The sequence below is a fragment of the Lutibacter agarilyticus genome, assembly GCF_900188235.1.
Classification (GTDB): Bacteria; Bacteroidota; Bacteroidia; order Flavobacteriales; family Flavobacteriaceae; genus Lutibacter; species Lutibacter agarilyticus.
This window is the reverse complement of sequence record NZ_FZNT01000004.1, coordinates 346,030-403,700: the sequence shown is the minus strand read 5'-3', so window position 1 is coordinate 403,700 and position 57,671 is coordinate 346,030. Positions and strand designations below refer to the sequence as shown.

The 57,671-nt window shown below is 31.5% G+C and carries 46 protein-coding genes and 2 tRNA genes (2 of these 48 only partly in view); 26 read left to right on the top strand and 22 right to left on the bottom strand.

Annotation, left to right across the window (positions count from 1 at the left end; translation table 11 throughout):
- From CHB67_RS09170 to CHB67_RS09140, 7 genes are all read left to right on the top strand, one after another.
- A protein-coding gene (locus tag CHB67_RS09170) for a glycoside hydrolase family 31 protein (RefSeq protein WP_089381457.1) crosses the window boundary here: on the top strand, positions 1 to 2,314 show its 3' portion. 62 nt of this gene lie to the left of the window's left edge; 2,314 of the gene's 2,376 nt are visible here — the last part of the coding sequence; its start codon lies off the left edge, out of view; the stop codon is at positions 2,312 to 2,314.
- Positions 2,315 to 2,318: 4 nt separating this feature from the next.
- Entirely contained in the window at positions 2,319 to 3,980 is a 1,662-nt protein-coding gene (locus CHB67_RS09165; RefSeq protein ID WP_089381456.1) for an alpha-amylase family glycosyl hydrolase, read from the top strand.
- A 4-nt stretch (positions 3,981 to 3,984) separates the two neighbouring features.
- Positions 3,985 to 6,099 carry a glycoside hydrolase family 97 protein gene (locus CHB67_RS09160; protein WP_089381455.1) on the top strand — a complete coding sequence of 705 codons (2,115 nt, stop codon included), beginning with the start codon at positions 3,985 to 3,987 and terminating at the stop codon, positions 6,097 to 6,099.
- A 5-nt stretch (positions 6,100 to 6,104) separates the two neighbouring features.
- Positions 6,105 to 7,982, top strand: coding sequence for an alpha-amylase family protein (locus tag CHB67_RS09155; protein WP_089381510.1), 1,878 nt, complete (start codon positions 6,105 to 6,107; stop codon positions 7,980 to 7,982).
- A 284-nt stretch (positions 7,983 to 8,266) separates the two neighbouring features.
- Positions 8,267 to 9,253 (top strand): 6-phosphofructokinase, encoded by a 987-nt coding sequence (gene pfkA / locus CHB67_RS09150; protein WP_089381454.1) that lies wholly within the window; start codon positions 8,267 to 8,269, stop codon positions 9,251 to 9,253.
- Between the two features lie 33 nt (positions 9,254 to 9,286).
- The gene (gene gap / locus CHB67_RS09145) at positions 9,287 to 10,291 is read left to right on the top strand and encodes a type I glyceraldehyde-3-phosphate dehydrogenase (protein WP_089381453.1); all 1,005 of its coding nucleotides are present in this window, start codon (positions 9,287 to 9,289) and stop codon (positions 10,289 to 10,291) included.
- An 18-nt stretch (positions 10,292 to 10,309) separates the two neighbouring features.
- Positions 10,310 to 11,170, top strand: coding sequence for an N-acetylglucosamine kinase (locus CHB67_RS09140; protein WP_089381452.1), 861 nt, complete (start codon positions 10,310 to 10,312; stop codon positions 11,168 to 11,170).
- On the opposite strand, the gene CHB67_RS09135 is transcribed toward CHB67_RS09140, so the two are convergent.
- Both CHB67_RS09135 and gldJ read right to left on the bottom strand, forming a co-directional pair.
- Positions 11,156 to 12,415, bottom strand: coding sequence for a UDP-N-acetylmuramoyl-tripeptide--D-alanyl-D-alanine ligase (locus CHB67_RS09135; protein ID WP_089381451.1), 1,260 nt, complete (start codon positions 12,413 to 12,415; stop codon positions 11,156 to 11,158). The genes CHB67_RS09140 and CHB67_RS09135 overlap by 15 nt on opposite strands.
- A 64-nt stretch (positions 12,416 to 12,479) precedes the next feature.
- A complete protein-coding gene (gene gldJ, locus CHB67_RS09130; protein ID WP_245813490.1) occupies positions 12,480 to 14,162 on the bottom strand; it encodes a gliding motility lipoprotein GldJ in 1,683 nt (560 codons plus the stop codon).
- 165 nt (positions 14,163 to 14,327) lie between these two features.
- On the opposite strand from gldJ, the gene porU reads away from it, so the two are divergent.
- The 10 genes from porU to CHB67_RS09080 all read left to right on the top strand — a co-directional run bounded on the left by porU (position 14,328) and on the right by CHB67_RS09080 (position 25,828).
- On the top strand, positions 14,328 to 18,122 hold the full coding sequence (porU, locus tag CHB67_RS09125; RefSeq protein WP_245813488.1) for a type IX secretion system sortase PorU: 3,795 nt from the start codon (positions 14,328 to 14,330) through the stop codon (positions 18,120 to 18,122).
- Positions 18,123 to 18,158: 36 nt separating this feature from the next.
- Positions 18,159 to 19,301 carry a type IX secretion system outer membrane channel protein PorV gene (gene porV / locus CHB67_RS09120; protein ID WP_089381449.1) on the top strand — a complete coding sequence of 381 codons (1,143 nt, stop codon included), beginning with the start codon at positions 18,159 to 18,161 and terminating at the stop codon, positions 19,299 to 19,301.
- 12 nt (positions 19,302 to 19,313) lie between these two features.
- On the top strand, positions 19,314 to 19,796 hold the full coding sequence (gene cdd, locus CHB67_RS09115; protein ID WP_089381448.1) for a cytidine deaminase: 483 nt from the start codon (positions 19,314 to 19,316) through the stop codon (positions 19,794 to 19,796).
- A 9-nt stretch (positions 19,797 to 19,805) separates the two neighbouring features.
- On the top strand, positions 19,806 to 20,189 hold the full coding sequence (locus CHB67_RS09110; protein ID WP_089381447.1) for a group III truncated hemoglobin: 384 nt from the start codon (positions 19,806 to 19,808) through the stop codon (positions 20,187 to 20,189).
- Positions 20,190 to 20,223: 34 nt separating this feature from the next.
- Positions 20,224 to 21,294 carry a 3-oxoacyl-ACP synthase III family protein gene (locus CHB67_RS09105; RefSeq protein WP_089381446.1) on the top strand — a complete coding sequence of 357 codons (1,071 nt, stop codon included), beginning with the start codon at positions 20,224 to 20,226 and terminating at the stop codon, positions 21,292 to 21,294.
- 239 nt (positions 21,295 to 21,533) lie between these two features.
- Positions 21,534 to 22,274: an MlaE family ABC transporter permease gene (locus CHB67_RS09100; protein WP_089381445.1), complete on the top strand. Its 741-nt coding sequence runs from the start codon at positions 21,534 to 21,536 to the stop codon at positions 22,272 to 22,274.
- Positions 22,275 to 23,042 carry an ABC transporter ATP-binding protein gene (locus CHB67_RS09095; protein ID WP_089381444.1) on the top strand — a complete coding sequence of 256 codons (768 nt, stop codon included), beginning with the start codon at positions 22,275 to 22,277 and terminating at the stop codon, positions 23,040 to 23,042.
- Positions 23,043 to 23,104: 62 nt separating this feature from the next.
- Positions 23,105 to 23,177 (top strand) — tRNA-Lys (locus tag CHB67_RS09090).
- Positions 23,178 to 23,222: 45 nt separating this feature from the next.
- Positions 23,223 to 23,303: transfer RNA gene (locus CHB67_RS09085), tRNA-Tyr, on the top strand.
- Positions 23,304 to 23,419: 116 nt separating this feature from the next.
- A complete protein-coding gene (locus CHB67_RS09080) occupies positions 23,420 to 25,828 on the top strand; it encodes a TonB-dependent receptor (protein WP_176461246.1) in 2,409 nt (802 codons plus the stop codon).
- Here CHB67_RS09080 and CHB67_RS09075 read toward each other — a convergent pair.
- The 5 genes from CHB67_RS09075 to CHB67_RS09055 form a co-directional block, all read right to left on the bottom strand.
- Positions 25,815 to 27,248 (bottom strand): DUF389 domain-containing protein, encoded by a 1,434-nt coding sequence (locus CHB67_RS09075; protein ID WP_089381442.1) that lies wholly within the window; start codon positions 27,246 to 27,248, stop codon positions 25,815 to 25,817. The genes CHB67_RS09080 and CHB67_RS09075 overlap by 14 nt on opposite strands.
- 72 nt (positions 27,249 to 27,320) lie before the next feature.
- A complete protein-coding gene (locus tag CHB67_RS09070; RefSeq protein WP_089381441.1) occupies positions 27,321 to 27,911 on the bottom strand; it encodes a SprT-like domain-containing protein in 591 nt (196 codons plus the stop codon).
- A 3-nt stretch (positions 27,912 to 27,914) separates the two neighbouring features.
- A complete protein-coding gene (locus tag CHB67_RS09065; protein WP_089381440.1) occupies positions 27,915 to 28,595 on the bottom strand; it encodes an SDR family NAD(P)-dependent oxidoreductase in 681 nt (226 codons plus the stop codon).
- A 3-nt stretch (positions 28,596 to 28,598) separates the two neighbouring features.
- On the bottom strand, positions 28,599 to 30,122 hold the full coding sequence (locus CHB67_RS09060) for a hypothetical protein (RefSeq protein WP_089381439.1): 1,524 nt from the start codon (positions 30,120 to 30,122) through the stop codon (positions 28,599 to 28,601).
- A 39-nt stretch (positions 30,123 to 30,161) separates the two neighbouring features.
- Positions 30,162 to 31,199: a glutaminyl-peptide cyclotransferase gene (locus CHB67_RS09055; RefSeq protein WP_089381438.1), complete on the bottom strand. Its 1,038-nt coding sequence runs from the start codon at positions 31,197 to 31,199 to the stop codon at positions 30,162 to 30,164.
- A 120-nt stretch (positions 31,200 to 31,319) separates the two neighbouring features.
- On the opposite strand from CHB67_RS09055, the gene CHB67_RS09050 reads away from it, so the two are divergent.
- On the top strand, positions 31,320 to 31,571 hold the full coding sequence (locus tag CHB67_RS09050; RefSeq protein WP_089381437.1) for a type B 50S ribosomal protein L31: 252 nt from the start codon (positions 31,320 to 31,322) through the stop codon (positions 31,569 to 31,571).
- 283 nt (positions 31,572 to 31,854) lie between these two features.
- On the opposite strand, the gene CHB67_RS09045 is transcribed toward CHB67_RS09050, so the two are convergent.
- The 3 genes from CHB67_RS09045 to gcvP all read right to left on the bottom strand — a co-directional run bounded on the left by CHB67_RS09045 (position 31,855) and on the right by gcvP (position 37,620).
- Positions 31,855 to 33,513, bottom strand: coding sequence for a dihydrolipoamide acetyltransferase family protein (locus CHB67_RS09045; RefSeq protein WP_089381436.1), 1,659 nt, complete (start codon positions 33,511 to 33,513; stop codon positions 31,855 to 31,857).
- Positions 33,514 to 33,515: 2 nt separating this feature from the next.
- Positions 33,516 to 34,508, bottom strand: coding sequence for a pyruvate dehydrogenase (acetyl-transferring) E1 component subunit alpha (pdhA, locus tag CHB67_RS09040; protein WP_089381435.1), 993 nt, complete (start codon positions 34,506 to 34,508; stop codon positions 33,516 to 33,518).
- 265 nt (positions 34,509 to 34,773) lie between these two features.
- Positions 34,774 to 37,620, bottom strand: coding sequence for an aminomethyl-transferring glycine dehydrogenase (gcvP, locus tag CHB67_RS09035; protein ID WP_089381434.1), 2,847 nt, complete (start codon positions 37,618 to 37,620; stop codon positions 34,774 to 34,776).
- Positions 37,621 to 37,843: 223 nt separating this feature from the next.
- On the opposite strand from gcvP, the gene CHB67_RS09030 reads away from it, so the two are divergent.
- Positions 37,844 to 38,590 (top strand): UbiA prenyltransferase family protein, encoded by a 747-nt coding sequence (locus CHB67_RS09030; protein ID WP_176461245.1) that lies wholly within the window; start codon positions 37,844 to 37,846, stop codon positions 38,588 to 38,590.
- Positions 38,591 to 38,600: 10 nt separating this feature from the next.
- The gene (locus tag CHB67_RS09025) at positions 38,601 to 39,410 is read left to right on the top strand and encodes a class I SAM-dependent methyltransferase (protein WP_089381432.1); all 810 of its coding nucleotides are present in this window, start codon (positions 38,601 to 38,603) and stop codon (positions 39,408 to 39,410) included.
- 48 nt (positions 39,411 to 39,458) lie between these two features.
- Here the strand turns inward: CHB67_RS09025 and CHB67_RS09020 are convergent, their stop codons facing one another.
- Both CHB67_RS09020 and CHB67_RS09015 read right to left on the bottom strand, forming a co-directional pair.
- Positions 39,459 to 40,232, bottom strand: coding sequence for a zinc ribbon domain-containing protein (locus CHB67_RS09020; protein ID WP_089381508.1), 774 nt, complete (start codon positions 40,230 to 40,232; stop codon positions 39,459 to 39,461).
- Position 40,233: 1 nt separating this feature from the next.
- Positions 40,234 to 41,328 (bottom strand): Nif3-like dinuclear metal center hexameric protein, encoded by a 1,095-nt coding sequence (locus tag CHB67_RS09015; protein ID WP_089381431.1) that lies wholly within the window; start codon positions 41,326 to 41,328, stop codon positions 40,234 to 40,236.
- 104 nt (positions 41,329 to 41,432) lie between these two features.
- On the opposite strand from CHB67_RS09015, the gene lpxK reads away from it, so the two are divergent.
- Positions 41,433 to 42,464, top strand: a complete 1,032-nt coding sequence (gene lpxK, locus CHB67_RS09010) for a tetraacyldisaccharide 4'-kinase (protein ID WP_317045697.1) — start codon at positions 41,433 to 41,435, stop codon at positions 42,462 to 42,464.
- Positions 42,436 to 43,245, top strand: a complete 810-nt coding sequence (locus CHB67_RS09005) for a purine-nucleoside phosphorylase (RefSeq protein WP_089381429.1) — start codon at positions 42,436 to 42,438, stop codon at positions 43,243 to 43,245. The genes lpxK and CHB67_RS09005 overlap by 29 nt, the downstream gene beginning before the upstream one ends.
- A 51-nt stretch (positions 43,246 to 43,296) precedes the next feature.
- Here CHB67_RS09005 and CHB67_RS09000 read toward each other — a convergent pair whose 3' ends face one another.
- Genes CHB67_RS09000 through CHB67_RS08985 form a run of 4 tightly spaced genes read right to left on the bottom strand, consistent with a single transcriptional unit; the run spans position 43,297 to position 46,880 of the window.
- Entirely contained in the window at positions 43,297 to 44,193 is an 897-nt protein-coding gene (locus tag CHB67_RS09000) for a Ppx/GppA phosphatase family protein (protein ID WP_089381428.1), read from the bottom strand.
- 4 nt (positions 44,194 to 44,197) lie between these two features.
- Positions 44,198 to 44,686, bottom strand: a complete 489-nt coding sequence (locus CHB67_RS08995) for a SixA phosphatase family protein (protein WP_089381427.1) — start codon at positions 44,684 to 44,686, stop codon at positions 44,198 to 44,200.
- 33 nt (positions 44,687 to 44,719) lie between these two features.
- Positions 44,720 to 45,367: a pyridoxamine 5'-phosphate oxidase gene (pdxH, locus tag CHB67_RS08990; RefSeq protein WP_089381426.1), complete on the bottom strand. Its 648-nt coding sequence runs from the start codon at positions 45,365 to 45,367 to the stop codon at positions 44,720 to 44,722.
- Between the two features lie 46 nt (positions 45,368 to 45,413).
- On the bottom strand, positions 45,414 to 46,880 hold the full coding sequence (locus tag CHB67_RS08985) for a sodium:solute symporter (RefSeq protein ID WP_089381425.1): 1,467 nt from the start codon (positions 46,878 to 46,880) through the stop codon (positions 45,414 to 45,416).
- Positions 46,881 to 46,956: 76 nt separating this feature from the next.
- Here CHB67_RS08985 and recR point away from each other — a divergent pair, with 76 nt between their 5' ends.
- Together recR and CHB67_RS08975 are read left to right on the top strand one after the other, a co-directional pair.
- Positions 46,957 to 47,568 (top strand): recombination mediator RecR, encoded by a 612-nt coding sequence (gene recR / locus CHB67_RS08980; RefSeq protein ID WP_089381424.1) that lies wholly within the window; start codon positions 46,957 to 46,959, stop codon positions 47,566 to 47,568.
- A 53-nt stretch (positions 47,569 to 47,621) separates the two neighbouring features.
- Positions 47,622 to 48,791 carry a glycosyltransferase family 2 protein gene (locus CHB67_RS08975; RefSeq protein ID WP_245813487.1) on the top strand — a complete coding sequence of 390 codons (1,170 nt, stop codon included), beginning with the start codon at positions 47,622 to 47,624 and terminating at the stop codon, positions 48,789 to 48,791.
- On the opposite strand, the gene CHB67_RS08970 is transcribed toward CHB67_RS08975, so the two are convergent.
- The 6 genes from CHB67_RS08970 to CHB67_RS08945 form a co-directional block, all read right to left on the bottom strand.
- Positions 48,788 to 50,848 (bottom strand): acetate--CoA ligase family protein, encoded by a 2,061-nt coding sequence (locus tag CHB67_RS08970; protein WP_089381422.1) that lies wholly within the window; start codon positions 50,846 to 50,848, stop codon positions 48,788 to 48,790. The two genes, CHB67_RS08975 and CHB67_RS08970, sit on opposite strands and share 4 nt — an antisense overlap.
- 15 nt (positions 50,849 to 50,863) lie before the next feature.
- Positions 50,864 to 51,448, bottom strand: a complete 585-nt coding sequence (locus CHB67_RS08965; protein WP_089381421.1) for an indolepyruvate oxidoreductase subunit beta — start codon at positions 51,446 to 51,448, stop codon at positions 50,864 to 50,866.
- Between the two features lie 10 nt (positions 51,449 to 51,458).
- On the bottom strand, positions 51,459 to 53,069 hold the full coding sequence (locus tag CHB67_RS08960) for a thiamine pyrophosphate-dependent enzyme (protein WP_217900261.1): 1,611 nt from the start codon (positions 53,067 to 53,069) through the stop codon (positions 51,459 to 51,461).
- A gap of 231 nt (positions 53,070 to 53,300) precedes the next feature.
- Positions 53,301 to 53,852 carry a CopD family protein gene (locus tag CHB67_RS08955; protein WP_089381419.1) on the bottom strand — a complete coding sequence of 184 codons (552 nt, stop codon included), beginning with the start codon at positions 53,850 to 53,852 and terminating at the stop codon, positions 53,301 to 53,303.
- Positions 53,853 to 53,860: 8 nt separating this feature from the next.
- Positions 53,861 to 54,877, bottom strand: coding sequence for a ferrochelatase (gene hemH, locus CHB67_RS08950; protein ID WP_089381418.1), 1,017 nt, complete (start codon positions 54,875 to 54,877; stop codon positions 53,861 to 53,863).
- Positions 54,878 to 54,881: 4 nt separating this feature from the next.
- Positions 54,882 to 55,775: an AraC family transcriptional regulator gene (locus CHB67_RS08945; protein WP_089381417.1), complete on the bottom strand. Its 894-nt coding sequence runs from the start codon at positions 55,773 to 55,775 to the stop codon at positions 54,882 to 54,884.
- Positions 55,776 to 56,050: 275 nt separating this feature from the next.
- Here CHB67_RS08945 and hemA point away from each other — a divergent pair, with 275 nt between their 5' ends.
- On the top strand, positions 56,051 to 57,304 hold the full coding sequence (gene hemA / locus CHB67_RS08940; protein ID WP_089381416.1) for a glutamyl-tRNA reductase: 1,254 nt from the start codon (positions 56,051 to 56,053) through the stop codon (positions 57,302 to 57,304).
- A gap of 1 nt (position 57,305) precedes the next feature.
- Positions 57,306 to 57,671, top strand: the start of a protein-coding gene (hemC, locus tag CHB67_RS08935) for a hydroxymethylbilane synthase (protein ID WP_089381415.1). It continues 1,254 nt past the right edge of the window; 366 of the gene's 1,620 nt are visible here — the first part of the coding sequence; its start codon is at positions 57,306 to 57,308; its stop codon lies off the right edge, out of view.

Here is a 57,671-nt window from a genome sequence, read left to right as displayed (position 1 = left end):
AAATTCAACACGTAAATTTGAGAGTGTAACCAATCATAAAACCTATGTTGAAGTAAAAACCAACGATGGACTTTATAGATTTCAACCTTATGGAAATGAAATTATTGAAACATCATTTATTCCAAATGGAGAAGCGTTTAATGAAAGTTCTCATGCAGTAGTTTTAAAGCCAACAGTTGTTGAAATGCAATTGATAAAAAGTGTAAACGAAACTGAAATAAAGATGCTAGATATTTCAGTTAAAATTAAGCACGCACCTTTTCAAGTGTCTTATTATTACGAAGGTAGACTATTGACTTCAGAAAAAAATGGGTATTCAAAAAATAAGGAATATGAAGTGTTAGATTTTAATTTAACTTCTGAAGAAATTTTATATGGAGGTGGAGCAAGAGTTTTAGGAATGAATAGAAGAGGGTATCGTTTAGAATTATACAATAAAGCACATTACGGCTACGAAACACATTCGGAGTTAATGAATTTTACGATGCCATTGGTGTATTCATCAAAAATGTATGCAATTCATTTTGACAATGCTCCAATTGGTTATTTAGATTTAGATAGTTCAAAAACAAATACGCTTGCTTATGAAACTATTTCAGGGCGAAAAACATATCAAATTATTGTTGGTGATGATTGGAAAGAGTTAGTTGAAAATTATGTGAGTTTAACAGGGTTTCAACCACTAATTCCTCGTTGGGCTTTGGGTAATTTCTCAAGCCGTTTTGGCTATCATTCACAAGAAGAAACTATAGAAACTATTGATGCTTTTATAGAAGAAGAAATTCCTGTTGATGCCATAATTTTAGATTTGTATTGGTTTGGAAAAACAGTACAAGGTACTATGGGGAACTTTGAGTTTGACAAAGATTCATTCCCAAATCCTGAAAAAATGATGAAGGAATTGAAAGATAAAGGCGTAAAAACTATTTTAATTACTGAACCTTTTGTGTTAACAACTTCTAGCAAATGGAACGATGCTGTTGAGAAAAATATTTTAGGACTTACAAAAGAAGGAAAACCATATACGTATGATTTTTACTTTGGAAATACAGGTATTATAGATATTTTTAAACCTGAAGGAGCAGATTGGTTTTGGAATGTTTACAAAAAACACATTGATCTTGGTGTTGGTGGCTGGTGGGGCGATTTAGGCGAGCCAGAAGTACACCCTTCAGATTTATTACACGCTACAGGAACTGCTGATGAGGTTCATAATATTTATGGGCATAATTGGGCTAAATTAGTGTACCAAGGTTATCAAAAATACGTTCCTGAACAACGACCATTTATTTTAATGCGCGCAGGGTATTCAGGATCACAACATTATGGAATGATTCCTTGGACGGGTGATGTAAATAGAACTTGGGGAGGTTTACAACCACAAGTTGAAATAGCATTGCAAATGGGAATGCAAGGAATGGGGTATATGCATTCAGATTTAGGAGGTTTTGCAGGACCAAATTTAGATGATGAGTTGTACACACGTTGGTTACAGTACGGAGTTTTTCAACCAATTTATCGTCCGCATGCGCAAGAAGATGTGCCTTCCGAACCTGTGTTTAGAGAGTCAAAAACAAAAGCATTGGCAAAAAAATCTATTGAATTACGTTACAGTTTGCTACCTTATAACTATACCATTTCTTTTGAAAATAATCAATTTGGAACACCTTTAATGCGTCCGTTGTTTTTTGAAGAGCCAACAAATTCGGTGGCATTAAATTCAAAAACGACTTATTTATGGGGAAATGAAATTTTGGTGAGCCCTGTGGTAGAACCAGGATTAAAACAACAAGAAGTTTATTTTCCTTCAAATTCAAATTGGTATAATTTTTATAACGATGAAAAAGTTGAAGGTGGACAAACAGTTACTATAGATTTAGTTGAAGAAAGTATTCCAACGTATGTGCGTGGTGGTGCTTTTATTCCAAGAATTCAGCCAATTCAAAACACAGCAGCTTACAGTTTAAAATCGTTCGATGTTCATTTTTATTTTGATGAAACAGTTTCAGAAAGTGAATACGAATTGTACAATGATGATGGTGAAACACCTAATGCTTTTGAAAAAGGATTGTATGAAATTATTGAATTTGACAGTGAATTTAAAAAGAACAGTTTAACTATTGAAATTGAACAAGAGTTAGGTGATAATTATGATTTTTCTTCCAAAGAAATTCAATTGATAATTCACAATATTTCAAAAAATCCAAAGAAAATTAAAGGATATAATTATACCTGGAACGAAGCTGAAAAAACAGTGGTTATTACAGTTTCATTAAATGATTTAAAAGAGAAAAATATTAAAATAAAATTATAAGCATATGAGAATTTTCACAAGTATTCTTTTACTAACAATTGTTTTTAGTAGTTGCGCACCAAAAAAACAAGAAAATGTTGAACTAAAACCTGCAGCGCCTTTTGTTTGGGAAGGTGCAAATATTTATTTTTTATTGACAGATCGTTTTAACAACGGTAATACTGCAAACGATTTAAATTATAATAGAACCAATGAAACTGGTGTTTTAAGAGGTTTTGAAGGTGGTGACATTGCCGGAATTACGCAAAAAATCGAAGAAAACTATTTTACAGATTTAGGTATCAATGCCATTTGGTTTACGCCAGTTGTAGAGCAAGTGCACGAATCGGTTGATGAAGGAACCGGTGTTACCTATGCATATCATGGGTATTGGGCAAAAGATTGGACAGCTTTAGATCCTAATTTTGGAACTAAAGAAGATTTGAAAAAAATGGTTGAGGCTGCACATGCAAAAGGAATTAGAGTTGTAATGGATGGTGTAATAAATCATACAGGTCCAGTAACTGCACAAGATCCTGTTTGGCCAAGCAATTGGGTGCGTACAAGCCCGCTTTGTAAATATCAAGACTATGATTCTACAGTAAATTGTACTTTGGTTGAAAACCTTCCAGATGTGTTAACAGCAAGTACCGAAAATGTTGAACTTCCAACTCATTTAGTTGAAAAGTGGAAAGCTGAAGGACGTTACGAACAAGAAGTAAAAGAACTTGATGAATTTTTTGCAAGAACAGGTTATCCTAGAGCGCCAAAATTTTATATTATTAAATGGCTAACCGATTATATTAGAGAGTTTGGAGTTGATGGTTATAGAGCTGATACGGTTAAACATACAGACGAATTAGTTTGGCAAGAATTTAAAACAGAATGTGATGTAGCCTTTGCAGAATGGAAAGCTAATAATCCAGAATTAGTATTAGACGACACTAATTTTTACACCGTTGCTGAGGTTTATAACTATGGTATTTCAGGTGGAAGATATTTTGATTTTGGAGATAAAAAAGTAGATTATTTTGATAAAGCTTTTCAAAGTTCAATCAATTTTGAATTCAAATGGAATGTAGCTCAAACTGATACTTATGAAGCATTGTTTTCAAGATATTCATCTATATTAAATAATGAATTAAAAGGATACGGAGTGTTGAATTATTTAACGTCTCATGATGATGGACAGCCTTTTGATAAAGACAGAACAAAAACTTTTGAAGCAGCTACAAAATTATTGTTAAGTCCGGGTGCATCACAAGTTTATTATGGCGATGAATCTGCTAGAAATTTAATTGTTGAAGGAGCTGTTGGAGATGCTACTTTACGAACTTTTATGAATTGGGATGCTATTGCAAATAATTCAGAAACAAAAATGTTATTAACGCATTATCAAAAATTAGGGCAGTTTAGAGTGAATCATCCATCAGTTGGAGCAGGTGTTCATAAAATGATTACTGAATCACCGTATGTTTTTCAAAGAACCTTTTCAAAAGGAGATTATAGTGATGCTGTAATTGTAGCTTTAGATTTAAAAGAAATTAAAAAAGAAATTTCAGTTGGAACTATTTTTAAAGATAATGAGGTGGTGTATGATGCTTATTCAGATAGCGAATTGATTGTGAAGAATGGAAAAGTTGTATTTAGCTCTCCATATCCTATTGTTTTATTAGAAAAAAAGTAGAAATATGAAATTTCTTAAATTAAGTATCTTGCTAATTAGTATTTTCTTTTTTTCTTGTAATGAAGAGAAAATATCTACCATTTCTTCACCAGATAACAACCTTAAAGTTATATTTAAACTGGGAGAAAAGGGAACGCCAAATTATGAAGTTTCTTTTAAAAATGAAGCAATTATAAAGTCTTCAACTTTAGGGTTTGAATTAAAAGACCAGCCAGCTTTGGCTAATGATTTTAAAATTGTAAATGTCGCAATTTCTAATTTTGAAGAAACTTGGGAAATGCCTTGGGGAGAGCAAAAAGAAGTTGAGAATAAATACAACCAACTAAAAGTTGAACTACAAGAAACTTCAGCATTAAAAAGAAAAATAAACGTAGTTTTTAAAGTTTATAATGACGGTTTAGGTTTTAGGTACGAATTTCCACAGCAAAAAAATCTTTCAGAAGTTTTAATTGCTGAAGAAAATACTCAGTTTAATTTAACAGGGAATCATAAAGTTTGGTGGGCACCAGGTGATTGGGATATTTATGAGCATTTGTACAATACATCTAATTTTAACGAAATTGATGCGTTGTCAAAAGCCAATCATCCTAATTTAGGAGAACACACCTATATTCCTGAAAATGCTGTAAATACACCAGTTACTATGAAAACTGAAAATGGTTTGTATTTAAGTTTTCACGAAGCTAGTTTGGTAGATTATTCAGGAATGACTTTAAAAGTTGATACTGAAAATTTAGCTATGACTAGTAATTTAGTAGGCTCTAGAAATACAGCTTATAAAGTAAAAAGAACAGTACCGTTTAACACACCTTGGAGAACAATGCAAATTGCTGAAAAAGCAGGTGATTTAATTGAATCTAAGCTGATTGTTAATTTAAATGAGCCTAACAAATTAGGAGATGTTTCGTGGTTTAAGCCTGCAAAGTACACTGGTATTTGGTGGGAAATGCATTTAAATAAATCTTCTTGGGATTATGGAATGACCTTGGTTGATGGAAAATGGGTTGACACAGGTAATGCACACGGAAAACATGGCGCAACTACTGAAAATGCAAAAGCTTATATCGATTTTTCAGCAAAAAACAACATTGGAGCTGTTTTAATTGAAGGTTGGAACACTGGTTGGGAAAATTGGATAGGCTTTGATGATAGAGAAGGTGTATTTGATTTTGTAACCCCTTATCCAGATTACGATTTGGAAGAAGTTGCACGTTACGCCAAGGAAATAGGAGTAGAGATTATCATGCATCATGAAACTTCTGCAGCTACTGAAACTTATGAAAAACAACAAGATACTGCTTATGCTTTAATGCAAAGTTTGGGAATTCATGCAGTAAAAACAGGTTATGTTGGTAAAATACTTCCAAAGGGAGAATACCATCATGGGCAACATATGGTAAACCATTATAACAATGCCGTTATAAAAGCGGCGAATTATAAAGTGGCTATTAATGCGCATGAACCAATTAAAGCAACAGGTTTACGCAGAACGTATCCTAATACCATTTCAAGAGAAGGTTTACGCGGACAAGAATTTAACGCTTGGGCTAGTGATGGTGGCAATCCGCCAGAGCATTTACCTCTTGTAGCTTTTACTAGAATGTTAGCTGGGCCAGTTGATTATACACCAGGAATATTCGATATAAAATTTGACAAATGGAAAAAAGAGAATCAGGTAAATACAACCATTGCACAGCAATTGGCGTTGTATGTAGTAATTTACAGTCCTGTTCAAATGGCTGCAGATTTAATTGAAAATTATGAAGGCAATCCGGCATTGCAATTTATTAAAGATGTGGGTGTTGATTGGCAGCAAACAAAAGTATTAAATGGTGAGGTTGGAGATTTTTTAACCATTGCTAGAAAAGAACGAACTTCTGAAAATTGGTTTGTTGGTGGAATTACTGATGAAAATGCAAGAACTATTGAAATAGAATTTAGCTTTTTAGATAAAGATGCTACGTATGAAGCAATTATTTATGAAGATGGAGAAAATGCTCATTGGGATAAAAATCCAACAAGTTTAAATATCAGAAAAGTAGAAATTAAAAATACCTCAAAAGAAATAATGCAATTGGCCCAAGGTGGTGGTTTTGCAATTAGTTTAATTAAAAAATAATGATAATGAAAAAAACACTCATAGTTAGTTTTGTAAGTCTATTTGTTATTTTTGTAGCTTGCAATCAAGAAAAAAAAGTAACAAAAGAAACTATGGAGGCTAAAAAAAATCATAAAGAAGTTGTTTATCAGGTGTTTACTCGGTTATTTGGAAATACCAATACAACCAATAAACCTTGGGGAACTATTGAAGAAAATGGCGTTGGAAAGTTCAACGATTTTACAGACAAGGCACTTCAAGAAATAAAAGACTTAGGAGTTACTTATATATGGTACACGGGTGTGCCGCACCATGATGTAATTAGAGATTACACAGCTTACGGAATTTCAAATGATGATCCTGATGTTGTAAAGGGTCGTGCAGGTTCACCATATGCTGTAAAAGATTATTACAATGTAAATCCAGATTTGGCGGTTGATCCTTCAAAAAGATTGGAAGAGTTTGAGGCTTTAATTGAAAGAACACATAATGCTGGAATGAAAGTGATTATTGATATTGTTCCAAATCACGTTGCTAGAAATTATGAAGGAAAAACAAATCCTGAAGGTGTGGAGGATTTTGGTGCTAGTGACGACAAAACAAAGCAATACGATGTAAATAATAATTTTTATTACAATCCAGGAGAGTCTTTTGAAGTTCCTGAATGGAGAGATGGTTATTTGCCACTAGGAGGTGAAAAGCACCCGTTAGCAGATGGTAAGTTTGATGAAAATCCTGCAAAATGGACAGGTAATGGATCACGTTTATCAAAGCCAGATGTAAATGATTGGTACGAAACCGTAAAAATTAATTATGGAATTAGTCCTGACGGAAGAAAGGATTTTGATGAATTACCTGAAGGGTTTGATAACGAAGACTACAAAGCACACTTTGAATTTTGGAAAGACAAAACGGTACCTAGTTCTTGGGTGAAATTTAGAGATATCGCTTTGTATTGGACAGCAAAAGGTGTTGATGGTTTTAGATATGATATGGCTGAAATGGTGCCTGTTGAATTTTGGAGTTATATGAATTCATCTATAAAAATGGTAAATCCAGAAGCTTTTTTATTGGCAGAAGTTTACAATCCAGATATGTACAGAGCCTATATTCATAAAGGAAAAATGGATTATTTATATGATAAGGTAGCTTTGTATGATACGATTAAAAATATTATGCAAGGTCACGGATGGACAGACCATATCACGGGAATTCAAGATTATAAAGCTGATATTGAGCATAATATGTTGCATTTTTTAGAAAATCATGATGAGCAACGTATTGCAAGTCCAGATTTTGCAGGTTCAGCTGAAAAAGGAAAACCAGCAATGGTAGTTTCTGCAACAATTAGTACTTCACCAACAATGATTTATTTTGGGCAAGAAGTAGGAGAGCCAGGAGCCGAAAATGCAGGGTTTGGATCGCCAACAAGAACTTCAATATTTGATTATATAGGTGTGCCAAATCACCAACGTTGGTTAAATGATAAAAAATTCGATGGAGGTCAATCAACTGCAAATGAAAAAGAATTGAGAGATTTCTACAAGCGTTTGTTAAACTTTACTATTAATAGTGAAGCGTTGATGGGAAATTATGCTGAGATTCATCATTACAATAGAGCAAATGTAGAAAATTATACACGTAAAATATTTTCGTTTGTTCGTTGGTCTGAAAATGAAAAACTAATTATTATTTCAAATTTTGATGATTTAGTAAATTACGATTTAGATTTACTAATTCCTTCAGAAGTTATAAATAAATGGGAGCTTGTTGATGGTAACTACACTGTTACCGATCAATTATATGGAGAAATTTCAATACCGCTAGTTATAAAAGACGGAGTTGGGACACTTAATATTGAATTAGACACATTAACATCATTTATTTTTAAGTTAGAGAAATAATAATTTATGCTCACTTTAATTATTATGAAAGCTCCCCGTTTTGGGGAGCTTTTTCGTTAATAAAACATTAAATAAACGCTATATTTTTGAAGTAAATTAAATGGATTTTAATAAACAGTTTAATTTGTGTAAATTTGTTTTTCAAAATTTAAAAAAATAGTTTAAGTGCCTGAAAAAAAGGGATTTTAATAAGACCTTTACACCGAAATCGTTTTAGTGAATAAAGGATTAAATTGTAGGAAAAAGAGGGATTAAAAAGTAATTTTGAACAATAATTTTAAAGAATGAATGAACCAATAAAAAAGATCGCATTATTAACCTCAGGAGGAGATGCTCCGGGGATGAATGCAGCTATACGAGCCGTAGTTAGAGCTTGTACTTATTATAGAATTGAGTGTGTAGGTGTTTATCGTGGATATGAAGGGTTAATTGAAGGTGATTTTGAGGTGTTATCAGGTCGTCACGTAAGCAATATCATTAACAAGGGTGGAACTATTTTAAAATCTGCTCGTTCTATGGAATTTAAAACTGTAGAAGGTAGAGCTAAAGCTTACGAAAATTTAATAGAAGCAGGTGTTGGAGCCTTAGTTGTTATTGGTGGAGACGGAACTTTTACAGGAGGTTTAAAATTTATACAAGAATTTAACTTTCCAGTTGTAGGAATTCCAGGGACAATTGATAACGATATTTATGGAACAGACTTCACTATTGGTTACGATACAGCGTTAAATACAGTTGTTGAAGTAATTGATAAAATTCGTGATACCGCAGGTTCTCATAACCGATTATTTTTTATTGAAGTAATGGGGCGAGATGCAGGTTTTATTGCATTAAATACGGGTATTGGATCTGGGGCAGAAGAAATCTTAATTCCTGAAAAGGACATAGGATTAGATAAATTAGAAGAATCTTTAGCCAAAGGAAGAGATAAAGGAAAAACATCAAGTATTGTTGTTGTTACTGAAGGTGAGAAAATTGGTAAAAGTGTTTTTGAACTTGGAGATTATATCAAAGAGAAGTACCCTGCATACGATATTAGAGTATCAGTTTTAGGACATATGCAAAGAGGAGGTTCTCCAAGTTGTTTTGATAGAGTGTTGGCTAGTAGACTAGGTGTAGCAGCAGTAGAATGTTTGTTAGATAGAGTTTCAGGAGTTATGGTTGGAGTTATTAATAACGAAGTTATTTTAACAGGTTTAAACAAAGCAATCAAACTTAACAACGAAATAGATAAAGAATTACTAAGAGTGGCTGAAATAACTTCAGTATAAAATAAAAGAATAACAAAAATTAAGAATAAAAAAATGGGAACAATTAAAATTGGAATTAACGGATTTGGTAGAATTGGTAGAATAGCTTTTAGAGTAGCTGTAGCAAGACCAAATGTTGAAGTTGTAGGAATTAATGATTTATTAGATGTAGAACACTTAGCTTACTTATTAAAGTACGATTCAGTTCACGGTCAATTTGACGGAACTATTGATGTAAAAGATGGTAACTTGGTAGTTAACGGAAAAGCAATTAGAATTTCTGCTGAACGTAATCCAGAAGATTTAAAATGGGATGCTGTAGGAGCTGATGTTGTTTTAGATTGTACAGGTATCTTTACAAATTTAGAAGGAGCTCAAAAACACATTACTGCTGGAGCTAAGAAAGTTGCAATTTCTGCACCATCTGCTGATGCACCAATGTTTGTTATGGGAGTAAACCATAAAGAAATTACAGCTGCTGATACTATTGTATCTAACGCTTCTTGTACTACAAACTGTTTAGCACCTATCGCTAAAGTATTAAATGATAAATTTGGTATTGTTGAAGGATTAATGACTACAGTTCACGCTGCAACTGCAACTCAATTTACAGTTGATGGACCATCTAGAAAAGATTTCCGTTTAGGTCGTGCTTCTTTAAATAACATTGTACCTGCATCTACAGGGGCTGCAAAAGCAGTAGGAAAAGTAATTCCAGAATTAAACGGGAAATTAACAGGTATGGCATTTAGAGTACCAACTGTTGATGTATCTGTAGTAGATTTAACTTGTCGTTTAGAAAAAGGTGCTTCTTTTGCTGAAGTAAAAGCAGCTATCAAAGATGCTTCTGAAAACGAAATGGCTGGTGTATTAGGTTATACTGAAGAAGGTGTTGTTTCTCAAGATTTCGTATCTGAGCCAAGAACTTCTGTATTTGATGCAAATGCTTCTATGGCATTAAATGATAACTTCGTGAAAATCGTATCTTGGTACGATAATGAGTTTGGTTACTCAACTAAATTAGTTGATTTAGCAACTTACATCAACGACGTTAAATAATAAATAAAGCAGTAAAGAATGATTCTAATAGCTGATGGTGGCTCAACAAAAGCCGATTGGATTTTACTTGATAAATCAGGTGCTCAGGTTCTTAAAACTAGAACAGGAGGTTTAAATCCAGCAGTTTTTGATGAGGAATTAATGAAGAAACGTCTTCAGGAAAACCTTGATTTGGTAGATTATAAAGATAAAGTTACAAACGTATATTTTTATGGAGCCGGTTGTGGTACTGAAAAACCTACATTAGTATTAAAATCAATATTTGAATCATTTTTTACCAATGCTGTTGTTGAAGTAAAAGAAGATACTTATGCAGCTGCATATGCAGTAACAACGCAACCAGGAATTGTTTGTATTTTAGGTACAGGTTCAAATAGTTGTTATTTTGATGGTGAACAAGTTGATGTAAGAATACCTTCACTTGGTTACATTCTAATGGATGAAGCTAGTGGTAACTACTTTGGTAAGAAGTTGTTAAGGGATTATTATTATCAAAAAATGCCAAAAAAGGTAGCAAAACTTTTTGAAGAACAATTCAATGTTGATGCTGATACTATAAAAAGAAATATTTATAAAGAAGATAATCCAAATACCTATTTAGCGCATTTCGCAGAATTTTTATTGAGAAATGAACGCAATGCATATTTTAATAAAGTATTGCATAAAGGAATGAAGGATTTCTTTAAAAATAGAATTATACCATACAAGGAGTCTGAAAATATTCCAGTACATTTTGTTGGTTCAATAGCGTATTTTGCACAAGACATTATAAAAGATGTTGCAAGATTTTATATGATTGAACTAGGAAATATTGTTAGAAGACCAATTGATGGTTTAATTGAATATCACAGAGAATTATTAAAATTAGAAGAGGTCTAAAGTTCTTTCTAAAGCCATTCCTCGTGAACCTTTAATTAGAACCGTTCTATTTATATTCGACTTAAAATTAACGGAACTCTTAAAATTTTCAAAATTTTCAAAAATGAAAGCATTTTTTACACTTGTTGTAGAGAATGCTTTTCCTATTAAATACACTTCATTAAAATTAAAAGAAGTTGCCAATTCAGCTATTTTTTGATGTTCTGTTTTACTGCTTACCCCCAATTCAAACATATCTCCGAGAATTACAATTTTATGTTCATCTTTTAGCTGACTAAAATTTTCAAGGGCAGCTTGCATACTGCTTGGGTTTGCGTTGTAAGCATCTAAAACAATTTTGTTATTCTTGTTTTGTATTATTTGTGAACGGTTATTTTTTGGTACATAATTTTCTATAGCTGTTTTTATAGTAGCTACCGGAATGTTGAAATATGCGCCAATAGCAATAGCTACTGAAATATTTTTGTAATTGTATTTTCCTATTAATTGACTTTCTATAATTGTGTTTTCAAATTCAACACTTACAAGTGGATTTGCACTAATAAATTTGATAGTTTTATTATTGAAGTAAATCTGTTCAATTCCTTCTGCTTGTTTTAATTGTGTTTCATCATCTTCATTAATAAATGCTTTTCCTTTTGTTTTTCTCAGGAAGTCATACAATTCCGATTTTCCTTTAATAACCCCTTCAAAACTTCCAAAACCTTCTAAATGTGCTTTTCCAAAATTAGTGATATAGCCAAAATTAGGTTCAGCGATGCTACATAACAATTCAATTTCTTTTTGATGGTTTGCGCCCATTTCAACAATGCAAATTTCAGTTTCTTTGGTCATTGCTAATAATGTTAATGGTACTCCAATATGGTTGTTGAAGTTTCCAACTGTTGCTGAAGTTTTATATGTGGTTGAAAGAACAGCATTAATCAATTCTTTAGTAGTGGTTTTTCCATTACTTCCAGTGAGTGCAATAATAGGAGTTTTCAGTTGTTTTCTGTGATAATTAGCTAACTTTTGTAGCGTGCCTAAAACATTTTCTACTAATATAGTATTGCTACCTTCAAGGTATTCTTCTTCATCAATAATAGCAAAAGCAGCGCCTTTTGTTAAGGCCTCTTTAGCAAACTTATTTCCATTAAAATTATCGCCTTTTAGAGCAAAGAATAAACTATTTTTTCTAATTTTTCGAGTATCCGTATCAATTAATAAGCGCTCAGAATATAGTTGGTGTAATTTTTCAATTTTCATAAAACAAAGATAAAAAAAAACCTCACTGAATTCTCAGTGAGGTTTTAACTATTTAAAAATTTTATTAATATCTTATTTTTGTTGTAGTAGGTTTTCTACGTTTATAAGTCATAGAACCTAACCTATCAGTTGCACAACGGAAACCAATAAAGTTTGTAGCCATATACTGAGGTAAATAACGACGATGAGCAGGATCAAGCCAATAAGCACGATCTTTCCAAGAACCACCTTTATAAACACGAGTTTCGTTACTAATTAAAGTAGTTCTAACTTCTTCATCATATTGTTGTTTAATTAAACCACTTTCACCGATTTCTCTTGGTTTTACAGGTGAATTATACATTCTAGGTTTTGTGTCTAGTTCATCTTCATCTTTTGCATAAGATTTAGTAGAAGCTAAGTCACCATCTCTAGCATCAACATTGTACGCTTTTTCGTAATTATTACGCATATAAGCATCACGCTTTGTAACAGGAATGTATTTAACACTACCAGGTATTGTTTTAGGAATTAATTTACCATTATCAAGCGTGTCATATTCAACAGAAGCATCATCAACAATAACTACTTTACCTTCAGCATCAATATATTTTTTAGTGAATATATTTCCTCTAAAATAATTAAAATCATTGGCATCATTATCTATAATTGGTCGGTAAACATCAGCCACCCATTCAGCAACATTACCAGACATATCATACAATCCAAAAGCATTTGGGTTGTATGATTTTACTTGAATTGTAATATCGGCACCATCATTACTCCAACCAGGAACACCACTATAATCACCTTTACCTTGTTTGAAGTTTGCTAACTGGTCACCTTGATATTTATTGTTTTTGTTACGTGTATATTTACCATCCCAAGCATATTTTTTTCTACCTCTAATATCATTATATTCTCGGTTTTCAACGATTGCTTTAGCGGCATACTCCCATTCAACTTCAGTTGGAAGTCTAAATTTAGGAGCTAAAACACCATCGGCAATTTTAACCTGTTTTAACTCTCCACTTCTATCATAATTGTAAATTGTAGAGTCTCCTTGAAATAATAAATCAGGATTTGTTAAATAAGTATCAGTGTTAAAGTTGTTTCTCCCTTTAATATTTAAAGAATCCATTTCATAAATAGAATTTAACACACCGTTGTCCATTAAAATTTTCTCGTTAACACGATCGCTTCTCCATTTACAATATTGAGTTGCTTGCAACCAACTTACTCCAACAACAGGATAATCTGCATATGAAGGGTGCCTTAAATAATTTTCGGTAAGTAATTCGTTAAACCCTAAAACATCTCTCCAAACTAACGTGTCAGGAACTGCAGATTGGTAAATGTTTTTATAGCTTGGATCGTTAGGAGGGAATACTTTTTCCATCCATTCTAAATAAAATAGGTATTCAGAATTGGTAACTTCTGCTTCATCAAGGTAAAATGATCGTACTTGTTGCTTTACAGGAGTTGTATTCCAATCAAACATTACATCATCTTGAACTTGTCCCATAGTAAACGCACCACCCTCAATTAAAACCATTCCTGGAGGCGCTTCTTGACCTTTATATTCAGAATCAGCTGTAAAACCAGCGTTTTCTTTATCTTTTGAACTCCAACCTGTTAGTGATTTGTTGTTACGTGGATTTCTGTTGTGACAACTAACAACTACAAGCGATATAAATGTTAATAAAAAAAGTCTACTAACATTAGAAAAATTTCTCATATTCATTTTAAACTTAATAGGGTTTTTCATGTTCTGCAATTTACATTAAATAAATTTTTTCGCAAGAAATAAATTTAATAAAATAAATAATTATGTGTAATTAATGTAACGATTGTATTTGTACTTTATTATATGTAATGTTGTATTATGTAAAAATAACATTAAAATTTAAGCGTTATTAGTTGGATGAGACAGTTGAGTAAAATATTTTTTTTCGTATTATTTATTGCATTAAACGCTTTATATTCACAAGAAAAGGAGTTTAAGAATATTCAATTGAATTGGTTGAAAAGTGTTGATTTTGAGGTGAGTACGTCGAGCGTCTTTAAGGTGGATTTGGTTGAAGGCAATACTTTAGACGCTCATCTAAACCCAACCTTTTCTGAAGCATGGAAAATTTCGAATACGGCTACTTTAGTTAATTTTTCCTATAAGAATGTAGTTTATGAAACTGTTTCAGCAAACGAAATTTCCAAGTTTAACGCTGAAAAAATCCCTACAGAACTTCAAATTTCTTTTAATTTTTCAAAACTAAGAGCTGATAAATGGGCAATTTTAGAGTTTTCACCTTTAATTAAAGAGGGAAATTCAATAAAAAGGATTACATCTCTAGACTTAGAATACGAAATAATACAAACTCAAAGTAAGCAAACCACAAAAACTACAATTAAAAATTCTGTGTTGGCATCTGGCGAATGGTATAAATTTTCAATAGATACTACAGGTGTTTTTAAATTGGACCGAGGTTTTATAGAAAGTTTGGGTTTAGATTTAAATGGTGTAAATCCAAAGAATATTCAAATTTATGGTAATGGAGGAGCAATGTTGCCTTTCAATAATAGCGATTTTAGGCAAGATGGCTTGCAGCAGAATGCTATTTTAATTTCAGGAGAAGATGATGGTAGTTTTAATAAGGATGACTATATTTTGTTTTATGGTCAAGGTCCGCATCAATGGGAAAATTCATCAAATAATTTAGCTAGCTTAGAGCATCAATTTAATATTTTTTCTGAAGAGGCTTTTTATTTTATTACTGTTGGAAATTCTGAAGGGTTAAGAGTAAGGACGAGTGATGAAATTTTAGAAACGGCTGCTTCACAAATCACCGATTTTGAAGATTATATTTTTTACGAAAAAGATGAAGTTAATTTGTTTGCCGTTGGCCAGCAATGGTTTGGCGATAGCTTTTCTATTGAAAATACACGGAAATACTCAATCCCATTTAATGATCTAGAAAATTCTAAAGATTTAATTGTTAGAGTTAGAGGAGTGGTTGAATCATCAATCTCTTCTACAATGGACGTTAAGGTAAACAACCAGAATTTGTTTTCAATTAATTATGGTGCAAGTAGTGGTTTAACACATGCCTATGCAAATAGGGGAAGTGGAATTACTCAGTTATCTGGAAATTCTGTAAATGTTGAGGTTACATTTAATAATAACGGAAACCCATCAGCAAATGCATATTTAGATTATATTGAAGTTTTAGGAACTAAAAAGTTAATAGCTAGCGGAAACCAATTTTCATTTAGAAATTTTGAAGTAATGAATACCAATGAGGTTTTTGAATTTTCAATAGAAAATGCTTCAAATATTGCATCGGTTTGGAATGTCTCAAATTCTTTAAATCCAACTATTATAGAAAATGAATCCGATAATTCAAATTTTAATTTTAAAGTAAAAGGAGGGGGAACTCATGAGTTTTTAGTTTTAAATGAAGGTGATTATTATAAACCAAGCAGGCTTACAAATTCTCGAGTTGAAAATCAGAATTTACACAGTTTATCTAATTTAGATTATATAATTATTACGCAAGATTATTTAATAAATAGTGCGCAAAAATTAGCAAATTATCATAATGAAAATTCAAATTTAAAGGTACAAGTAATTCCTTTAAACCAAATATATAACGAGTTTTCGTCTGGTTCACCCGATTTGACAGCGATTAGAGATTTTGCAAAGCATTTATATGACAACGCTTCAACAAATAAGTTAAAATACATGTGTTTATTTGGAGATGCCTCTTATGATTATAAGGATAGAATTGGAGGTAATAACAATATAGTTCCAGTTTTTGAAGCTTACAAAAGCTTTAATTTGGCATCATCTTATGTTACCGACGATTATTACGGCATGATGGATGATAATGAGGGTGATTTAGGGTCTTTTGATCGTCAAGATATTGTGACCGGTAGAATTCCTGTAACAAGTGCTCTTGAAGCGGATCAGGTAGTTGATAAGATATTGAATTATTATAGTGAAGATTCCTTTGGAAATTGGCGTTCAAAAATTACATTGGTTGCCGATGACATTGATGAAAGAGGAGAAGAAACCATACAGGTAAATATGGAGAAATTAGCAGATACAATTCTAGCTAATAAACCCTTATTTAATTTAAAAAAAATATATGCAGATGCCTATGTTCAAGAAACATCCTCTGGCGGACAACGCTATCCTGCAGTTAATATTGATATTGTAAATCAGGTTGAAAAAGGTACTTTATTAGTTGATTATTTTGGGCACGGAGGTGAAGATGGGTGGGCTAAAGAAAGAATTTTTGAAGTGCCTGAAATACAAAGTTTTAAAAACAAGATAAAATTACCACTTTTTGTAACGGTAACTTGTGAATTTACACGATTTGATAATCCATTAAGAAAAACCGCAGGTGAATATTTATTATGGAATCCTAATGGAGGTTCAGGAGCATTAATTTCAACTACTCGAGCAATTTTTATAAGTGTTGGTCAAGCGTTTAATGAGCGGTTAATTAAACCCTTATTAAACTTCAATAACGAAAACTATACAATTGCTGAAACATTAATGAATGTTAAAAATCAGTTTTCAACAAGTCAGCGATTTTTTATTTTTTTATTTGGAGACCCTGCAATGGTATTGCATGTTCCGAAACCAGCTGTTAAAATAACAAAAATGAATGGTATTGATGTTAATCAATCATTAGATACTATAAAAGCATTGTCTTATGTGGAATTTGAAGGTGAAGTAACCAATGAAGCAGGAAATTTATTGTCTGATTTTAATGGTGAATTTGAAGTGACCGTTTTTGATAAACCAATTCAGAAAAAAACATTAGATAATGATAATTTTAACTTTATAATGGAATTTGACGTGTTGGAAAGTAAAATATTCACAGGAAGGTCTACTGTTGAGAACGGAAAATTCACATTTGATTTTATAGCGCCTAAAGATATTAAAATAGCCTACGGAAAAGGAAAGCTTAGTTTTTATGCTTCCAATAAAATAGAAGATAAAGCAGGTTATAGTTTTGATGTTGAAGTTGGAGGTATAAATACCAACGCTCCTGAAGATGTAATTGGGCCAACTGTACAATTATACATGAACGATTTAAATTTTGTTGATGGGGCTAATACCAACGAATCACCAGTTTTTATCGCGGTACTTGAAGATGAAAGCGGAATTAACACATCAATTACAGCTGTAGATCACGATATTATAGCAATATTAGACAACGATCAATCGAATCCAATAATTTTAAATGATTATTATGAAACAGATCTAAACGACTTTAAAAAAGGGCAGGTTTCCTACCCTTTTAGAAATCTTTCTCCAGGTTTACACACAATTACATTAAAAGTTTGGGATACTTACAATAATATGTCTGAATCAACGTTTTCTTTTTTTGTAGTTGATGATAGTGATTTAGTTTTAACAAATGTGCTTAACTATCCAAACCCATTTATTAGTCATACAGAGTTTTGGTTCAATCATAATAAACCAAACCAATTATTAAATGTACAGGTTCAAATTTTTACCATTTCAGGGAAGTTGGTAAAAACCATAAATCAAACAGTACAATCTGAAGGTAATCTGTCAAGAAGTATTACTTGGAATGGATTGGATGATTTTGGATCAAGAATAGGAAAAGGTGTTTACGTGTATAAATTAAACGTAACAGCAGTTAACACAAATATTAAAGCAGAAAAGATAGAAAAATTAGTAATACTTCAATAATAATAAGATATTTGTTGAGCTAAATAATTTGAATAAATGAGAAAAATATTTTTATGTACCCTTACAGCTTTAGTTGCATTTTCAACATTAAAAGCACAAGAACAACCAAATCCAATAACAACAGCTGCGCCTTTCCTATTAATAGCCCCAGACGCAAGATCGGGAGGTATGGGAGATATAGGAGCTGCTACTTCAACTGATGCGTTTTCTCAACATTGGAATCCTTCAAAATTGGCATTTGCACCAGCACAGTTTTCTGTAGGAGTTTTTTATACGCCTTGGTTAAAAGAATTGACAAACGATGTTTTTTTAGGTGGATTTACATTTTCTAACAGAATAAACGATAGAAGTGCTTGGGGGGCAAGTTTAAATTATTTTAATTTAGGTCAAATAGATTTGACAGATAATATTGGGCAACCAATTGGTACTGAAAAGTTAAATGAATTTTCTTTAGACGGATCTTATTCTCTAAAATTAAGTGAAACGTATTCAATGGGAGTTGCATTGCGTTATATTCGCTCAGATTTAGGTATAGAGTCGGCTAACTCAGATATAAATGCAGTAAATACATTTACAGTAGATATTTCAGGATATTATCAATCTGACGAAGAAAATTATGGTGATTTTAATGGAGTTTGGAGAGCAGGGTTTAATATATCTAATATCGGTCCTAAGGTTTCTTATTCAAATGATAGTGAAGAGAATTTTATGCCTACTAATTTAAAGCTAGGTGGAGGGTTTGATTTTATTTTAGATAACTATAATAAAATTACACTTAATGCAGAGTTTAACAAATTACTAGTTCCTACACCAAGTGTATCTGTAAATGATGATGGTGAACCACCTTACGTTCAAAAAGATATTAGTTTCTTTAGTGGAATGTTTGTCTCGTTTGCAGATGCTCCAGGCGGATTTGAAGAAGAAATGCAAGAAGTAACTTGGGCATTAGGAGCTGAATATATGTACGATGATTCGTTTGCGTTAAGAGCAGGATACTTTCACGAAAGTGAAATGAAAGGAGCTCGACAATTTTTTACCATAGGAGCAGGTTTTAAATTTAAAAGTGCAAAATTAGATGTTTCATATTTATTCAATGCTTCAGACGTAAACAATCCTTTAGAAAATACCTTACGATTTGCAATTGCTTTTGATTTTGGTGAAATATTTGAAATATACTAAACCTACTTGCTAATGAAAAAAGTTACGCTAAAAACTGAAATTGAGGTTTTCGATTCTGTTGAAGAGCTTTCAGAATCTTCTAATTTACTTATGAAAAAGGCTATTGAAGCTAAAGCTACAGCTTATGCTCCTTATTCAAAATTTAAAGTAGGAGCAGCTTTCTTGTTAGATAACGATGTAATTGTAACAGGTAATAATCAAGAAAATGCAGCATATCCTTCAGGAATATGTGCTGAACGTGTTGCTATTTGGAAAGCAGCGTCTGATTATCCAAACACAAAAATACTAGCTTTAGCAATTACAGCCAGTTCATCTTCGCAAATTACAAGTGAGCCTGTTGCTCCTTGTGGGGCTTGTAGGCAATCTCTTTTTGAATATGAGATAAAACAAAAAGAAGCAATTGAAGTATATTTTATGGGAGAAATAGGGAAGGTAATTAAAACAAATTCGATACTAGATTTACTTCCTATAGCTTTTGATAAGTCTTTTTTGTAAATTCAATCTATGAAGAAAGATATTGAAAATAGAGAAGATATTTATCTGCTTGTTAAAACTTTTTATATGAAGTTAATGAGCGATGATTTAATGATTCCTTTTTTCGAAGATTTTAAAAATCCGACACATTTAGAAACCCATTTGCAGACACTTGTAGACTTTTGGGATAATATTCTCTTTTATTCAGGTGGGTATCGTAAAAATGCAATGCAGCCTCACCTTAAAATGCAACAACAAAAACCTTTTACAGAAGCACACTTTAGTCATTGGTTATCAAGCTTTAATAATTCTGTAGATGAATTGTTTGAAGGAGATAATTCACACGCGGCTAAGTCACGAGCACTTTCAATAGCCACCGTAATGAAAATTAAAATATTTGAGCAAAATAATTAAAATATTTTTACCTTTGCACCTTACTTTTTAAATAATGAATGTACACTCAAAAATTACCGGTACAGGAAGTTTTATTCCGTCCGTTGTTAAAAAAAACGAAGACTTTTTAAACGAAACTTTTTTAAATGAAGATGGTAGCCCTTTTGAACAAGATAATGGAGTTATTATTGAAAAATTTAAAGCAATTACGGGTATTGAGGAAAGGCGTTATGCAACTCCAGATTTAAATTCATCAGACTTAGGTTTTTTTGCTTCAGAAAAAGCAATTAAAGATGCAGGAATTGATAAAGAAGAGTTGGATTATATAATAGTTGCACACAATTTTGGGGATGTTAAAAGTGGTTCTATACAAAGTGATATGTTGCCAAGTTTAGCGTCTAGAATAAAATTTAGATTAGGAATTAAAAACTCTAATTGTGTAGCGTATGACATTTTATTTGGTTGCCCAGGTTGGGTACAAGGAGTTATTCAGGCTGAAGCATTTATCAAGGCTGGTATTGCTAAAAAATGCTTGGTAATTGGTACTGAAACACTTTCACGTGTTGTTGATAAATATGATAGAGATTCAATGATTTTTGCTGATGGAGCAGGAGCTTGTATTGTTGAAGCTGAAGAAGGAAGTACTGATAAAGGTATTTTAAGCCATGCTACTGTTACTGATGTAATGGATGAATGCTATTATTTGTATTCTGGAAAGTCTTTTAAAGAGGATTCCGATTCTAATGTACATTACATTAAAATGTTAGGGCGTAAAATTTATGAGTATAGCCTAACAAATGTTCCTTTAGCTATGAAAACCGCACTAGATAAAAGTGGAGTTGACATTACTGATGTAAAAAAGATTTTTATCCATCAAGCTAATGAAAAAATGGATGAACAAATTATAAAACGTTTTTTCCGTTTGTATAAAACGAAAGTTCCTGTAGGAGTAATGCCTATGAGTATCTATAAATTAGGAAATAGCTCTGTTGCTACAGTGCCTACTTTATTTGATATGGTTAAACGTGGCGAAATGGAAAATCAAGAAGTTAATAAAGGAGACGTTGTTATTTTTGCTTCAGTTGGAGCAGGAATGAATATAAATGCAATAGTTTACAGATACTAGCATTTCCTTTTTAATATATAGCTAAGAAAGACCTCAGTAAGAGGTCTTTTTTTTATTTTAATATTTCTGCGCAAATTAAAGAGAAGATGAATTTAGTACGTGTAATTGATTCTTTTCATAAATTAGGTTCTAATAAGAGAATTTAAAATGTAATAATTTTTTATACAGAAGAACCATTTTTATGTTTTAAAAACTTTAATCATCATATTAATTTGATATTTTAGCAAAAAAGATAGTAAATGAATTACGTTGAACACGTTGGGAAGTACTTTTTAATGCTTAAGCAAGTTTTTAAAAAGCCTCAAAAATGGAAGGTCTTTAGAGAAATGTTGTTTAGAGAAATTGAAGATTTAGGACTTAAATCATTAGGGATTGTAATGTTTATTTCTTTCTTTGTTGGTGGTGTTGTTGCTATACAAACAGCACTAAGTGTTGAGAGTCCATTTATTCCGAAATACCTGATTGGGTTTGCAACAAAACGATCTGTAATTCTTGAATTTGCACCAACCTTTATGTCAGTTATTTTGGCAGGTAAAGTAGGTTCGTATATTACATCAAGCATTGGAACCATGCGCGTAACTGAACAAATTGATGCGCTGGAGGTTATGGGTATAAATTCATTAAACTATTTAGTGTTGCCTAAAATAATAGCAGTCTTATTTTTTTACCCACTGTTAATTTTGTTAGCGATGTTTTTAGGAATTTACGGAGGTTATGTTGCAGGTTCTATAACCGATATGTTTTTTACAGAAGATTATGTTTATGGTATTCAGTTAGATTTTAATCCGTTTTTTGTGCAATATGCAATGATTAAGACAGTTATTTTTGCTTTTGTAATTGCAACCATTCCATCTTATCACGGGTACTATGTAAAAGGAGGCTCATTGGAAGTAGGGCGGGCAAGTACACAGGCAGTTGTTTGGACAAGTATTGTAATAATTTTGTTGAATTATTTTTTAACTCAAATGCTTTTAGGATAAATGATAACAGTTACAGACTTATATAAAAAATTTAACGGTACACCAGTTTTAAAAGGGATTTCAGCAACTTTTGAAAAAGGTGAAACAAGTATGATTATTGGAACAAGCGGCTCAGGTAAAACGGTGTTTCTAAAGTGTTTGTTAGGATTGCATTTGCCTGAAGAAGGTACTATTTCTTTTGATGGTAGAATACATTCTAATTTAAGCATAAAACAGCATAGACAATTACGTCAAGAAATTGGTATGGTTTTTCAAGGAGGTGCATTGTATGATTCTTTAACAGTTGAAGAAAATGTAATGTTTCCTTTAAAAATGTTTACTAACAATACATATACTGAAATGTTGAAACGTGTAAACTTTGTGTTAAATAGAGTGAACTTGTACGATGCAAATAAAAAATTTCCGGCACAATTATCAGGTGGAATGCAAAAAAGAGTTGCTATTGCAAGAGCAATTGTAATGAATCCTAAATACCTTTTTTGTGATGAACCAAATTCAGGTTTAGATCCAGTTACTGCAACAGTAATAGATAATTTAATAAAGGAAATAACTTCGGAATATCAAATTACAACTGTAATAAATTCTCATGATATGAATTCTGTGATGGAAATTGGTGAAAAAATAATTTTTTTACAAAATGGAGTAAAAGCTTGGGAAGGGAGCAATAAAGAGATATTTAAAACTGAGAATGAGGCAATTGTAAATTTCGTATATTCTTCTAATTTATTTAAGAAAGTTAGAGAAGCATATTTAAATGAAATTAAATAGTAAATTTGTTTGGATGTTTGAAAAAAATAGATATCTTTGCAGCCGCTAAAAAGGAATACAATGACCTGGTAGCTCAGTTGGTAGAGCACCTCCCTTTTAAGGAGGTGGTCCTGGGTTCGAGCCCCAGCCAGGTCACATAAAACTTCTCGACTTAGAGAAGTTTTAATTTTTTTTAGTAATGGTGAGATACTCAAGTGGCCAACGAGGGCAGACTGTAAATCTGCTGCGCAAGCTTCGAAGGTTCGAATCCTTCTCTCACCACAAAGTCCTAGATTTTTAAGTTTAGGACTTTTTTTTACGAATAAATTAAAATGTTTAATCAATTAACATTTGAGTTAAACAAAAAAATGTATATTTGCTTAAAAATAAACTTTATTATGAAAAAACTATGCTGTTTTTTATTGTTAATTGTTACCGTATCTACCATTAATGCTCAAGATTTGGGTGTTATAAGAGGTAAAGTTATCGATGCTCAAACAAGAGAGGCTTTGCCTTTTGTGAACATACTAATTTTAGGTACAAATACAGGAGTTATTTCTGATGAGAGTGGAAATTTCTTAATTAACAATTCGCCTTTGGGGTATATGAAGTTACAGGCTTCATTTATTGGCTACCAAACGGTTGTTTCAGAAGATTATTTGGTGACCTTAGAAAAATCACCTTATATTATATTTCAAATGAATGTTGATAATGAACAATTAGAGGAAGTTGTAATACAGAGTAAGCTTTTTAGAAAACCTGTAGAAAATCCACTATCATATCAGTCTATTGGAATTGCTGAAATTGAAAAAAATCCAGGTGGTGATCGAGATATCTTGAAAGTGATACAATCTTTTCCAGGTGTTGCTTCAAATCCAGGTTTTAGAAATGATATCATTATTCGTGGTGGTTCGCCTGCAGAAAATAAGTTTTATTTAGACGGAGTTGAAGTTCCTGTTATAAATCATTTTCAAACACAAGGTTCTACAGGTGGTCCTGTTGGAATTATAAATGCCGATTTAATTAGAAAAGCCGATTTTTATTCAAGTGCATTTAGTGCAAATAGAGGAAATGCATTGAGTTCTATAATTGAGTTCACTATGAAGGAAGGAAACCCCGAAAAATTAGACATTAGAGCTACTTTGGGTACTTCTGATGCAGGAATTACTGCAGATGGTCATATTGGAGAGAAAACAACTTTTATTGCCTCTGTGCGTCAATCTTACCTAAGTGGATTGTTTCGACTTCTGAAATTACCATTTTTGCCTACTTACAACGACTTTCAATTAAATGTAAAGCATAAGTTTGATGATAAAAACGAATTATCTTTAATTGGTTTAGGGGCTATTGATAAGTTTAAGTTAAACGAAGATGTAAATGATGGTATTACAGATGAAGATGATTTAAAAAGAAACAATTATATTTTAAGCAATATTCCTGTTCAAAATCAATGGAATTATACGGTGGGATTGTCCTATAAACACTATGGAGAAAAATCAACACAGCAAATTGTTTTAAGTAGAAACGAATGGGATAATGTTGCTGATAAGTATGAAGATAATACTGGGAATTCTGAAGACTTACTATTGAAGTATTCATCAAGAGAAACAGAAAATAAACTACGTTACGAGAACTTTTCAACTTTAAAAAATAACTATAAGTTAAATTTTGGTGTAGGATTGGAGCAGGTGAAATATTACAATGCAACCTACCAAAAGTTTGCAAATTCTTCAGGAGTTGAAATCATAGATTTTTCTTCAAACTTATCATTGTTTAAATATGGAATATTCGGTCAAATATCAAAAGCTTATTTCAACTCAAAATTAAACGTTTCGTTTGGAGTTCGTTTTGATGGAGTTGATTATGATGATGAAATGTCTAATTTATTTAAGCAGTTTTCTCCAAGACTTTCTTTGGCTTATGCTTTAACAGAAAAATGGGCTGTAAATGCTTCCGCAGGAATTTACAATCAATTGCCTTCTTATACCGTAATGGGATATAGAGATAATGATGGCGTTTTAGTAAACAAAGAAAATGGTTTAGAATATATTACTGCTGAGCATTTGGTAGCTGGTTTAGAGTTTAAACCCAACACAAGTTCAAAAGTAACTTTAGAGGGGTTTTATAAAGGTTATAATAATTACCCTTTTTCGGTAGAAAATCAAATTAGTTTAGCCAATTTAGGTGCTGGTTTTGGTGTAGTAGGAAATGAAGAGGTTACATCCACTTCAGAAGGAAGGGCTTATGGTTTTGAGGTATTATTGCAGAAAAAATCGTACAGTGGATTGTATGGAATTTTGTCGTACACTTTTGTTAGAAGCGAGTTTAAAGATTTAAACAATGAGTACATTCCTTCAAGTTGGGATAATAGAAATTTATTAACAGCAACTGGAGGAAAAAAGTTCAATAAAAATTGGGAATTGGGTGCTAAATTTAGATTAGTTGGTGGGCGGCCATATACGCCTTATGATTATGAAGCTTCTGCTGATATTGCAAATTACAATGTGAATAATAGTGGTATTTTAGATTATAGTGAATTAAATACATTGCGTTTTGATTTATTTCACCAGTTAGATATAAGAGTAGATAAAACCTGGTATTGGAAACATTTTTCTTTAAACCTGTACTTAGATATTCAAAATATATTAGGTTCTGAAAATCAAGAACAAGGATTCTTAACTCCACTAACAGATGCAGATGGAAATGCGTTAATAGACCCTTCAGATCCTTCAAAATATTTGTTAGAAGAAGTTGAAAATACCTCAGGTACTGTATTGCCTAAAATTGGTGTTATTATGGATTTTTAGTGACTACCAGCGTATCTAAATTTAAACGAGTTTTCAACCATTTTTCTAATTGTAATTGTTGCAATTTAGTATCAGGAATTGAGTCGTACCAAGTAGTGTTAAAAACAGTAATTGTATCTACGTGTTGAAAATTTGTTTTAATTAACTTAGAATAACTTATTTCAGCCAAGCCAGTATAATTAATTCGTGCTTCTTTGCTAATTTGTAGAAATGGAACTTCATTTTCATAAAATTTCGATATTTCTGATTCTAAGAGTTTAATTTTTATTTCTTTTTCTTTAAGATCTTCATCACGCGTATTAATTAATTTTTGATTTTGAGCATATAAATCGGTTAAATTTCTCACCTCATTTCTTAGGTCAGAATCATCTACTCCTTGTTGAAATTCAAGTTTTGTTCCTTTTAGTCCATACTCAGGGAGTCTTGAATTCCAGTTTTCTATTTCGTTATAAGTAAGTTTATGGCCATAAATAAATATGGTTATTGTATTATTCTTATAATCAATATTTTCAGCTTTTTCATCAATAATACTAATTCCGTTACTTTTAATATCATTTATTAATAATTGTGCAGCTTGTTGAAATTGATTTTGTTTAAATAAGTTAAAAAACATATAAATACTACCAGCAAAAACAATTAAAGCAACAAAAGAGGCCATACTTGCAATTCTTTTTCTTTTAGCAGAATTAATGTATCTTACCATTGGAAATCGCAAGAATTTGACAATTACAAAGGTTGCTAAAGCTATAAAAATAGTGTTAATTGTAAATAAAAACATAGCGCCTCCAAAATAGGCTAAATTCCAAGTAGCTAATCCGTAACCAGCTGTACAAAGAGGAGGCATTAAAGCCGTTGCAATTGCTACACCTGCAATGGTATTCGTTTGTTTACTTCTTCTGCTAATGGCTATAATTAAAGCTAAGCCACCCGCAATAGCAATAAAAACATCCCTAACATCAGGAGCTGTTCTGGCTAAAAGTTCAGGAGTTTCATTTCTGAATAAGGGGATTAAAAAGAACGTAAATGATGTAGCTAAACTCAACCCAATCATAACTCCTAAATTAATTAAAGAGCGCTTTAAGGTGTCAATATCATTAATTCCAATTGAGAGTCCAATTCCAAGAATTGGCCCCATTAGGGGAGATATAAGCATCGCTCCAATTACAACAGCAGTAGAACTTACATTTAAACCAATTGATGCAATTAATATCGAAAAAACCAATACCCACGCTGTGTGACCTTTCATTGAGATATTTTCTTTAATATCCTCAATAGTACCTTTTTTATCGGTATCTGATCGAATATCTAATAATTCAAATAAAAACTGTTTGATGCTTGCAAAAATAAATTTAGCATCACTAGCAGGTGTTGGGTTGTAATCCGGATTATTTTCAGTTTGGTTGTTTTTAGTTTCTTCCATAGGTAATTAATACAAATTGTTGGTAATTGGCATCACTTTGAATTTTATCACAAGATAAACAATTTTTGTAAGTTATTGAAGTAGTATTACTTCTGCATTTTGATTGAATAAATAGGTTTTTTTGCTGTTTAATTCAATACATTCAATTCTGGTTCTTCTAGTATTACCTTTTTTATAAGTTTTATTATTATACATAAATAAACTTCCGTGCGCTATTTCAACCATAATAGTTGTATTAGATGCTGTATCAAACTGTTTTAGTGCGTAGGTTAAATGTACATCAGAACCTGTGCTGGCTTTCGGATTTTTTAAATAGTTAGCTAAGTAAGGTAATAGTTCTTCAGGAAAAATAGATGGCTGTAAAAAAGGCAACATTAAATGTTGAAAACTTCGTTTCCACTCAATTCCATGTGGTTTTACTCTTTTGTGTTTTTTGAAGGTTGTAAAATGTGCAATTTCGTGAATAAGTGTCAATAAAAACTGATACTGATTTAAACTGTTGTTAATTGTAATTTGAGTTTTACCAGTATGCATTATTTTGAAATCTCCATGTTTAGTAGCCCTTTTGTTTACTATTTTTATAGTAATAGGATGTTCTGCAAGTATTTCAAAAACTAATTTTACTGAATTTTCAGGAATGTATTGAGAAAGCGTTTTACTCATTTATTAAGGTGTACTTGAAGATACTTCTAAAATTTTTCCGTTGTAAAATTTATTTCCTGTAAGTGCAAAATTATAAATGTATTCGGCCATTTCAATTGCTGAAACTGGTGCTTTATACCCAGGAAACGCTTCGTTCAACATTTCAGTTTGTACAGCGCCTAAAGCAAGTGCATTAAAAGAAATTCCTTGTTCTTTGTATTCTTCAGCAAGCATTTCAGTAAGTGTTAATAAAGCGCCTTTTGATGAGCTATACGCTGCAAGTCCTGGAAATTTCATGCTTCCTTGAACACCTCCAATACTGCTAATATTTACAATATGACTTCCTTCTTTAAAGAAGGGAAGTAGTTGTTTGGTTAGTTCAGCAACGGCAAAAACATTTACTTGGTAAACTTCCATAAAATCTTTAGTAGAAAGTTCTTCAAAAGGTTTGTTAATTAGCTTACCAGCATTGTTAATTAAAATATCTACAGTTTTCCAATTCTTAGCAATAAAAGCAGTTACTTTTTGCAAATCGGCATCATTAGATAAATCAACCGAAAGCGTTGAAACATTTTTAAGCGCTAACTTATTTAAAGGTTCAGAATTTCTTGATAATGCTAAAACATTGCAATTGTTTTTTGCGAAAAGCTGTGTTAGTTCAAAACCAATTCCTCGACTTGTTCCTGTGATTATAATGTTTTTCATAAGTTATTTTTCAAAAATGATATGTTGGTAAGCTCCAATATCTGCAGGAGAAGTTCTTGTAACTCCTAAAATATCAGTTGGTACTTTAGCACTTCCGTCTAAATTTGCTTTTTCAATTCCGTCAGATGCTTCACCAATTATAAATTCGTTGTTTTTGGTCGATTTAAAATCTGCTTCTCCGTTTAAAATTATTTCAGAATAATGACTGGTATCTTCAAAATCGTACTCAGGAATTCCTTCATAAGAATTGGTGAAATCATTAAATTTCAATAGGATATTTTTAAAATTGTAATTAAATATAGCTCCTTCAACCTTATTTAAAATTAATTCAATATTATTATTTCCATCAATAATGCAATTGGTAAAATTTGCTTCGTATAAATTTCGAGTTTCAATAATTTCTTGTCCGTTTTCAACATATGAGAAGAAATTATTAATCAAAACACTAGGGTATTGGCGTATACTGTTGTTCCAAAAATTAACAAATGTTGAATGTGTAAAATTATAAGTTCCGCCAATTGTACAGGCTAAAGAAACTTGTCCTGAGTTGTTAATTACCACATTTTCACCTTCAATATTTGTTTCTCTAGCTAAAATTCCAAAATTAGAACTGTTGTAAATTTGGGTGTTTTTAATAGTCAAAGTAGGCGAATTGTTGTTTCCAATAGAATCTATAATTATTCCTGCGGAAGCATTTTTAATAATAGCATGGTTTATACTGTGATTTTTACTGCCTGCACGTAACCAAATAGCACCCCATTGTCCTGGGGTATCACTAAATATTGGTTCTAATCGGTCTCCTTCAATAAGAACTTCATTGTTAACTTCACCATTAATTAGTAGCGTAGCATTTTTATCAACTATTAAACCTGAGTTAGAATGAAAATAAATTTTAGCACCAGCATCAACAGTTAATGTTTTATTAGAAGGAACCCCGCAATAACCATAAATAACATAGGGTTTTTCGTTTGTAAAAGTAGTATTGTCTTCTAAGTAAAATCCGTTCACATTTATTTCTTCACCTTCAGCATCAATACCAATTGTAATGATTTCAATAATATTGTTAGCGTCTTTTGAAGGGAATAAAAAATGAGCGTCTTGCACAAGTGTTACCAGTTTTACATCTTGTAAGTAACCACCGCCACTAAATACAATGGAATCTGTGTAAATAGGATCTGGAATTTCATTGTAATCTATTGTAGTTTCAATAAAAATAAAAATGCTGTCTTTGGCTAAAACTTCAATATTTTCAAATTTTTTTCCCGGATTTCCATCTACATTTAAGCGATAAAATGAATTTTGACCTCTTCCTAATGCAATACTAGGAATCGATATGTCCTCATTACTTTTATTATACACCTTTAAATTATAGGTGCTTGAGCCAATATTTGTAAAAACAGTGTCTAAATAAACCGTGTCTTTAGAAAATGAAACTTCACCTGAACTTAGTTCTTCAGAAAAATCTTTTCTACACGAAGAAAAAAAGATGAGAACAGTGAAAATAATAAAAATGGAGAGGTTACGCATTCAGTTGTTTTTGTAAATATAAAAAATAGTTAAAGAACATTATTTTTTAATCAATTCAATTTCATATAATTTGCTCCAGTGTTTTCCTGTAACAAATAGTCTGTTATTTTCTTTATCAAAAGCAATTCCGTTTAAAACATCATCGCTGTCATCTAAAGCTTGCTCTTTTTCAATTAATTCTTTTAGCGAATTTAAATTGGCAACGCCTTCAACTTTACCGTTTGTAGGATTTATGATTAAGATTGAATTCAACTGCCAACGGTTGGCATAAATTTTTCCGTTAATGTATTCAAGCTCATTTAATTTTTCAACTTTTTGTTTGTTGGTATAGGCTTCAATATAACTTTCTTCAATTAAAGTTTTAGGATTTAAAAACCAAATACGCTCTGTGCCGTCAGTTTTTATAAGTTTTTCACCATTATGAGTTAAGCCCCAACCTTCACGACTTTTAGTGTATTTAAATTCGTTTTCTTTTTCAAAAGTATCTAAATTGTACACAAAGCCAATACCACTTTGCCAAGTTAACTGGTATAATTTATTGTTGAAAATAGTAATACCTTCTCCAAAATATTTTTCATCTATATCTTTTTGTTGTACAACTTTTCCAGTTTCTAATTCAACTTTTCTAATAGACGATTCACCTCTTTGACCAGTTCCTTCATATAAAAATCCATTGTAATATTCTAAGCCTTGTGTATAGGCATCTTTATCGTGTGGATAGGTGTTTATAATTTTATAGGTATAAATTTCAGGTGCGGTATCAGCCATAATATAAATAGGCTTTGTCACTTTTTTAGTTTTACTTTCATAAAAAACAATAGCTGTAACGGTATGTTTGCCTAATTTATAATCGGCAACCTTTAAAGTTGCTGAATTATTAGTACTTTTAATTTTTTTGTTACCAATAGAAAATTGAACCGAGTCAATAGCTTTATTTCCTTTTTCTGAAATAGAAACAGTAAGTTCTTGGTTAGATTGAACGCTTTTAGGAGTGTTTAATATAAATTTGTATTCACTTTTACACGAGGATATTATAAAAAGAATTACTGCAAAACCTATAAATGATTTGTATGACATAATCTTAAACTGCTTTTTTTTAAATTTTATGTAAATAAACTAAAATATTTGTTTGAAGTTTCAAAAATATGGTTAAATTTGCAGTCTTAAAAATAAAAACAGAATTAAAACGAGTTCAAAATGAAAAAAGGTATACACCCAGAAAATTATAGAATGGTAGCATTCAAAGATATGTCAAACGACGATGTGTTTTTAACTCGTTCAACAGTAAATACTAAAGAAACTTTAGATGTAGATGGTGTTGAATATCCTTTAGTAAAATTAGAGATTTCAAGAACTTCACATCCTTTTTACACTGGTAAAACTAAGTTAATTGATACTGCAGGACGTATTGACAAGTTCAAAACTAAATATGCTAAATTTAAAAAGTAATATTTTAGTTTACAATATTAAAAACCTTCATAGCAATATGAAGGTTTTTTTATGCTTAAAATTTGGGCGTTTCCCTACGGGTCAGGCTTTCCGCTAAATCTTTTTCTTTTGTTCCACTTTGTTTCACAGCTAAAAAAGGATACCGCTGCAATCCTTAACGCAAAATGTTCACGAGATATAACCAACCCTAACAGGTTTTTGAAACCTGTAGGGTTAGAAAAATTAAGGCATTAAAAAAGCCCATTGTAATAAACAATGGGCTTTTAAATTTATGTATTTTAAACTATGCAATCATAGTTACTGGATTTTCAATATACTGTTTTAAAGTATTCATAAAAGCAGCACCAATAGCACCATCAATAGTTCTATGGTCACAAGCTAAAGTTAATGTCATTACATTTCCAACAACAATTTCTCCATTTTTAACAACAGGCTTTTGTTTGATTCCTCCAACTGATAAAATAGCTGAATTTGGTTGGTTAATGATAGATGTAAAGTGATCTACACCAAACATACCTAAGTTAGAAACCGTAAAAGTAGATCCAGACATTTCATCTGGAGTTAATTTTTTGTTTTTCGCTTTGATTGCTAATTCTTTTACTTCAGCACCAATTTGAGTTAAACTTTTAGTGTCTGTAAAAGGAATTACAGGAACTAACAATCCATCTTCAATAGCAACAGCCACACCAATAGAGATATGGTTGTTATAAATGGTGTGTTCGTTTGTCCATTCAGTATTCACTTGTGGATGTAATTTTAATGCCATAGCACAAGCTTTTACAACCAAATCATTAAATGAAATTTTTGTATCAGGAATAGCGTTGATTACTTTTCTAGAAGCAATAGCGTTGTCCATGTCAATATCCATGGTCACCGTAAAGTTTACAGCTGTAGTTTGAGAATTGTCAAGAGCTTTCACAATTGCTTTACGCATTTGAGAATTCTTTACTTCAGTTTTGCTAATTTCTCCAGTAGGAGCAGCAATAACAGTTGCAGCAGCAGGAGCAGTTTCAACTACAGGATTGTAATTTTCAATATCTATTTTCACAATTCTTCCACCTTCACCAGTACCAACTACTTTTGCTAAGTTGATTCCTTTTTCTTCAGCCAAAGCTTTCGCAAGAGGAGAGGCAATGATACGCCCATTTTCAGAATTAATTGCACTTACTCTTTTTGTAGCCGTAGCTGTAGTGTTTGTATTGTTTGCGGTAGTTGTAGCTTTTGGAGCTTCCTTTACAGCGGCAGGTTCTTCAGTAGCCTTTTTTTCAACAGCAGGTGTCACAGCAGCAGGACCAAATCCAGCCACAACTGCAGTTACGTCAGTTCCAGCTTCACCAATAATTGCTAATAAAGAATCTACAGGAGCGTTTTCACCTTCTTGTAAACCTACGTATAATAATGTTCCTTCGTTAAAAGATTCAAACTCCATTGTAGCTTTGTCAGTTTCAATTTCTGCAAGAATATCTCCTTCTTCAACTTTATCGCCTACTTTTTTCAACCAAGATGCTACAGTTCCGTCAGTCATAGTATCACTTAAACGAGGCATTGTAACAATGGTAATATTTTCTGGAACTACAAAAGCTTCTTCAGTAGTAGGTGCAGCTTCAGCAGGAGCAGCAGTTTCTTCAGCAACAGGTACTGCTGTTTCTTCGCTTGCAGTTGTTTCTGGAGCACCTCCAGCTAACAATGCTGATATGTCTTCACCTTCTTCACCAATAATGGCTAATAAGCTATCAACAGGAGCAGTTTGACCTACTTCTAAACCAATATGTAATAAGTAACCTTCGTTAAAAGATTCAAATTCCATAGTTGCTTTGTCAGTTTCAATTTGAGCAAGAATATCTCCTTCTTCAATTTTATCACCTACTTTTTTTAACCACTCAGCTACAACTCCTTCAGTCATTGTATCGCTTAATCGGGGCATTGTAATTATTTCTGCCATTTTTATCTATGTTTTAAAAAAGGATAATCTTCTTGTTCGTACACCATATCATATAATTGCTGTTTCTCTGGGAATGGAGATTCTTCTGCAAATTTTTGACATTCTAACACTTTCGATTTCACTTCAGCATCCCACTCTTTCACTTCATCTTCAGAAGCATATTTTTTCTTATAGATAATGTCTAGAACTTGTGAAATAGGGTCGATTTTTTTGTATTCATCAACTTCATTTTTCGTTCTATATTTTTGAGCATCACTCATAGAGTGCCCTCTATATCTATAGGTTTTAATATCTAATAATGTTGGTCCGTCACCTCTTCTTGCACGTTCAATAGCTTCGTGCATTGCTTCAGCAACTTTCATAGGATTCATTCCATCAACTGGTCCACAAGGCATTTCATACCCCAAACCTAGTTTCCAAATTTCATCATGGTTTGCAGTTCTTTCTACTGAAGTTCCCATTGCGTATCCATTGTTTTCACAAATAAATACCACTGGTAATTTCCAGTTGATTGCCATGTTAAAAGTTTCATGCAAAGAACCTTGACGGGCAGCACCATCACCAAAATAGGTTAGGGTTACACCATCTCTATTAAAATACTTATCAGCAAATGCCAATCCAGCACCTAAAGGAATTTGTCCTCCTACAATACCATGACCGCCATAAAAATTATGTTCTGGAGAAAAAATATGCATTGAACCACCCATACCTTTAGATGTTCCAGTTACTTTTCCTAATAACTCGGCCATAATTCTTTTTGGATCAACTCCTAAACCAATTGGTTGAACGTGATTACGGTAAGCTGTAATCATTTTATCGTTTTCTCCCATTGCATGCAAAGCACCTGCAAGTACAGCCTCTTGACCGTTGTACAAATGCAGAAAACCTCTAACTTTTTGTTGAATGTAAAGAGCAGCTAATTTGTCTTCAAACTTTCTCCAAAAAAGCATGTCTTTATACCAATTGATATAAGTTTGTTTCGTGAATTTTTTCATTTATTTAGTGTAATAATAGATTATTTCGAAGCGCAAAAATACGACTTTACTAAGAAGTATAAAAATTATGGTAAATATTTTTTACTTTAAAGCCTTTTTGAGATGTTATTCTTAAAAATAAAATAGTTTTGTTGAAGTAATTTAATTAAAAACTACTTTAAAATGAGGAAATTATAAATTGAGGTTTTAATTTTTTCTATAAAATAAAAAATCCCGAGTTAAATCGGGACTTTTTTAGTATTGGTATGTGTTTTTAGAGACTAAATTAGTCCATATAATCTTCAATAGGGTTACAAGAGCAAATTAAATTTCGATCTCCATAAGCATCATCAACTCTTCTTACCGAAGGCCAAAATTTATTCTCTTTTATGTATGGTAAAGGGAACGCTGCATGTTGACGAGTATAAGGAAGATTCCATTCGTCAGCAGTTAGCATTTCTTCAGTATGAGGTGCGTTTTTTAAAGCAGTATTTAAGTCGCCATTTTCCATAGCATCAATTTCACTTTTAATACTAATTAATGCATCACAAAAACGATCTAATTCTTCTTTGTTTTCGCTTTCAGTAGGCTCAATCATTAAAGTTCCGGCAACAGGGAATGATACTGTAGGTGCGTGGTAACCATAATCCATTAAACGCTTGGCTACATCAGTAACTTCAACGCCATAGGCTTTAAAGGCTCTAAAATCTACAATCATTTCATGGGCTGCAAATCCGTTTTCACCAGTATATAAAATATCATACGATTTTTCTAAACGCGCTTTTATGTAGTTTGCATTTAAAATTGCTTTTATGGTTGAATCTTTCAATCCGTGTGCACCTAACATTTTAATATAACTATATGAAATTAATAACACCAAAGCAGAACCCCAAGGAGCAGATGAAATTGCTGTAATTGGAGTTTCTCCACCTGTTGGAATTATTGGGTTCGAAGGTAAAAATGGCGCTAAATGTTTTACAACACAAATTGGTCCAACACCAGGTCCTCCACCACCGTGAGGAATTGCAAATGTTTTATGTAAGTTTAAGTGGCAAACATCGGCGCCAATTGTAGCAGGATTGGTCAATCCAACCTGTGCATTCATATTTGCACCATCCATATAAACTTGTCCGCCACGTTCGTGAATAATCTCGGTAATTTCTTTAATTGTACTTTCAAAAACTCCGTGTGTAGAAGGGTAAGTAACCATTAAAGCAGCTAAATTATCTTTGTGTAATTCAGCTTTTTCTCTTAAATCATTTACATCAATATTTCCTTCTGAAGTAGATTTTGTTACTACAACTTTCATTCCGGCCATTACTGCAGAAGCAGGATTTGTTCCGTGAGCAGAAGCAGGAATTAAACAAATATTCCGATGATGATTTCCTTGAGATTCGTGATATGCTTTAATTACCATTAAACCGGCATATTCACCTTGTGCTCCAGAATTTGGTTGTAATGATGTTGCGTAAAAACCTGTAATTTCGTTTAAAGCATTTTCTAAACCAACAAAAACATCTTGGTATCCTTGCGCTTGTTCAATAGGTACAAATGGGTGCATATTTCCCCAGTTTGGAGAACTTAAAGGTAACATTTCTGATGCTGCATTTAATTTCATAGTACAAGAACCTAAAGAAATCATAGAATGATTTAGCGATAAATCTTTACGTTCTAATTTTTTAATATAACGCATCATTTCAGTTTCTGAATGGTATTTATCAAAAACTTCATTCACCATAAAATTAGATGTACGTTTTAATTCTGCAGGAAGTTCACTTTTAACAAGTTCAGATAAAACAACCGTTTCTTTACCTTCAGCTTCAGCTAAAATTGAAAGAATTTCATTAACATCATCAAATGTTGTAGTTTGATTGATTGAAATACTAACTTGATTTGTAGTTGGGTAAAAGAAATTCACACCTTTACTTTCTGCTATTTCTTTCACTTTTGAAGTGTTAGTAACTTCAACCGTTAAAGTATCAAAATAAGTACAATTTAGTTGTGTTAAGCCTAATTTTGTAAGTCCGCTGTTTAATGTAGTAGCTAAATTCTGAATATTTTTAGCAATATATGTCAATCCTTTTGGACCGTGATAAACACCATACATACCAGCCATAACAGCTAACAAAACTTGAGCAGTACAAATATTTGAAGTTGCCTTTTCGCGTTTAATATGTTGCTCACGTGTTTGTAAAGCCATACGTAAGGCGCGGTTTCCATCTTTGTCTTGTGTAACACCAATTATTCGCCCTGGAATATTACGCTTGTAAGCTTCCTTGGTTGCAAAATATGCTGCGTGTGGGCCACCGTAACCCATTGGGATTCCAAAGCGTTGTGTGGTTCCAACAACAACATCAGCACCCCATTCACCCGGAGGTGTTAATAAAGTTAAACTTAACAAATCTGCAGCTACAGCAACTCTGGCTTCAACAGCTGCAGCTTTTTCTACAAAACTTTTATAATTGTGTACCTGACCGTTTTTTGAAGGATATTGTAAAATAGCTCCATAAACGTTCTCTGTAAATTCAAATTTTAAATGATTTCCAAAAACCAATTCAATTCCTAATGGAATTGCTCTTGTTTTTAAAATATCAATGGTTTGAGGTAAAATTTCTTCTGAAACAAAAAATTGTACAGCATTTATTTTTTTCTGAGCTCTAGAGCGTGTGTTAAACAACATAATCATTGCTTCAGCAGCAGCAGTTCCTTCGTCTAATAACGATGCATTTGCTAACTCCATTCCTGTTAATTCAGTAACCATTGTTTGGTAATTTAACAGCGCTTCTAAACGACCTTGAGCAATTTCAGCCTGATAAGGAGTGTAGGCAGTATACCATCCCGGATTTTCTAAAATATTACGTTGAATAACACCTGGAAGTATGGTTGGGTGGTAGCCTAAACCAATATAGTTTTTAAAGAGTTTGTTTTTATTTGATAACTCTAAAATATGACTAGCATATTCAAACTCACTCAATTCTTTTGGCAAGTTTAAATCATTTTTTAATCTAATATCCGCAGGAATTGTTTTATCAATTAATTCGTTTATTGAAGCAACTCCAATAGTTTTGATCATTTCTTTAACGCCGTTTTCACGTGGTCCTACGTGTCTTAAAACAAAAGAGTCTGTTCTCATTTTTTATAATTAGTATATAAAGTTTATGGAACGCAAAAATACTTAAAAAGCAACTAGTCAATTACTATTTTTAATACTAATTATAATATTTTGTTAACCATTATTTTATTGAATATTCAAATAGTACATTTGTGTAATGCAATTTTTAAAGAAAATTATTGATTTCTATATTTTTAGTAACATTCATGTAGCCTTAGCTGGGTTTTGTTTAACTAAAGTCACTTTGCTCAAATTTGGGTTTAATACATTTATTTCACCATTATTTGTGGCGCTTTCTATAATTGTGTCTTATAATTTTATTCGGTTTTATGAAATTAAAACCAATAGATTAGGTTGGTTAAAACAGTGGTTTATTGAACAAAAGAAGGTTTTAATTTCGTTGTCTATTGCTTCAATTTTAGGACTTATTTATTTGTTGTTTTTTACTGAATTTAAGCTGAATTCATTAGTAATTGTACTGCCTTTTGCTTTTATGACTCTTTTTTATGTGATTCCCATTTTTAAAATAGGTAGTTTAGAAGTTTCTTTTCGCAATTTTCCTGGTCTTAAAATTTTTAGCATTGCCATTGCTTGGGCAGGAATATCGGTTTTATTTCCGTTATACCAAGAAGGTTTTAAATTTAACCAAAGTGTATTTATTGAATTTATGCAGCGTGTTTTATTTTTGATTGCAATAACACTTCCTTTTGATATTAGAGATTTGCCGTCTGATTCAGAAGAATTAAAAACAATACCACAGGTTTTAGGTGTTCACAATACTAAAATAATAGGAACGCTGTTGTTAGTATTTTTTGTGTTGTTAGGATTTGTAGTGCAAACCAATTTAATAACAACGTTTATAATAGCCATTGTTACAGGTTTGTTTTTATGGTTTTCAACGGTAAACAATTCTAGGTATTATGCAAGTTTTTGGGTAGAAGCAATTCCAATTTTCTGGTTGTGTTTAATTGTGCTATTTTTAAATAATTAAATTTGAAGAAATGGAGCGTAAATACAAACAGTATTTTGAAACAAATAAAGAAACTTGGAATAAAAAAGTAAATATTCATGCAAAATCTGAGTTTTATGATGTTGCTAGTTTTTTGGAAGGAACAACATCTTTAAATGCATATGAGTTAGAAGAATTAGGAGATGTAAAAGGAAAATCGTTGTTGCATTTACAATGTCATTTTGGGCAAGATACGTTAAGTTGGAGTAGGTTAGGAGCTAAATGTACTGGGATAGATTTGTCTGGTGAAGGAATAAAAGAAGCTATAAAATTAAATAATGAATTAGGGTTAGATACAACATTTATAGAAAGTAATTTGTATGATGTTCCTGAGAAAGTAGTTGGAGAATTTGATATTGTTTTTACATCTTACGGTGTTGTTGGCTGGTTGCCCGATTTAAAAACGTGGGGCGAAATTATTGCAAGTAAATTAAAAAAAGGAGGCGTGTTTTATATGATTGAATTTCATCCAATTGTTTGGATGTTCGATTTTTTACAAACACCACCAAAATTAACGTATCCTTATTTAAATAGCGGAGTTATTTATGAAGAATACAAAGGAACTTACACCAATTCTGACGCAGATATTTTAAGTAAAGAATATGGTTGGAATCACGGTTTGGGTGAAGTTATTACTTCATTAACAAATGCCGGATTGCAAATTGAGTTTTTACATGAATTTGAAAAATCTCCTTACAATAGTTTTCCTGAAATGGATGCAACAGATGACGGCATGTTTGTATTAAAAAACGAACAGCGAATGATTCCTTTATTGTATTCAATTAGAGCTACAAAGAAATAAAAAAGGCTTCCGTAATTGGAAGCCTTTTTTATAATATGTTGTAGATTCTTAACTTAATAGTTTGTCGATTTTAGCTTTTTCTTCTTCTGCTAAAGCACCATCAACTAAAATTCTACCACTGTGTTCATCAGTAATAATTTTTCTACGGCTTGCAATTTCAACCTGTCTTTGAGGTGGAATTGTAAAGAAAGAACCACCAGAAGCACCTCTTTCAATAGAAACAACAGCCAACCCGTTTTTTACAGTTGATCTAATTCTTTTATAAGCTTTTAATAAATGATCATCAATAGATTCAGCATATTCAGCAGACTTTTCAAGTAATAAAGTCTCTTCTTTTGCAGTATCACCCATAATATCATCTAACTCAGCAACTTTATGTTTTAAAAGATCTTCTTGCTTTGCAATATTATCTTTAGTGCCAGCAATTACTTCGTTTTTTTGCTCAATTTTAGCTTTAAATTCTTTAATTCTTTTTTCAGCTAATTCAATTTCAAGCTCTTGGTATTCAGTTTCTTTAGCAATAGAGTTAAATTCTCTGTTGTTACGAACATTTTTTTGTTGCTCAGCGTATTTTTTTACTAACGCCTTAGCATCTTCAATTACTTGTTTTTTGGCAGTTATTTCACTTTTAAAATTAACCACATCTGTATCTAAATTTGCAAGTCTTTTATTTAAACCTACAATTTCATCTTCTAAATCTTCAATCTCTAAAGGTAATTCACCTCTTACGCTTTTAATTTCATCAACTCTTGAATCGATTAATTGTAAGTCGTAAAGCGCTCTTAGCTTTTCTTCAACAGTAACTTCTTTCTTTTTAGCCATATTATAAGTAATATATTGGATTTGTGTTTCTTTGTGATAAAATGATTGCAAAATTAGGAAATTTTTTTGTAAGAATCTCAACTAAAAGATTTTTTGTGAATTGTTCACTCTCATAATGTCCAATATCTGCAATAATTAGTTTACCTTCTGCTTTATAAAACTCGTGATATTTTATATCAGCAGTAATATATATATCTGCTCCTTTATGTATAGCATTATCTATTGCAAAACTTCCTGAGCCACCTAAAACAGCGACTTTTTTAATAGGTTTGTCTAAAATTTTAGAATGTCGAATTCCTTTTGCATTCATTGTTTCTTTTACAAAACTTAAGAACTCTAAAGCCGATTTTTCTTCAGGTAATTCACCTATCATTCCCATACCTATTTCTTGGTGAATATTGTCTAAAGGAACAATGTCATACGCAACTTCTTCATAAGGATGTGCACTAAAAAGCGCAGATAAGATATTTCGCTCTAAATGTTTTTCATAAATAACACTTATAAAAGTCTCTTTCTCGGTGTGTAATTTTCCTTTTTCACCAATTACCGGATTTGAATGTTCGTTTCCACGGTAAGTACCTGCTCCTTCAGTATTAAAACTGCAAAAATCATAATTACCAATATTACCAGCACCTGCTTTAAAAAGTGCTAAACGGACTTCTTCAGCGTTTTCAATAGGAGCATAGGTAGTTAATTTTTTAATGGTATTTTTTTGAGGAATCAATATTTTTTTATTCTGAAGACCTAAAACTTCACAGATTCTTGCATTTACACCTTGAAAGGAATTATCTAGCGCTGTGTGCATTGCATAAATAGCAATGTCATTTTTTATAGCTTTTAAAACAACACGTTCCACATAGTTTTTGCCATTTAATTTTTTTAAGCCTGAAAATATAATTGGATGAAAACTTACAATTAAATTACATCCTTTTTCAATAGCCTCATCAACTACATTTTCTAAGGTGTCTAGGGTAACCAAAACACCTGAAACATTATCATTATAATTTCCAACTAAAAGTCCAACATTGTCAAATCCTTCAGCATAATTTAAAGGTGCAATTTCTTCAATACAAGCGGTGATGTCTTTTATTTTCATGATAGGTTTTAAGTGGTTTTTACAAAGATAAATTTTACTTCAGAAAGTTAAAGAATTTAACTAGAAATTTAGTGATTTGTTTTGTATTTTCGCTTTTGGTGAAAGTGATAAGAAAAATATTAGTTCCGTTTTCTTTGTTGTATGGTTTAATTACAACAATCCGTAATTTTTTATACACTAATAATGTTTTAAAATCAACAAAATTTAAAACACCAACCATTGTAGTTGGGAATTTAAGTGTTGGTGGAACTGGTAAAACACCTCAAATAGAATATTTAATTCGTTTGTTACAAAACCATTATAAAATTGCAGTTTTAAGTAGAGGGTATAAACGAAAAAGTAAAGGTTTTGTATTGGCTGATGAATTTGCAACTGCTGAAACTATTGGCGATGAGCCTTTTCAGTTTTATAAGAAATTTAAGAATGTAATAGTTTGTGTTGATGCCAACCGAACCAACGGAATTCAACAATTAGAAAAACTTAAAACACCACCCGATATTATTTTATTAGATGATGCTTTTCAGCATAGAAAAGTACAAGGAGGTTTTAATATTTTATTAACCTCTTATAATAATTTATATGTTGATGATTTTATGTTGCCAACAGGAAATTTAAGAGAAACAAAGTTTGGAGCAAATAGAGCACAGGCTATTATTGTAACTAAATGCCCTGAGACGCTTTCGGTTGAAGTGCAACAAACCATTTCAAAAAAACTGAAACCAGCAAGCAACCAACCTGTGTTTTTTACAACAATTACTTACGACGAAACTTTAAAAGGTTCAGCCGAACTAGCGTTGCAAGATTTAATAAATACTGAAATTTTATTAATTACGGGTATTGCAAATCCTGTTCCTTTGATTAATTATTTGAGAAAGAAAGAGGTAAAATTTAAGCAGCTAAACTATCCAGATCACTATCATTTTAAAGATAAAGATATTAATGAAATTCAGCAATCTTTTAACGCTATTCAATCAAAAAATAAGATAGTTTTAACTACCGAAAAAGATTATGTTCGTATCTTTGACAGGTTGAAAAATGTGTATTACATTTCAATAAAAACAACATTTATAACTAATAAAAATAGTTTTGATACTATTGTAAATAATTATGTGGGAAAAAGTTCAGGACACCGTTAAATTTCTTCAAGATAAAGGAATTACAACACCAGATTATGGTATTATTTTAGGAACAGGGTTAGGAAATTTAGTTGAAAAAATTACCATAGAAATTTCAATTTCTTATGATGAAATTCCAAATTTTCCAGTTTCAACTGTTGAAGGTCATTCAGGAGAATTAATTTTTGGAACTATTGGAAATAAAAAAGTATTGGCAATGCGAGGTCGTTTTCATTATTATGAAGGTTGGACAATGGAGCAAACCGTTTTTCCAGTAAGAGTAATGAAATATTTAGGTGTTGAAAATCTAATTGTGTCAAATGCCTCAGGTGGTGTAAATGCAAACTTCAAAGTTGGTGATATTATGATTATTACCGATCATATTAATATGATTCCAGAACACCCGCTTAGAGGTAAAAATGAAGAACGTTTTGGACCGCGTTTTGTTGATATGCACGAGCCATATTGCAAAAAAATGATTTCGAAAATGGAAAATGTAGCCAATAAATTAGAGGTGAATGTTCACAAAGGAATTTATTTAGCATTGCAAGGACCAACTTTTGAAACGCCTGCAGAATATAAAATGGTGAAAATTTTAGGAGCTGATGCTGTTGGAATGTCAACCGTTCCTGAAGTTATTGTTGCAAAACATATGGGGATGACGTGCTTTGGAATTTCAGTAATTACAGATTTAGGTGTTGAAGGAATTGTAGAGTCAGTATCTCATGAAGAAGTACAACAAGTAGCAAAAAAATCTGAAAAAGTGGTAGGGCGATTGGTTGAAGAGTTTATAAAATCGTAGTAAAACAATCCTATATATAATAAAAAAACCGCTAATAGCGGTTTTTTTATTTTATAATTGATTATTATATAAACTTTTAATAATACCGTCGGCCAATCCAACCTTTGGTACGTATATTTTTTTTGCACCGCTCCATTTCATGGCATTTAAATAAATTTTGGTTGCAGGTATAATTACATCGGCTCTATCAGGATTCAAATCTAATTCTGAGATACGTTCATCATAAGTCATTTTTTTTAGAAAATGAAATTGTGATTTTACATAAATATACGAAAGTGGTTTACCTAACGGTTTCCCAGAAAGCTTAAACAACTTATTGATGTTTCCTCCAGAACCAATCATAGAAACTCTTTTAAGGTTTAATGTATTCGATTTTATCCAAACTTCCATGTTTTCCCAAACATGCTTAAAAGATTTTTCTTTATTTAATAAACGTACAGTACCTATTTTAAACGATTTTGAATTGATAATTTTACCATTTGAGAAAATGGTTATTTCAGTACTACCACCACCAACATCAACATATAAATACGATTTATCTTTTTCAATAATAGTTGATAAATCTGTAGAAAAAATAATGGCGGCTTCTTTTTTTCCATCAATAATATTGATTTTCACACCTGTTTTATCTAAAATATCCTCAATAACTTCTTGTCCGTTTGATGCATCTCTCATTGCAGAAGTTGCACAAGCATAATAATTTGTAACACCATGAACATCCATTAATAATTTAAAGGCTTCCATAGCTTTAATCATTCGACCTTTATTTTCTTCTGAAATAAAACCTTTAAGAAATGAGTCGGCACCTAAACGTATGGGCACCCTTACTAGAGCTGATTTTTTAAAGCTTGGTTCAGTGCTGTTTTTCTGAGTAATAATGTTTGAAACTAACAATCTAATTGCATTTGATCCAATATCTATTCCTGCAAGTTTTTCAATTTTCAAAATAAGATTATTTATAATGTTTTGGGAATTCAGTTATAATTGTTTTTCCAGATTTGATGTTTTTCCAATGGCTAGCTTCAAATTTAATACCAATTACACCACAAGTAGGTACGTGATCAACTTGAATGCTGCCAAACTTATTTACAAAATCGCTGATACCGTGATCGTGGCTAAAAATAATAGCAGAATCAAAACTGTCATCGAGCGCTTTTACGGTTTTAATTAAATAGCCATCGCTAAAATTGTACAACGATTTACTTATTTTTAGGTTGGCAAGTGGGTAGTTAAAACTGTAACTAAAAATCATAGCTGTATGTAAAGCTCTATTTGCACAGCTTGAAATAAAAACATCAGGTGTTGCAATTTTTTTATTTAATACACTTGATATTAAATAGGCGTCATTGATTCCTCGTTGTTTTAAAGGCCTGTCAATATCCTTGATACCTTCATATTCCCAAGAAGATTTTGCATGTCTAACAATATAAAGTGTTTTCATATAGTTTGTAGTTGGTTTTTCAAATATAAAAAATTATGGTGCCAAACGGTCAATTTTCCAATCATAATCTTCTTGTAAAGTATATCGTATTCTATCGTGCATTCTATTAGGTCTTCCTTGCCAAAATTCAATATTTATAGGTTTTACAATATAACCTCCCCAATTTTTGGGTCTTGTAATTTCTTTATTTTTAAATTGTTCTTCAAAAGAAGCTAGCCTGTCATCTAAATACTTTCTTGATGCAACAACTTCGCTTTGGTCTGAAGCCCAAGCTCCTAATTTGCTTCCGTCAGGTCTAGATTCAAAATAACCGTCTGATAAATTTTCAGTAATTTTTTCAGCAGTTCCTTTTATAATAACTTGTCGTTCAATATGATGCCAAAAAAAAGAGAGGCATACATTTGGGTTTTCTTCAATAGCTAATCCTTTTTCGCTATTGTAATTGGTGTAAAAAATAAAGCCTTCCCAGGTGTATTTTTTTAGTAAAACCACCCGGTTTTTTGGAAAACCATCTTTTCCAATGGTTGAAATTGTCATAGCATTGGCTTCAACATCACTTCCAAATTCTTCAACTTCATAAAACCATTTTTGAAATAATTCAAGAGGATTTTCAGAAATATTATTTTTTGAAAGCTCACTTTTCTGATATACTTTACGGTAATTACTTAAATCATTCTCCATTCAACAAAAATAAAAATTCTTTTGTAGGTTCAATTTGTTTTATAAACTATTTATCCATTCTTTTTTGAATAGTTAAGAGTCCTAAAAACGTGAATAGCCCGTTTACAATTAATAATTCGTACCCAAATACATAGCCATCAAATAGTGTTTGTGAATACAAGTTTAAAAAATAAGTTGCAATCACTGAAATAATAGCTATAAACCAAACAAATTGATCTTTAATGTTAATTTTTGTAAAAATTCCAAAGGCAAATAAGCCTAAAAGTGGTCCGTAGGTATAGGAAGCTACTTGTAGTAAGCTGCTTATTACGTTGTCTTGAAGTACGTGTTTGAAAATAATAATAACAACAATTAATAAAATTGAAATTGCAATATGAGCTCGTTTTCTTAATGTTTTTTGTGTTGTTTTTTCTTTATTTTCAATGTCTAAAAAATCAATACAATAGGAAGTAGTAAGCGATGTCAAAGCACTATCGGCACTTGAATAAGCCGCCGCAATTAAACCTAGAATAAACACAATTCCTATGGTAATTCCTAAGCCGCCTTTTAATGCGATTTCAGGAAAAAGTAAATCTGTTTTTGGTTTACCGTCAACTAAAGGTATTTGTATTCCAAATTTTTCGGCATATATAAAAAGTAACGCTCCTAGTGTTAAAAATATAAAATTGACAATAATCAACACAAAACCAAGTGAAATTACATTCCATTGTGCTTCTTTTGTGTTTTTACAAGTCAAGTTTTTTTGCATCATATCTTGATCTAAACCTGTCATCGCAATGGCAATAAACATTCCGCCAAGAAATGATTTTAAGAAGAATGTTTTATTATTAAAATCGTCAAAAAAGAAAATTTTGCTGTAACTATTAAATTCAGATGAAGCAAAAAGTTCTGAAACCGTCCAATCTAATTCGCCTAGAATAATAAATATGGTAGCAAAAACAGCAATTAACATGAACAGTGTTTGTAAAGTATCAGTCCAAACAATGGTTTTAATTCCGCCTTTAAACGTGTAAATCCAAATTAATAAAATGGAGAGAATTACGGTAATTTCAAACGGAACATTCCAAGCGTCAAAAATAAAATATTGCAATACTGATGCTACTAAAAATAGTCTAAATGAAGCGCCTAAAACTCTGGAAATGAAAAAGAAAAAAGCTCCTGTTTTATGTGTCTTTGGTCCAAATCTGTGTTTTAAAAATTCGTAAATTGAAGTGACTTTTAATCTATAATAAATAGGAATTAATACATACGCAATTACAAAATAACCAAATAAATATCCAAAAACAATTTGCATATAGCTAAACTGAGAACTTTGCACCCAGCCAGGAACCGATATAAATGTTACGCCTGAAAGCGAGGCGCCAATCATTCCAAAAGCTACAACATACCAAGGTGATTTTTTATTGGCTTTAAAAAAAGTATCGTTGCTATCATTTTTACCAGTAAAATAGGCAATTGTAAGTAGCACGCAAAAATAAACAGCAATTAGTAAAAGTATATAAATTGGTTTCATGAATAAGTTTCATTGTTTGAGTAACAAAGAAACTAAAATTATTGAGAATATCGTTTCCTAATTGTACATTTGCTGCATGAATTTTTCGTCTAAACTTTTAGAAAAAGCTGTAAATGAAGTTTCTCAATTACCAGGAATTGGTAAGAGAACTGCCTTACGTTTGGTATTGCACTTATTAAAACAACCAACAATTAATACGCATCATTTAGCTAACTCTTTAACCACTTTAGTTGATGAAATAAAGTTGTGCAAGCAGTGTCATAATATTTCTGATGTTGAAATTTGTGAAATATGTAGTGCTGTTTCAAGAAATTCAGAAATTATTTGTGTGGTTGAAGATGTTCGTGATGTTATGGCAATTGAAAACACAGCACAATATAAAGGTTTATACCACGTTCTTGGTGGTAAGATTTCACCAATTGAAGGAATTGGCCCTCATAATTTAACCATTGAAAGTTTGGTTGAAAAGGTACAAAAAGGGTTGGTAAAAGAGGTTATTTTTGCATTGAGTTCAACTATTGAAGGCGATACAACTAATTTTTACATTTTTAAACAATTAGAAAAGTATCAAATAAAAACATCAACAATTGCACGTGGTATAGCTGTGGGCGATGAACTTGAATATGCAGATGAAGTAACTTTAGGAAGAAGTATTTTGAATAGAATACCTTTTGAAAACTCTCTTTAAAGCTATTTTTCCTCTAAACACAATGAAATCTTTTAACCATTGTAGTAAAATTTTTGAATAACTTGTTAGATATATCGGTAGTAATAGTAAATTATAATGTTCAATATTTTTTAGAACAATGTATATTAAGTGTACAAGCCGCTTCCATAAATTTAGCCGTAGAAATTATTGTTGTTGATAACAATTCAACAGATGGAAGTTGTAAAATGCTTTTGGAGAACTATCCTAAAGTACATCTTATTCAAAACAAAAATAATACTGGTTTTTCAAAGGCAAATAACCAAGGAGTTGCTATTGCAAAAGGTGAATATGTTTTAATTTTAAACCCAGATACTGTTGTTGCAGAAGATACATTCAATTTAATTTTAGATTTTGCTAAATCAAAACAAAATTTGGGGATTTTGGGGGTGAAACTGATTGATGGAACTGGTAACTTTTTACCTGAAAGTAAAAGAGGAATTCCTACACCAAACGTTTCATTTAACAAACTTTTTGGAATTTCAAGCAAACAAACAGGTAAATATTATGCTGCCCATTTAAATGAAAATGAAACTGGAATTGTAGATGTTTTGGTTGGAGCTTTTATGCTTTTAAAACGATCGGTTTATGTAGAAGTACATGGTTTTGATGAAGACTATTTTATGTATGGTGAGGATATTGATTTAAGTTATAAAATATTGAATAAAGGCTATCAAAATTTCTATTATGCAGATACATCTGTGATTCATTATAAAGGTGAAAGCACAAAAAAAGACATAAAATATTTAAAGTATTTTCATGAAGCTATGAAAATATTTTATAGAAAGCATTTTAAGTTAAACCGTTTGTACGATTTTATAATGAGTATTGGAATTGAATGCTGGTTTTTACTTAAATATTTTCAATACAAAACAACTGATGATCGCTTTGATAATGATACAAGTAAAGTGTTGTATTTCGGTAAAAATGAATTAATTACGACTTATTTAAAGAAGAAGTATTTGTTAGTGAATGAAATTTTAATGGATGATACTGAGCTTATAAAAACATTGATTAAAACAAATGCTATTGATACTATTGTTTTTGATAATTCAGTACTTTCAAATAAAAAAATCATCACCCATTTTGAACTATTAAAAAACGAACAAGCGAACTTTAAAATACATCCTAAAAATACCAATTATTTAATAGGAAGTAATTGTTCAGTGAATAGAGGTGAAGTAGAATTAATTACGAAAAGTTAATTTTTTTCGATTTTAATTCTAGCATCAACAGCCATAATTTCTTTTGAATTTCCTAGTAACGGATTTAAATCTAATTCAATAATTTCTGGAGCAATAGTCACTAAATTTGAGATTTTTTCAATGATTTCTGAAAATAATAATTCGTTAACACCTTCCTGGTTTCTAATTCCTTGTATTATTTTATACGATTTTAATTGTTGAATCATAGTTTTGGATTCTTCTTTTGAAACGGGTACTAAACTAGCCTTCATATCTTTTAATATTTCAATATAAATTCCGCCAAGACCACATAAAACAAGATGCCCAAAATTGCTTTCTTTTTTTGCGCCAACAAATAATTCAATGCCTTTTTTCATAGGTTGAATTAACACTGAAGTAGCTCCTTTAATTTTCATGATAGTATCAAATGATACTATCATTTTTTCTTCAGAAGTTATATTTAAAATAATACCACCAACATCACTTTTATGAATTGGTCCAACAACCTTCATTACAGCAGGAAATCCAATTTTTTCGATTTCAGCAATGCATTCTTGCTTTGTTTTACAAATAACTTGTTGAACAATCGGTATTTTTGAAGCAGTTAGTAATGCTTGTACTTGCTGAGGTTCTAAATACCCATTTTTAGCATTTTTAATAATTTTTCGTATTTTAATTTCATCAACTTTAAAATTAGAGTGGGTTGTTTTTAGTGGTTTTGGGGTGTTAAAAATAGTACCTAATGCTTCTCCAAATAATACTTCATCAGGAAAACACCTATTGCCTTTTGCAATAAAATCGTCAATTTCATTTATTACATTTACAACTGATGGTAGTACTGCATAAATAGGTTTTTTACAAGTTCTCATTTTTTCATCAATAACATTATATGCATCGTAAACTTCAAACAATCCGGGACTTCCAAAAATCACCACCATAGCATCAATATTATCGAATTTATGTTCGCAATAATCAATAATGGTTGAAAGCTGATTGGCATTTCCTGTTGCTAAAAAGTCGATAGGGTTTGAAACCGAAGAACCTTCGTATAACTGCTCTAAAAGTTCAATGCTTTCTTTTCCTTCAATTATTGGAACGTTTAAACCGTTTTTTGAAAGCGCATCAGTCAGCATAACTGCCGGGCCACCAGCGTGTGTAATAATTGCAATGTTTTTGCCTGTTAGTTCAGTATTCATAAAAATAGAAGCTATGGTAACCAATTCATTTCTACCATAACATCTTACAATTCCGGCTTTTTTAAATAAAGCATCAACAGCTACATCAGAACTTACCAAAGCACCTGTATGTGAACTTGCAGCCCTGCTTCCTGCGGAAGAACTTCCTGCTTTTATTGCAGCAATTTTACAGCCTTTTTGTATTAAAGAGGTTGCATGTTTTAATAATTTTTGTGGATTTTCAATACTTTCAATATAAAGCAATTTCACTTTTGAACTTGTTTTACTATTAAAAGTTTCGTCTAAATGCTGCAGAACTTCTTCTACGCCAATTTGAGCAGAATTTCCTACCGAATAAACACTAGAAAATGTGAGTCCGGTTTGTTTAGCTGTTTCTATAATAAAAACTGCTGTTGCTCCAGAACCTGAGATGAAATCTACACCTTTAGCATCTAGTTTTGGAATGGGAGTTGTAAAAACTCCTGCATAATTCTGATTGATTAATCCAATATTGTTTGGTCCAAGTAGCGTACCGCCAACCTTGTTTATTTCTACTACTAGTTGTTGTTCAAGTTTTTTTCCTTCTGCATCTTTTTCGCTAAACCCTGCTGAAAAAATAATAAATCCTTTCGTGTTTTTTTCTCTACATAAAACCTGTACGGTTTCCAACGTGAATTTTGCGGTAATTGCTATAATGGCAACATCAACATTTGGAATTTCTGAGACGTTTTTAAAGCATTTAATATTTTGAACCGTTGTTTCTTTAGGGTTTACAGCAACTAATTTACCTTTAAAATTATGGTCGATTAAATTTTTTAAAACGCGTCCGCCAGGTGTATGTATGTTATTTGAAGCGCCTATAACGGCAATACTTTTTGGGTTGATTAACTTGTGGTGTAGCATACTTTAAAATACAATTTATGAAACAATTTCAGCTGCAATTTCTTTTCCTTTATAAAATGCTTTTAGGTTTTTGTTTACAATGCGTTCACCTTTTCGTTCAAAAAGTGATTTTATAGCGTTTATTATTTCAGCTTCATTTAAAGGGATTAAGGCTGAGGCTGCGCCTAACAAAACAATGTTTGTAGCTTTTGAATTGCCAAGATCTTTCGCTGTTCCTTTAGCGTCAATTATAATACTGTTTGGATGTGAATTTATGACATCCTTTAATTTTTCTACTTCAGGATAATTTACAATATTTTCAAACGGATTTGAATCTGTAATTAAATAACCGTCTTCTTTCAAAAAAGGGATATAACGCAATAATTCCATTGGTTCTACAGAAATAATGAGGTCTGCTTTTCCTAGCGGAATTAAGTCTGAAAAAATTTCTTTATCTGAAATTCGAACATGACATTGCACAGCACCACCTCGCTGACTCATACCGTGAACTTCAGATTGTTTAATGTTTAAATTACCGTTGAGCGCAGCAGTATCTAAAATTGCTGCAATAGTTAAAATTCCTTGTCCGCCAACACCTGCTAAAATTATATTTGTTTTCATGTTGTTTTGTTTAAAGTGTTTTTTGAAGTTCTTTTAAAGCGTCTTTTCTTTCTTTTGGAAGTTGCACACAAGGCCGCTGTGCAATAACAACCGAAACGCCTGGGTAATTAATTTCCTCCCTAATTACATCAATATTTTTAGCTAAATTTTTGTGTAGTGGTGTAATTACTTTTAAATGATTTTCATCAACACCAATACCTTTACAAATTGAAATCAATCTTCCCGAAGCTGAAGAATCCTGTGCGCCTGTCATTGCAATTGCTGAATTGTCTGAAATAATTACGGTGATAGGTGTGTTTTCAATAACAGCATCTAACAACCCGGTCATTCCAGAATGTGTAAATGTTGAATCTCCAATAATTGCTATTGAAGGATGAATTCCGGCATCTGAAGCGCCTTTTGCCATGGTAATTGATGCACCCATATCAATCAAAGTATTGATACTTTTGTACGGAGGTAAAACGCCCAAAGCATAACAGCCAATATCTCCAAAAACTTGTTGATTGCTGTGTTCTTTACTCAGTTGGTTAATGGCTTCAAAAAGATCTCTATGTGCGCAGCCAACACATAATTCAGGAGGGCGATCAGTTACAATGGTTGGAATATCTTCAGGGTAAGTCATTTCAAACCCTAAAGCATCCGAAATATTATCAGGATTTAATTCACCTACACGATTTAAATGACCAGTTAAGCGTCCCATTACTTTTTTATTTCTTCCGAAGTAATCATGAACTAATTCTTCAATAAAAGGAGCGCCATCTTCAAGAACTAGTATTTTTTTACAAGTGTCAAAAAGTTTTGTTACTTGTTTTTTTGGAAGTGGGTATTGACCAATTTTTAATATTGGAAAAGGGCAGGTGTCATCATCAAAATTTTCCATTAAATAATTGTAGGCAATTCCTGAAGCTATAATTCCTAATGAATTATTTGGGCCGCTAATGTATTTGTTGAAATTACTATTTTCTGAACTTTCTCTAGAGTCACTTTGAATAGCTACCAAATGTTGATACCTATTTCTTGCATGTATTGGTATTAGTTGAAATTGATGCGGGTTTTTAGGTAAATGAATAGTGTTTTGTGGCTTCGGTTTATAAGTTTCAATACCAGCTCTTGAATGTGATAAACGTGTAACCATACGAATCATAATAGGTAAGCCTATTTGTTCAGATAAATAAAAGGCATATCTAGTAATGTCATAAGCTTCTTGTTGGTTTGAAGGTTCTAAAATAGGAATCATTGCAAAGCGGCCATAATTACGAGAATCTTGCTCGTTTTGAGAAGAATGCATAGAAGGATCATCGGCAACCACAACTACCAAACCACCATTAATACCTGAAATAGCCATATTCATAAAAACATCAGCAGCTACATTTAAACCTACGTGTTTCATTACAGTCATGGCACGTTTTCCGGCATACGACATGCCCAAAGCAGCTTCCATAGCCGTTTTTTCATTTACCGACCATTTAGAGTGAATTTTTAATTCAGTGGCTATTTTTGATTGTTGGATGTATTCTGTAATTTCGGTTGATGGAGTTCCTGGATATGCATACACACCAGAAATTCCTGCATCTATGGCGCCTTGTGCTAAAGCCTCGTTTCCTAATAGAAGTTTTTTCATAATTTATAGCTTATAAAAGAATGTTGTTCTGTGCTATAAATTTACGAAATCGTTTTCGATTACTGCTTGATTTTAATTGAAATGTAACATTTAATACCTTGGTATTTAATGTGTTGAATTGTTAGTTTTTTAATGAGATGATTAAATAGTATTTAATGATTCAAAGTGAAGTTTTGTTATTTTTTATGAAATTAAAAGAAGAATTATTGTATTCGCAATTTAGGTTTGTTGTTAATTTTTATCCCAACTATTCTTTTTCCGAATGTTTTTATACAATTTAACACCTAACATTAATAAAACAGAAACACCTACAATACCTGTTACGCCAAAAATCCAACCAAATGAAGTTTTTAAAACCACTAAAAATACACAAGCAAATAAAATAATAGTTGCCACTTCGTTCCAAATACGTAAAGCGAATGAAGAGAATTTTAAATTTCCCTTTTCAATTTGATTGTACAAAATTTGGCACGACCAATGGTATGCAAAAAGAGCAGCTACAAATCCTAATTTAATTTGCATCCAACCCATTTGAAGCCAAGCAGGTTGTAAAATTAGCAGCCAAACTGCAAAAACAGTAGCTAAAACAGCTGAAGGCCAGGTAATAATATACCATAGCCTTTTAATCATTAACTGATATTGTTTGGTTAAAATATTTTTTTCAATTGCAGGCTTTTCTTCGGCTTCTTTATAATAAATAAATAAGCGAATAATGTAAAATAAGCCAGCAAACCACGTGGTTATAAAAATAATATGGAGCGATTTAATATAAAGATAATCCATAAACTATATTATTTTTCAGCCCAAGTATTTATCCAGTTTGAAAGGGTTTTAATCCATTTTTCGTCTTCATTTAAACAAGGAATTGCTGTAAATTCTTCACCGCCATTTTCAATAAAAGATGCTTTAGCTTCCATTCCTATTTCTTCCAAGGTTTCTAAACAATCAGATACAAATGCAGGCGTTACAACGGCTAAGTTTTTTAAGCCATCTTTGGCTAAATCATCTATTACAAAATCGGTATAAGGTTTTATCCAAGGATCTCTTCCTAATCTAGATTGAAAAGAAACACTGTAAAAATCTTCTTTTAAATTTAATTTTTCAGCAACTAATTTTGTTGTTTCATAACATTGATGTCTGTAACAAAATTCGTGCGCAGGAGAAGGTGTATTACAACAACTTCCATCTAATTTACAATGTGATTTTGTAACATCAGATTTGCGAATATGACGTTCAGGAAGTCCGTGATAAGAAAAAAGTAAATGTTCTGGTTTTGCAGTATCTAATGATTTTTGAATGCTTTCACTTAGCGCTTCAATATAATCGGGTCTATTGTAAAATGCAGGTAAATCATTTAATGTAACTTGTGGAAAATATTTTTTCACTAATTTATCAGCCAAAGCTAAAATAGTTTCAGTTGAAGCCATCGCAAATTGTGGATATAACGGAACCAAATAAATTTCAGTAACACCTTGGTCAACTAATTTTTGAATACCACTTTTTAAAGACGGTTTACCATAACGCATTGCCAATTCAACGGGAATATCAACTTGCTTTTTAACTTTCTCATGTAATCTTTCTGATAACACAATTAGTGGAGAACCTTCATCCCACCATATTTTTTTATAAGCTGCCGCTGATTTTTTCGGACGAGTATTTAAAATAATCCCTTTAACTAATAATGCTCTAAAAATATAAGGTTTGTCAATAACGTATTCATCCATTAAAAATTCATCTAAATAATTTCTAACATCTTTAACTGATGTGCTATTTGGTGATCCTAAATTAATTAATAAGGCTCCTTTCATGGTGTTATGATTTTGCAAATTGTTTTGGTGTAGTACCGTATTTTCGTTTAAATGCTGCAATAAAGTGGCTTGAGTTGCTATACCCTAAGTTTAAAGCTACTTCATTTACGTTTAATTGTTGTTCTAGTAAAAGTTTTTTGGCTAATTCCATTTTGTAGTTCAATAAAAATGTAAAAACAGGAACTCCGTAAAACTCTTTAAAGTCATTTTTTAATTTTTTAATATTCAACCCAACTTTTTTTGCCAATTCATCTAATGAAGGTGGGTTGTTCATTTCTTCAATAATTATTTCTTTAGCGTTTTTAATTTTTGTAATTGTTTCTTCGCTTGCAATATACGGGCAATTTTCAGTTTCGTTTTCAGAAGTTGTGCTAAAATAATAACTTAACAATTCGTATACCTTTCCTTTTATATAAACGGGTCTCAGCGATTGGTTCAATTGCTTGGTTGTTAATTGGTTCAATATTAAACTAATAGATGTGTTCATTTCTTTTGGTTCAATAATTGGTTTACCTGTTTTAAAACTACTGAAATTAAATAAAAAATTTCCTTCAATAGTAAATAAAGAATGAAAATATTCAATTGAAATTAGGATCCCAATAAGTTCAGATTTTGGTGCTAGATTAAAAAGGATTTTCATTTTTTCATCCTTAAAATAAACCATACTTGAATTGCCAGTACTTAAATCTATGGCACAATGCTCCATATTAAAAGCAACTTTACAATGTTTATGTATTGAAAAGTATAATTGAATATAATTATTACTTAAATCGTGCTGAAATAGTTGGTTTTCTTCAGTTAAGTTGTTGAAATAAAATACTTTAAAAGACCCTTTTTCATTAAAAATTAAATGAGAACTTTTGTCGATATTTTTATAGAGATCAAAATTGGGTTTCATAAAGCATTTTTATTAAATGAAGATAAAAACTCGTGTAAAAATACAATAAAAAAACAAATAAATGGGGTAATAAAATATAGTTTATATGATAATTATCACCCTTAGTACAGGCTTATTTTACTGATACTTATTGTTTTGTGAATGTTAAATAGGCTATTTAGACGTGTTCTAAATTAGTAATAATAACTTATTGCGATAATAAAAGTACTTTTAGCGTTGTTTTTCAAAAGTATAAGGTTGTACTTTTGTCGATACTTACTGGTAATACTTTTTTTATGAATCACGAAAATATAGCTACAAAATTTTACAATGTAGGTTTAAGTTATAAAAAAGCAGATGCATCAATGCGTGGTGCTTTTAGTATATCTAAAGAAAATCAAAAATTATTATTAAAGGAAGCTAAAGCAACGGGTATTGATGGTATTTTTGTGTTGTCAACTTGTAATAGAACCGAAATTACTGGTTTTGCAAAACACCCTTTTGAACTGATTAGCTTATTGATAAAATATTCAAATGGGAAAGTTGAGGATTTTATCAATGTCTCAAATGTATATTCCAATAAAGACGCTGTAAAACATTTGTTTAAAATTGCGACTGGTTTAGAAAGTCAAATTTTAGGTGATTACGAAATTGTTGGTCAGTTAAAAGAATCGTACAAACAGGCCAAAAAATATAAAACAACCAATACTTACATTGAACGTTTAATGAATTTGGTTTTGCAGGCAAGTAAAGATGTGAAAAACAACACCAAGTTAAGTTCTGGAACTACTTCGGTTTCTTATGCTGCTATTCAATATATTATTGAGAAAATACCAAATCACAAAGATCAAAAAATTCTTATTTACGGATTGGGTGATATGGGGAAAAATACGTGTAAAAATATTCTAGAGTACACATCTAGCGAGCACATTACATTGGTGAACAGAACGTATGATAAAACCTTGAGTTTTGTTGAAGAACATCCAACAGTAAAAGCGGTTCCTCTTGAAAATTTAGCAACAGAAATTCAATTAGCGGATATTTTAATTGTTTCAACTGGAGCTAGTTTTCCAACGGTTCAAAAAGAACATTTAAAAGGTCATAACAATTTATTGATTTTAGATTTATCGATGCCTGAAAATGTTGATGTAGCTGTAAAAGAAATGAAAGGAATAACGTTGGTAAATGTAGATGAGCTTTCTAAAATTACTGAAAAAACTATTGAAACACGTAAAAGTGAAATTCCGGCAACGGAAAAAATAATTGAAAAATATAAATCCGAATTTAACGACTGGATTTCTCACCGAAAGTTTGTGCCAGCGGTAAATGCGTTGAAAGAATCATTACAGTCAATTCAGCATGATGAAATAGATTTTCATTCAAAAAAAATTAAAGACTTTAATATTGAACACGCAGAGTTTGTAACAAACCGTATGATTCAAAAAATAACTACACAATTTGTAAAGCATTTAAAAGCTGATGAAACATCAGTTGATCAAAGTATAAATGTAATTAGCAAAATTTTCAATACAGAAATAACAGAAATATAGAATGGATAAAATAATAAGAATTGGGACACGCTCTAGTGATTTGGCGATGTGGCAAGCTAACACTGTGGCGCAACAATTAGAACATTTTGGTTGCGAAACCGAAATTGTAAAAATCGATTCTATTGGAGATGTGGTTTTAGATAAACCCTTATATGAACTAGGAGTTACAGGTGTTTTTACCAAAAATTTGGATGTTGCTTTATTAAATGGTAAAATTGATATTGCTGTACATTCTTTTAAAGATGTACCTACCCAATTACCAGAAGGAATAGTACAAGCTGCTGTTATTAAAAGAGGTGATTTTAATGATGTGTTGGTAATGAAAGATGGTGAAGATTTTTTTGGTGAAAAAAATGCAGTAATCGCC

Coding starts and splice junctions, on each gene's coding strand:
- pfkA (WP_089381454.1), top strand. CDS start 8,267: ATGAATGAACCAATAAAAAAGATCGCATTATTAACCTCAGGAGGAGAT.
- CHB67_RS09160 (WP_089381455.1), top strand. CDS start 3,985: ATGAAATTTCTTAAATTAAGTATCTTGCTAATTAGTATTTTCTTTTTT.
- pdxH (WP_089381426.1), bottom strand. CDS start 45,367: ATGGAGAATGATTTAAGTAATTACCGTAAAGTATATCAGAAAAGTGAG.
- recR (WP_089381424.1), top strand. CDS start 46,957: ATGAATTTTTCGTCTAAACTTTTAGAAAAAGCTGTAAATGAAGTTTCT.
- CHB67_RS09050 (WP_089381437.1), top strand. CDS start 31,320: ATGAAAAAAGGTATACACCCAGAAAATTATAGAATGGTAGCATTCAAA.
- hemA (WP_089381416.1), top strand. CDS start 56,051: ATGAATCACGAAAATATAGCTACAAAATTTTACAATGTAGGTTTAAGT.
- CHB67_RS09070 (WP_089381441.1), bottom strand. CDS start 27,911: ATGAGTAAAACGCTTTCTCAATACATTCCTGAAAATTCAGTAAAATTA.
- CHB67_RS08960 (WP_217900261.1), bottom strand. CDS start 53,069: ATGAAAAAACTTCTATTAGGAAACGAGGCTTTAGCACAAGGCGCCATA.
- hemH (WP_089381418.1), bottom strand. CDS start 54,877: ATGAAAGGAGCCTTATTAATTAATTTAGGATCACCAAATAGCACATCA.
- CHB67_RS09005 (WP_089381429.1), top strand. CDS start 42,436: ATGTGGGAAAAAGTTCAGGACACCGTTAAATTTCTTCAAGATAAAGGA.
- CHB67_RS09060 (WP_089381439.1), bottom strand. CDS start 30,122: ATGCGTAACCTCTCCATTTTTATTATTTTCACTGTTCTCATCTTTTTT.
- CHB67_RS08995 (WP_089381427.1), bottom strand. CDS start 44,686: ATGAAAACACTTTATATTGTTAGACATGCAAAATCTTCTTGGGAATAT.
- CHB67_RS09020 (WP_089381508.1), bottom strand. CDS start 40,232: ATGGCTAAAAAGAAAGAAGTTACTGTTGAAGAAAAGCTAAGAGCGCTT.
- cdd (WP_089381448.1), top strand. CDS start 19,314: ATGAAAAAAGTTACGCTAAAAACTGAAATTGAGGTTTTCGATTCTGTT.
- CHB67_RS09140 (WP_089381452.1), top strand. CDS start 10,310: ATGATTCTAATAGCTGATGGTGGCTCAACAAAAGCCGATTGGATTTTA.
- CHB67_RS09075 (WP_089381442.1), bottom strand. CDS start 27,248: ATGGAAGAAACTAAAAACAACCAAACTGAAAATAATCCGGATTACAAC.
- CHB67_RS09055 (WP_089381438.1), bottom strand. CDS start 31,199: ATGTCATACAAATCATTTATAGGTTTTGCAGTAATTCTTTTTATAATA.
- CHB67_RS09155 (WP_089381510.1), top strand. CDS start 6,105: ATGAAAAAAACACTCATAGTTAGTTTTGTAAGTCTATTTGTTATTTTT.
- CHB67_RS08945 (WP_089381417.1), bottom strand. CDS start 55,775: ATGAAACCCAATTTTGATCTCTATAAAAATATCGACAAAAGTTCTCAT.
- CHB67_RS09100 (WP_089381445.1), top strand. CDS start 21,534: ATGAATTACGTTGAACACGTTGGGAAGTACTTTTTAATGCTTAAGCAA.
- CHB67_RS09135 (WP_089381451.1), bottom strand. CDS start 12,415: ATGAAAATTGAAAAATTACACCAACTATATTCTGAGCGCTTATTAATT.
- gldJ (WP_245813490.1), bottom strand. CDS start 14,162: ATGAAAAACCCTATTAAGTTTAAAATGAATATGAGAAATTTTTCTAAT.
- CHB67_RS08955 (WP_089381419.1), bottom strand. CDS start 53,852: ATGGATTATCTTTATATTAAATCGCTCCATATTATTTTTATAACCACG.
- CHB67_RS08965 (WP_089381421.1), bottom strand. CDS start 51,448: ATGAAAACAAATATAATTTTAGCAGGTGTTGGCGGACAAGGAATTTTA.
- CHB67_RS09015 (WP_089381431.1), bottom strand. CDS start 41,328: ATGAAAATAAAAGACATCACCGCTTGTATTGAAGAAATTGCACCTTTA.
- CHB67_RS09165 (WP_089381456.1), top strand. CDS start 2,319: ATGAGAATTTTCACAAGTATTCTTTTACTAACAATTGTTTTTAGTAGT.
- pdhA (WP_089381435.1), bottom strand. CDS start 34,508: ATGAAAAAATTCACGAAACAAACTTATATCAATTGGTATAAAGACATG.
- porV (WP_089381449.1), top strand. CDS start 18,159: ATGAGAAAAATATTTTTATGTACCCTTACAGCTTTAGTTGCATTTTCA.
- CHB67_RS09045 (WP_089381436.1), bottom strand. CDS start 33,513: ATGGCAGAAATAATTACAATGCCCCGATTAAGCGATACAATGACTGAA.
- CHB67_RS09065 (WP_089381440.1), bottom strand. CDS start 28,595: ATGAAAAACATTATAATCACAGGAACAAGTCGAGGAATTGGTTTTGAA.
- CHB67_RS09095 (WP_089381444.1), top strand. CDS start 22,275: ATGATAACAGTTACAGACTTATATAAAAAATTTAACGGTACACCAGTT.
- gap (WP_089381453.1), top strand. CDS start 9,287: ATGGGAACAATTAAAATTGGAATTAACGGATTTGGTAGAATTGGTAGA.
- CHB67_RS08985 (WP_089381425.1), bottom strand. CDS start 46,880: ATGAAACCAATTTATATACTTTTACTAATTGCTGTTTATTTTTGCGTG.
- CHB67_RS09110 (WP_089381447.1), top strand. CDS start 19,806: ATGAAGAAAGATATTGAAAATAGAGAAGATATTTATCTGCTTGTTAAA.
- CHB67_RS09025 (WP_089381432.1), top strand. CDS start 38,601: ATGGAGCGTAAATACAAACAGTATTTTGAAACAAATAAAGAAACTTGG.
- gcvP (WP_089381434.1), bottom strand. CDS start 37,620: ATGAGAACAGACTCTTTTGTTTTAAGACACGTAGGACCACGTGAAAAC.
- CHB67_RS08970 (WP_089381422.1), bottom strand. CDS start 50,848: ATGCTACACCACAAGTTAATCAACCCAAAAAGTATTGCCGTTATAGGC.
- CHB67_RS09105 (WP_089381446.1), top strand. CDS start 20,224: ATGAATGTACACTCAAAAATTACCGGTACAGGAAGTTTTATTCCGTCC.
- CHB67_RS09080 (WP_176461246.1), top strand. CDS start 23,420: ATGAAAAAACTATGCTGTTTTTTATTGTTAATTGTTACCGTATCTACC.